This window comes from Pseudomonas sp. TH34 (genome assembly GCF_016650865.1).
Taxonomy (GTDB): domain Bacteria; phylum Pseudomonadota; class Gammaproteobacteria; order Pseudomonadales; family Pseudomonadaceae; genus Aquipseudomonas; species Aquipseudomonas yamanorum.
This window is the reverse complement of the sequence record NZ_JAEKFB010000010.1, coordinates 285,020-342,563: the sequence shown is the minus strand read 5'-3', so window position 1 is coordinate 342,563 and position 57,544 is coordinate 285,020. Positions and strand designations below refer to the sequence as shown.

The window sequence follows — 57,544 nt, the reverse complement described above, 5'->3', positions numbered from 1 at the left end:
GAGCAAGGTGGTGTCGAAGGTCCAGTTCAGCGCTTCGATATTGGTGTCGCGCCATTGGCCGTCGTCATTGCGCAGGCGTTGGCGACCGAGCTTGAGGATCTCGCCGGGGTAGGGCGTGAAGCCGCCGTAGGCGACCCAGAACTCGCGCATCGCCAGGTAGTTTTTCTTGCTCTTGCGGTCGTCATTGCTGGTCTGTTGGGTGGCGTCATCCGAGGACTGTTGCAGGGTGTCGGTCTCAATGATGTCGCTGGAGGTCACGGCCTGGCCCATGGCGTAGGCGCTCCAGTTGCCGCTTTCACCGTAGATCCATGGGCGCAGGTCAAGGCCGATGCCGTTGACGTCGCCGCCTTTCTGGGTGCCCAGGTCGCGGTCATCTTCGGACTGGCCGGTGACTTTGACTTCCAGGCCGAAGTTCTTGGCTTCAGTCAGCGCGGCCAGGGTCGGGCACGACCACAGCAGGGCGCAGGTCAGGCCGATGCCGGCCTTGACGAATGGGTTGAGCTTCATAGGGATTCCTCGCCGTCTTCTTCTTGCAGGGCGTGCAATTGCAGCGTGCTTTGGGCCAGGGTGCCGCGCACGGCCAGTTCCTGTTGCACCAGGCGTTGGCCTTCGGCGCGTTGTTCCGGGGTCAGCGGGGCTTCGAGCTGGGTCGCCAGGTCGTTGGCTTCCGGCGTGTCCTGGGCCTTGGCCAACTGGCTGAAGACATAGGCGTTAAGCGGGTCGGGCTTGGTGCCCTTGCCTTGGGAAAACAGTTGGGCGATCGCGAAGTCGGCGCTGTTCTGGCCGTTGCGCGCAGCCGTCAGCAAGTGGTCCAGGGCCTTTTGCGAATAGACCTTGCCCAGGTAGCCACGGCGGTAGATCTGGCCGAGGTAGTAATCGGCAGCCACTTCGCGGCCGACGGCTTTCTGGAAGTGTTCTTCGGCGGCCTTGGCGTCAGCCGGGACCCACTTGCCTTCGTAGTAGAGCTTGCCCAGCAACAGTTCGGCGCGGGGCTGGTCGGCGGCGCGGCCGTTGTCGAGGTACTTCATCATCTGGTCGACGTCGCCCAGCTCCGGGAAGTCGTAGAGCAGTTGCGCCAGGCTGACCCAGGAGGCCGGGTAGCCCGGGGCGATTTTTTCCAGCAGCGCCTGGGCGGTTTTTTCGTCGGTCTTGCCCAGGCTTGCATCACCCAGTACGCGAGCGACGCTGTCGACCCGCTGGGCGGTGACGGTGCCACGGCTGTAGCCGGCTTCCATTTGCTTAAGCAGCTCGGCCTGTTTTTCCGGCTCGGCTTTTTTCTGGTAGACCGTGGCCAACTCGACGTAGCAGATATCGGTGGTGTTCAGCGCGGCCTTGCAGATGCTTTCCACTTCATCCAGATGTTGGTCGTAGGTGTCCTGGGTGCGATACAGCAGCACCTGGGCCAGGCCGGCTTCCGGGTAGCCCGAGGCGCGCCATTTGCTGATTTGCTGCTGGGCGTTGATGTTCGGGAAACTGTGCGGGTATTGCAGGTACAGCATCGCCAGCGGGATCAGCGTGTTGCCTTCGCCATTGGCAAAGGCTTTTTTCAACAGGCCTTCGGCTTCATGGTGCTCGGCTTCAGTGGCGCCCGGCTTGGCCACCAGCAGGCGACCCAGGCGTGCCTGGGCACGGGGCGAGGTATCGGCGGCCGCGCGATAGGTCGCTTCGGCCTGCTTGATTTGCTCGGGGTCGCGGGTGCCGACCTGGATATCTGCCAGGCCCACCTGGGCCTCGCTGTAGCCCAGGTCTGCCAGTTGCTGGTAGTTCTGCTGCGCGGTGACCGTGTCGCCACGCTTGAGGGCTTCATTGGCCAGGCGTTGGTCGGGCAGGCCGGCGCAACCGGCGAGGCTCACGGCCAAGGCCAGGGCACAATACGCCAAGGCAGAGTGGGACCTGCTTTGGGTGGGAGCTGGCTTGCCTGCGATGCCGATGTTGGATTCACCACCGTCATCGCGGGCAAGCCCGGCTCCCACATTGGCCAGCGCTGTTTTTAGAATAGGGTTCACAGGCATGTCCTCGCTTACAGACCGTGAGCCATGGCTTTGTCGATCAGCCAGTTCAGGGATGGGCCGCGGTCGCTGGTCACTTCAACCGGGCGGCCGGCGTAGGTGCTGTCCAGCGGGGCATCGGGTTTGATCTGCACGCGGATGTCGGAAGACATTTCGGTGCTGTTGAGGCTGGTGCTGCTGACGATGGTGCCGGTACGCACCTGCTCTTCATCCGCCACCTGGAAGTTCACGCGGGTACCCGGGCGAACGTCGGCGAACTGACGATAGGAGAAGCGTGCATCAACGTTGGCCTGGCTGCCACGCGGCACCAGTTGGAAGATCACATCGCCCTTGCTGGCGTACTGACCGTCGGCGACCAGTTGCTGGGCCACGACGCAGTCGCACGGGGAGGTGAGGGTGCCGGTCATTTGTTTGCCGAACAGCTCTTCCACCTTGGCCGGTTGCAGTTGGTCTTCGTCCAGATGGCCCTTGAGCACATCGAGCATGCTGGTGCTGAAGGTTGCCAATGGCGCGCCTTTGGCGGCGACCGCATCGCCTTTGATCAGGCTCTGCACGGTGCCGTCGCGAGGCATGGTCACGTTCATGCCCGGGACGCTCACCAGGCCGGAAGTGGCGTGGCTGACGAAGTACATGCCGTATACCGATTTGACGACAAACCCGAAGGCAACCAACCCCACCACAAAGATCCCGAGGCTGAAGGTCACCGCACGCAGGCGGCCCGCCGCAGTCATGTTGCTGCCGCCGTCCTTGACCTTGCGCGCCTTGGTGAAGTTGTCCCGTTGCAGGGTCGCCAGCACGTCGCCCATGGTCACGATGTCGCCGGCCAGGTGCGAGGTGATCAGGTGGCGCAGGGTGGAGATGTCCTGTGCGTCGAGGTTCTGGAACTGGCAACCGGTGCGGCCGGTCTGGCGGTCGTAGGAGCGAATCTGCAGCTCGACGTCCATCGCCAGGCCCAGGTTATCGATCACGAACTGCAAGCGCCCCTTGTGCACATCGCCGACTTTCAGTGGCTGCTGCGGGGCGTTGAATGCCAGGCCGCCGGCGGACAGGTCGATGACCCGCACTTCCATCGGTGTTTGGTCGGCGCCGAAGAAGCGCAGCTTGGCCGGGATTTTGACCCGGGCGTGTTGGCGCTGGGCTTCGGATTCGTGGACAACGTTGGCGTTTACTTGGCTATTCATGGTGTTTAGTTCCTAGTTAATTCAGGCTTGGCAGGGTCAAACCATCATCAGCAACACGGCGACGAAAATGCTGCCGGCGGAGAAGGTCATGGTCCGAGACGACCAGGTGTTGAACCAACGTTGAAAGCTGGCCAAATCGCGGGTCAGTTTGGTGTCCTGGCGGGTCCAGGACTGTTGATCAAGGCGGAAGAACACGTAGATCTTCACCAGCGCGCCCATGATCTGGTTGTAATAGAGAATCACCGGGTAAGCCGGGCCGATCTTGTGGCCGGAGCACGACAGCAGCAGGGTCAGAATCAGGCGGGTGATGCCGATCCACAGCAGATAGGCGAGGATGAACGCGCCGCCGTATTTGAAGGTGGCGATGATTGCCACGGTCAACCCCAGCAGGGAGGTCCACATCGACACGCGCTGGTCGAACAGCACAATGCTGGTGAACAGGCCGAGGCGACGCATCCCCAGGCCCAAGGCACGTGAGTTCTGGCGCAGGTTGTTGCCGTACCAGCGGAACATCAGTTTGCGGCTGGCCTTGATAAAGCTCTTTTCCGGCGGGTGTTCCACGGTGTGGATCGCGGCATCCGGCACGTAGAAGGTGTCGTAGCCCAGGCGCATCAGGCTGAACCAGCTGGACTTGTCGTCACCGGTCAAAAACTTGAAGCGGCCCAGGCGCCAGTGTTGCAGCGAGTCGCTTTCCACGTCGGCGATAAAGCCGGGGTCGGTGACCACGTTGGCGCGGAACACCGACATGCGACCGGTCATGGTCAGCACGCGTTTGGACAGGGCCATGGAGCACATGTTGATGTGGCGCTGGGCGAAGCGCAGCTTGTGCCACTCGCTCATGATGTAGCCGCCGCGCACTTCGCAGAACTCGTTGGTGGTCAGGCCGCCGACATTGCCGAACAGCTGGAACCACGGCACGGTCTTGCGCACGACGCCCTCGGCGAGCACGGTATCGCCATCGATCACGGCCACTACGGCGCGGTCGTCCGGCAGGTGGCGGGAGATGGCGCGAAAACCGAAGGCCAGGCCGTCGCGCTTGCCGGTACCGGCGATACGCACGAAGTCCAGCTTGACGTGGTCGGGAGGGTTCATTCTGGCCCACAGGCTCTTGACCAGCAGCTCATCGGACATTTCCACCAGGGAGCAGACCACGGTGGTGGGGAAGCCACATTCGATGGCCTCGCGGATCACCGAGCTGTAGACCTGGGCAGTGGTCAGCGCGTCGATCCTGAAGCTGGTGACCATCAGGAATACGTGGGACGGGTCTGCCGCTTTGCCCAGCTTGCGCACTTTGCGCCGCAGGTGCGGGTAGACCACGTACAGGAACAGCATGCCGCGAAAGAAATGCGTAGCACCCATCGAGTAGCGCCAGATACCGACGGCGCCAATCAGGAAAATAAAATTCTTCGACTCTGAGTCGAACGTACTCGCCGGCAACAGCAGGGCGAGACCCATCAGCAGGCTCAGGAAAAACAGCCAGCCGGCGGATTGGAGGAGTACGTGTTTTAACTTGGACATAGGCGTCATCCGCAAGTGAAGGAGGCTTCAAGCGACAAGCGCCGGGGATCAGGACGCTTGTCGCTTGAAACTTGCCGTTGCTGTTACCAGCAAATGCCTTCGGTACGACCGCTCACGCTGGTGGCCTTGGACATGAAGCCCACCAGGTCGACCACTTGCTTACCGTGGGGTGCGTTATGCGCCAGGGCGCGGAACTTCTCATCGCGGTTGCCCAGGATGATCACGTCGGAGTTGTTGATCACTTCGTCGAAGTCCGAGTTGAGCAAGGACGACACGTGAGGGATCTTGCCTTCGATGTAGTCCTTGTTGGCGCCGTGCACGCGAGCGTATTCGACGTTGCTGTCGTAGATGCTCAGGTCGAAACCCTTGCCGATCAGCATCTCTGCCAGCTCCACCAGCGGGCTTTCGCGCAGGTCATCGGTGCCGGCCTTGAAGCTCAGGCCCAGCAGGGCGACTTTGCGTTTGTCGTGGCTGGAAACGATGTCGAAAGCGTTCTGCACCTGGGACTCGTTGCTGCGCATCAGCGAGTTGAGCAGCGGCGCATCCACGTCGAGGGAGCCGGCGCGGTACGTCAGGGCGCGCACGTCCTTGGGCAGGCAGGAACCGCCGAAGGCAAAGCCCGGGCGCATGTAGTACTGGGACAGGTTGAGGGTCTTGTCCTGGCAGACCACTTCCATCACTTCGCGACCGTCGACACCTACCGCCTTGGCGATGTTGCCGATCTCGTTGGCGAAGGTCACTTTGGTCGCATGCCAGACGTTGCAGGTGTACTTGATCATCTCGGCGACGGCGATGTCCTTGCGGATGATCGGGGCGTCGAGTTCTTCGTAGAGCGACTGCAGGACATCGCCGGAAGCGGTGTCGAATTCACCGATGACGGTCATCGGTGGCAGATCGTAGTCGGCGATGGCGGTGCTTTCACGCAGGAACTCAGGGTTGACCGCGACGCCGAAGTCGACGCCGGCTTTCTTGCCCGAGCAGTCTTCGAGAATCGGGATCACCACATTGGCGACGGTGCCTGGCAGCACGGTGCTGCGGACCACGATGGTGTGGCGGGTGGTTTTGTCACGCAGGACAAAACCGATCTCGCGGCACACCGATTCGATGTAGTTGAGTTCCAGGTCGCCGTTTTTCTTGCTCGGCGTGCCGACGCAAATCATCGACAGGTCGGTATCGCGGATTGCCTCGGCGAAATCGGTGGTGCCGCGCAGTCGGCCGGTTTGAATGCCTTGGCTCAACAGTTCGCCCAGACCCGGTTCAACGATGGGGGATTTACCCGCGTTGATCAGGTCGATCTTTTCCTTGGAGATGTCTACGCCAACGACCTCATGGCCCCGTGCAGACAGGCAACCGGCACATACCGCGCCGACGTAACCCAAACCAAATATGCTGATGCGCATCGCATTTACCTCATTGTTAATCGTGCCACTAGATGGCCGGAGTTCATGTTTTAAAGCGTCACTCAGGCGCTGGAAAGTGCGACGAATAAACGTCGGTATATCCAGTGCAGGCATACTAAAAGTCGAGTGACTAACTAATGCACTCAAGTTGTGCGCAACTTGGCCTTATTGTTGGGGCTTGCCCTGAAATGCAGCCAGCCTTCCTGGGGAAGGGGCTGGCGCCAGTGCCGCAAGGCGTTGACAGGGACTTTGAGCCCTTATATATCAACGGCTTGGGTTGTCTCACTGACCCATACAGGTGAGCTCAGCCTTGGCCTTGTCGGAGAAAGTAGTGAAACTTTTTCGTCCGCCTTCAACTAATCAGTTGATGATTTGACCATTGAGTCAAAGCTGTATGACAACTTTGCTACTTCCGTTGGTCGCCGCGTAAGTCATCTCTTACATCTGCAGAGATAATCGTTACCGGTGGTATGAGCGGTGCTTTAGGACATAGTTCCTGTCCACTCATCCTGTTTTCGGAAATTTCTTGAAATATTAGGAAAGATGGCACTAGTACTATTGTGATAGCACTTGCTATTTGGGCCAGTAGTTGCGGGGAGTTACGAGGGTTAAATGGTTTTGTGCCACTACTCTTTGAAAAGAGTCGTGCCACTACGAAAAAAATTGACGAATGTCGAGTGAAATAAATGTTAGTAAATCTGAAGAAATATTTTTGACGCCAAATAAATGACGAATCCGAGGTTGGAATGCAAACAAAATGTGGGAGCAGGCTTGTTCGCGAAAGCGGCGTGTCAGGCAACAAAGGCATCGACTGAACCACCGCTTTCGCGAGCAAGCCCGCTCCCACATTTGAGTCTTCGTTGTCAGGTTATTCCGGTGCGTGATCCCGCAGGAACACCAGGTTATCCGGCTTCGACTGCTCCGCATTGAAGCGATAACCCTGCACGTCAAACTCCTTGAGCCTGGCCGGGTCGTTGATGCGTTCTTCAATCACAAAGCGGCTCATCATGCCCCGGGCCTTTTTGGCGTAGAAGCTGATGATCTTGTACTGGCCGTTTTTCAGGTCCTTGAACTCGGTGTTGATGATCCGCGCGTTCAGTGCCGGGCGTTTGACTGCCGAAAAATACTCGTTGGAGGCCAGGTTGAGCAGCACGTCATCGCCTTGTTCGGCCAGGGCTTCGTTGAGCCACTCGCTGATGCGGGTGCCCCAGAAAGCGTACAGGTCCTTGCCACGGGCGTTGGGCAGCTTGGTGCCCATCTCGAGGCGATACGGCATCATCAGGTCCAGTGGGCGCAGCAAGCCGTACAGGCCGGAGAGCATGCGCAGGTGATCCTGGGCGTAGGTGAAGTCGGCGTCCTTGAAGGTTTCGGCGTTGAGGCCGGTGTAGACGTCGCCCTTGAATGCCAGCAGGGCTTGCTTGGCGTTGGCGGGGGTGAAGGCTGGGGTCCAGCTGCCGAAGCGTGCGGCGTTGAGGCCGCCGATTTTGTCGGAGACGTGCATCAACTCGCTGATTTGCGCCGGGCTCAGTTCGCGCAGTTGTTCGATCAGCTCCTGAGAGTGGTCGAGGTATTGCGGTTGGGTGAAGCGCGGGGTGACCGGCTTTGACTCGAAATCGAGGGTTTTGGCGGGGGAAATCACCGTCAGCATGAAGTCGTCTCCTTTAATCGTGGGGGGATTCTAGGGGGTAGGGCGGTTTGACTCCACCTATGATGGTGATAGGTGTCTTTGGGTTTTGTGTACATATCCGTTTCTTCGGTAACGGCCACTTATGGTTCCGCTCTTACAGCGGCTCACTTTGGAAAAGCCCCAAAGTAAGCAAAGGGCTCTGCCCCGCCTGTCGGCGCCTCGCTGTGGCTCGGCGTTCCCTCACTCCGGCATTGCTCCGCGGGCCGCCGCGACGGGCCATCCATGGCCCGGCGCGGCTAAACCGGCGTCCTGCCGGTTTACCCGCTCCGCAATACCTGCGTTCGGCCTCGGGCTTATTGGGGCAGTCAGATCAAAATCAAAAGCAGATCAAAAGCAGAGCACAGCGGCCTACCGGCCGGCTTGAGTGTTAAAAGCAAAGGCAAGATCCAGAGCGAAAGCCAAATCTGAAGCTGATGCAGCTTTGCTTTTCTGTGGGAGCTGGCTTGCCTGCGATGCAGACAACTCGGTACATCAGGTACACCCAGTTGATGCCATCGCAGGCAAGCCAGCTCCCACATTTGGACCGTGCCCGCTTTAGCTTTTGATTTTGCTGTTGCTTCACCACACTCAAGCCGGCCGGTAGGCCGCTGTGCTCTTGCTTTTGATCTTGATCTTAGGCGCCCCGTTAAACCACGCTGGCCGAACGCAGGCTTTGGAGCGTGGGTAACCCGGCAGGACGCCGGGTTAGCCGCGCTGGGCCATGGATGGCCCATCGCGGCGGCCCACGGTCCAAAGCCGGAGTGAGGGCACACCGAGCCTAGGCGAGGTGCCGAGTGGTGGGGCAAGAGCGTTTTGCTTACTTTTGCGCTTTTCAAAAGTGAGCCGCTGTAAGAGCGGAACCATAAGCGGCCGTTACCGCAGCAACGGATATGCACACCAACCAATCCAATGTGATCGGTTATAGTGCCCGACGACTCTGGAAAGGGAGACCCTTCGTGCGAATTGCGCTTTTACTGTCAGCCTGGCTCATCTGCCTGGGCGCCCAAGCCGCCCCTGTGGACGTCGCGACCCTGGACCGCGGCACCTGGCCCGAACGCCTCAGCAATCCCGCCCTGTTCGACGTCGCCTCACGCGCAGAAATCCTGATGTTCGCCCACACCCTGCTGGCCAGCGAAGCCCTCGACGAGCCCGCCCTCAAGCAGCGCCTGGGCCTGAAGATCATCAACCTGGCCTCCATCGACGACCTGCGCCGCCAACTGTGGCAACGGCTATTGGAAAACTACACCTTCGCCCAACAAAGCTGCGAACAGGACGCTTCCTTCTGCTACCTGGTGGAAAACATGGACGACCTGCGCGAACAAGCCGCCAAATTCGAAGTGAGCGACAACTCCTTCTATATAGGCTGGGCCGGCCCCAGCCGTGCATTCCACGAACGCTACCTGGATGAACAGTTGCGCAAGGCCGCCCTGTTCCCCCAGATCAGTAGCGAAATCGCCCGCTTCGGCGACCACGAACGCAATGGCGACGAGCTCAACGACCGGATGTTCCTGCTGACCTTCGACAGCGGCCCGTCCCCGGTCAGCGGCAATACCGACTGGCTCACCGACTACCTGCGCAAACAGAAAATGCACAGCCTCTTCTTCGTGCTAGGCAACAGCCTGCAAACCCGCGTCGAGAAAAGCTCGGCCGCCGACGTGCAGGCGCTGTACCAAGGCCAGTGCGTTGGTACCCAGGGCTGGCAATACCGCTCCCATAGCCACTGGGTCGACTGGCAGTCGTCCATCACCCGCAGCGCCTCTTTGGCCCAGAACCTGATGCCGGAAAACTACCTGCCGCTGTTCCGGCCACCCTACGGTCAGCGCCGGTCCGACAGCCAGGGCTTCTTCCAGTCACAGGGGCTGCAAGTGGCCTTGTGGGACATCGACTCGGAAGACGAACCCGGCAAGCTAAAGGCCGACGAATCGGCCAACCGGGTGCTCACGCTGATGCTGTTGTGGCGGCGCGGAGTGATCGTATTCCACGACACCCAGGACAAGGCGCGCATCGCATTACCGTGGCTTTTACACGCCACGGCAGAAAGTGGACTCGGCTGGCAGGATTGCCGGGAAGCGTTTCGCTGAAAAAGCACAAAGAGCCCGGCCCTGTTGGGGCTGAGGTTTTTTAGGGGGGAATTTGGGAGATATTTCGATACAGGCGGACTTCCGACTTTAACGGTGCAATGCCGGCTCGCCTAGTGCTATTCGTCATCCTGAAAAATAAACTTCAAAAAAGCGTCAAAGTGCTTTTTCCTGTCATGTGTTTTGCGGTATTACGAAGACAGACAGCCGAAACCTGCAACACAGGTGGCGTCTTCCAAGACACCTCTTGTGTGCACCGCACTTGACGCCCCTCAAGTGCGTTCGACGGTCGAATCGAGGCGCAGCACTGTCGCGGTATTGCGTCGACTGGCTCCCACAAAGGTGACCGAGTATGGATGATCATGGACGTAACCCTTCTTCCGACCAGCCAATCCTTTATGTGCTTGATACCAACGTACTGATTCACGATCCAAACGCACTGCTTAACTTCGAAGAACACCACGTCGCCATCCCGATGATCGTGCTTGAGGAGCTCGACAAACTCAAAAGCGGGCACCACAGCGTTGCCGCCGAATGCCGCCAGGCCATCCGCCTGATCGACAAGACCCTCGGCGAAGCCTCCCCCGACGATGTCGAGGTGGGCGTACCGATCCAGCGTGGCAAAAGCGGGCCCAAGGGCTTGCTGTCGATTCTGATGAGCAAGCGCAGCGAGCCCAACAGCCTGCTGCCGGAAAATCTGAACGACAACAAAATCATCAACCAATTGATCGACCTGCACGCACGCGACAAGGACCTGCGCCTGGTGCTGGTGACCAAAGACATCAATATGCGCCTCAAGGCACGAGCGTGTGGGATCGCTGCCGAGGACTACAGCACCGACCAACTGGTCGATGACGTGTCGATGCTGTCCCGTGGTTATCACACCATGACCGGCTCGTTCTGGGACCGCGTCAGCAAGGTCGAAACCCGTCAGGACCATGGCCGCACCTGGCACCAGGTACAGCTGATCGACAACCTGCCGGCTGTGCACATCAACGAATTCATCATCGACGAACAGGGCTTTGTGGGCTGGATCAAAGAGATCCAGGTCGACAAGCTGCTGATCCTCGACCTGCATCAGGAACCCCTGTTGCACCAGGAAGCCTGGGGCCTGAAACCGCGTGATATCTATCAGAGCCTGGCGCTGTATGCCTTGCTTGATCCGGACATCCACCTGGTCAACCTGACCGGCGCCGCAGGTTCGGGGAAAACCATCCTCGCCCTGGCTGCCGCCATCGAACAGACCATGGTGACCAAGCGTTATCGCCGCATCATCGCCACCCGCAGCGTGCAGGGCCTGGACCAGGAAATCGGTTTCCTGCCCGGCACCGAAGCGGAAAAAATGGAGCCGTGGCTGGGGGCGATCACCGACAACCTCGAAGCCTTGCACATGGATGATGAAAACACCCATGGCAGCGTCGACTACATCCTCAGCAAAGTGCCGTTGCAGTTCAAATCCCTCAACTACATTCGAGGTCGCAGCTTCCAGCAAAGCCTGATTTTGATCGATGAATGCCAGAACCTTACGCCGCACCAGATGAAAACCATCATCACCCGTGCCGGCGCCGGTTCCAAAGTGGTGTGCCTGGGTAACCTGGCACAGATCGACACCCCTTACCTGTCCGCGACCAGCTCCGGGCTGACCTACTTGACGGAACGCTTCAAGGACTTCCCGAACGGCGTGCATATCGCCCTGCAAGGTGTCCCTCGCTCGATTCTGGCTGAATACGCAGAGTCGCATCTGTAAACACAAATGTCTTAAATAGTGGCTAAATGCCACGAACCACCCCGGATTTCTCACGAAGTCCGGGGTTTTTGCTGTGCATGAAATTTGTTTTCCTTGACCTGCCTTTAGGTGCTTGTGGCGATTGTAATTATTTTGTTACATTTTTTGGCCGGCACAAAAAACAGAATAAAAACGACGCTCGGCTCCGTCGGACAACCGTCTCATCAATTCGACGACGCATTTGAGACCCTCTTACTGGTTTCAGCGTGACCCTGCCTATTACAAAAAGCCCGATACATCGCTCATTGACGACGCACTTATCTAAAGGGAAAGGAACATGGACGTAGCAGGTAATGGCTCTACTTTGCCTCAGCGCAAAGGCACTGCAGGTTTCAAATCGATACCCCTCACACCCATCGCACTCGGATTGGCGCTATGGCTGGGCCAGGGTTCAATGGCCCGGGCGGATGACAGCAACCCTTACACGGCTCAGGTGCTGGAGTCGGCCTTCAGGAACGCGGTTGCTTCGTTTGGCCCCAACACCGATGTCTACAAGAACCTGCGGTTTGCCTACGGGGACATCGTTGACCTCGCGGCCAAGGACTTTGCCGCGCAGTCCGACAAGTTCGATTCGGCCCTCAAGCAATACTACGAACTGCAGCCGGAAAACCTGACGATTGGTGCGATGCTCGGCGACACCAAACGGCCGCTGGACTATGCCTCGCGCCTGGACTATTACCGCAGCCGGTTGTTCAGCAACAGCGGCCGTTACACCACCGATATCCTGGATTTTTCCAAGGCCATCATCGCCCATCTGCCCGCCGCCAAGCCCTATGTCTATGTAGAACCGGGCGTCAGCAGCAACCTCAACGGGCAACTGAATGCCGTTCAATCCTGGGCGGGCGCTACACGTGACTGGAGCGCCAACGCGCAAACCTGGAAGACCCCGGAAGCCCAGGTCAACTCCGGCCTGGACCGCACCAATGCGTATTACGCCTATGCCTTGGGCATGACCGGCAAGGGCGTGAATGTCGGTGTGCTGGACTCGGGCATCCTCACCGAGCATTTCGAGTTCCAGGGCAAGAACGCCCAGGGCCAGGATCGGGTGCAGGCGGTGACGTCCACCGGTGAGTACTACGCCACCCATCCGCGCTATCTCCACGACACCCCGGATGGCGAGTTTCAAAAGGGCGAGCACTTCAGTATTTCCGGCGAGTACGACCCGACCATCAACGACGGTCACGGCACGGAAATGTCCGGAGTATTGGGCGCCAGTCGCAACGGCACGGGCATGCATGGCATTGCCTTTGACGCGAACATCTTTGTGGCCAATACCGGCGGCACCGATGACAACCGTTTCCAGGGTTCCAATGACCTCGACTACAACGCCTTCATGGCCAGCTACAACGCCCTGGCTGCAAAGAATGTGTCGATCGTCAACCAGAGCTGGGGACAAAACTCTCGCAACGACGTAGAGAACCACTTCGGCAATGTCGGCGACAGTGCGGCGGACAACTTGCGCGACATGACCGCCGCTTATCGCCCGTTTTGGGACAAGGCCCACGCCGGGCAGAAAACCTGGATGGACGCGATGGCCGACGCAGCGCGGCAAAACACCTTTATCCAGATCATCTCGGCAGGTAACGACAGCCACGGGGCCAACCCGGACACCAACGCCAACCTGCCGTTTTTCAAGCCCGACATCGAAGCCAAATTCCTTTCGATCACCGGTTACGACGAGACCAGTGCCCAGGTGTACAACCGCTGCGGCACCTCGAAGTGGTGGTGCGTGATGGGCGTTTCGGGGATTCCATCCACTGGGCCCGAAGGTGAAATTATCCCCAATGCCAACGGCACATCCGCCGCCGCGCCGAGCGTTTCCGGTGCCCTGGCTCTGGTGATCCAACGCTTCCCCTACATGACCGCCAGCCAGGCCCGCGATGTGTTGCTCACCACCTCCAGCTTGCAGGCGCCGGACGGTCCGGACACGCCAGTGGGGGACCAGACCGGTGGCCGCACCTACGACAACCTGCAACCGGTGCACGATGCTGCGCCGGGTACGCCGCAAGTGCCCGGCGTGGTCAGCGGCTGGGGTTTGCCCAACCTGCAAAAAGCCATGCAGGGGCCGGGGCAGTTCCTCGGCTCGGTGGCGGTGGCATTGCCCACCGGTACTCGGGATATCTGGGCTAACCCGATTTCCGACGAGGCAATCCGCGCCCGTCGCTTGGAAGATGCCACCGAACAGGCGACCTGGACCACCACCAAACAGCAAAAAGGTTGGCTCAACGGCTTGCCCGCTAATGCATCGGCGGACGATCAGTTTCAATACGAAATCGGCAGCGCGCGGGAGCAGGCGACATTGGCACGCGGCAAGGACCTGCTCACCGGCAGCACCTACGTCGGCAGCCTGGCCAAGTCCGGAGACGGTGAACTGGTGCTGGAAGGCCAGAACACCTATTGGGGCAGCACCTGGGTACGCGGCGGCAAGCTGTCGGTGGACGGCGCGTTGACCTCGGCTGTGACGGTGGATGGCAGCGCGGTGGGCACGGTGAACGCAGATAACGGTGTGACCACCACCCAGGGCGGCACGCTGGCCGGCAACGGCACGGTGGGCGCTTTGATCGTCAACAACGGTGGCCGCGTGGCGCCGGGGCATTCGATCGGCACGCTGCACACGGGCGACGTGACCTTCAACTCGGGCTCGGTGTACGCCGTAGAAGTGGGCCCGAACGGGCGAAGCGATCAGATTCAGAGCAGCGGCGCCGCCACCCTCAATGGCGGTGTGGTCACCGTTTCTCTGGAGAACAGCGCCAATCTGCTGTCCGCCACCGAAGCCCGCAGCCTGCTGGGCCAGCAGTACAGCATCCTCAGCGCCAGCCAAGGCATCAATGGCCAATTTGCGGCGATCTCGCCCAATTACCTGTTTATTGGCACCCAGCTGAATTATCAGCCGAACCTGCTGAGCCTTGCGGTGGAGCGCAACCAGACAACCTTTGCCAGCGTCGCGCAAACCCGCAACGAACGCGCCGTGGCCACGGCAGTAGAGACCTTGGGCAACGGCAGCCCCGTGTATGAAAGCCTGCTGGCGTCAGATTCGGCGGCCCAGGCGCGGGACGCGTTCAAGCAACTCTCGGGGCAACTGCACTCGGATGTGGCGGCGGCGCAAATGGCCGACAGTCGTTACATTCGCGAAGCCGTCAACGGCCGTCTGCAACAGGCTCAGGCACTGGATTCCAGTGCACAGATCCAGGCCAGCGACAACGGCGGCTGGGTGCAACTGCTGGGCGGTCGCGATAACGTCAGCGGTGACAACAACGCCAGTGGCTACTCCTCGTCCACCAGCGGTGTACTGCTCGGCCTGGACACCGAGGTCGGCGACGGCTGGCGTTTGGGCGCAGCGACCGGCTACACCCAGAGTCACCTCAATGGCGACGCCTCGGCATCGGCAGACAGCGATAACTATCACCTGTCGGTCTACGGCGGTAAACGCTTCGAGGCCGTCGCTCTGCGCTTGGGCGGCGCCACCACCTGGCACCGTATAGACAGCTCGCGGCGAGTGGCTTACGCCAACCAGTCGGACTACGACAAGGCCGACTACAGTGCTCGCACCGATCAGGTGTTCGGCGAAATCGGCTACACCCAATGGGCGTTTGTCGAGCCCTTTGCCAACCTGACTTACCTGAACTACCAAAGCAATTCGTTCAAAGAGAAAGGCGGCGCCGCGGCCTTGCATGCCAGCAAGCAAAGCCAGGACGCCACGCTCTCGACGTTGGGTCTGCGTGCGCATACCCAATTGCCGGTCAGCTCGACCTCGGCCGTGACGTTGCGCGGTGAACTGGGCTGGGAGCATCAGCTGGGCGATACCGACCGTGAGGCCTCGCTGAAGTTTGCCGGCAGCGACACTGCGTTTGCCGTCAACAGCGTGCCGGTGGCCCGTGATGGGGCCGTCATCAAGGCCAGTGCGGAGATGGCCTTGACCAAGGACACGCTGGTGTCCTTGAGCTACAGCGGTCTGCTGTCCAACCGGGGCAATAACAACGGGATCAATGCCGGATTTACCTTCCGCTTCTGACTCCGCGTCGTTGCCTGTGAGGGGGCGCACTGAGGGATCAGTGCGCCCCTTTATTCATGGGATAAACAGCCCTGCGCAAAATTGACTCACAGGTTTACAATTGCCGCTCCTGATCAGGAGTATCCCTGTGCTGACTCATCTCGATTCCCAAGGTCGCGCCCACATGGTCGACGTCACTGAAAAAGCCGTGACGTTCCGTGAAGCCGTGGCCGAAGCGCGGGTGCGCATGCTGCCCGAGACCCTGAAAATGATTGTCGACGGCGCCCACCCCAAGGGCGACGTGTTCGCCGTGGCCCGCATCGCCGGGATCCAGGCCGCGAAAAAAACCAGTGACCTGATTCCCTTGTGCCACCCGCTGATGCTCACCGGGGTCAAGGTTGAACTCAGCGCCGATGGCCTGGACGCGGTGCACATCATCGCCCGCTGCAAACTCTCCGGCCAGACCGGCGTGGAGATGGAAGCGTTGACCGCGGCCAGCGTCGCCGCCCTGACGATCTACGACATGTGCAAGGCCGTGGACCGTGGCATGACCATCGAAACCATTCGTCTGCTGGAAAAACTCGGCGGCAAGAGCGGGCATTTCAAGGCGGACCAGGCATGAGCATCAACGTACTGTTTTTTGCGCGCTACCGTGAAGCCGTGGACCTGGACTCGCTGGAGGTTGAAGGCGAATTCGCCACGATCGACTCCGTGCGCCAGGCCTTGGCCGGCGACCCCGGCTTTGAAGTGCTCAACGAAACCGGCTTGATGTGCGCCCGTAACGAAGAGCTGTGTTCGCTGGATGAGCCGCTCGTTGATGGCGACGAAGTGGCATTCTTCCCGCCAGTGACCGGAGGCTGACCATGGCGATTCGGGTGCAGGCCGAGGCGTTTGATCCCGGTGCCGAGGTCAATGCGATGCATGCGGCCAATGCGGGCGTGGGGGCGGTGGTGAGTTTTGTCGGCTATGTGCGTGACTTCAATGATGGCCTGGATGTGGCGGGGATGTTCCTCGAACACTACCCGGGCATGACTGAAAAAGCCCTCGGCAAAATCGCCGTGGAGGCCGAGCAACGCTGGCCGCTGCTCAAGCTGGAAGTGCTGCATCGCATCGGCGCCCTGGAGCCGGGTGAACCGATCGTGTTCGTGGCGGCGGCCAGTGCCCATCGTCAGGCGGCGTTCGATGCCTGCGCGTTCGTGATGGACTACCTGAAGACGCGGGCGCCGTTCTGGAAGAAGGAGAACACCAGTGAAGGGCCGCGCTGGGTGGAAGGGCGCGACAGCGATCACACTGCCGCTGATCGCTGGAAATAACGACACGTGTGGTGAGGGAGCTTGCTGTGGCGAGGGAGCAAGCTCCCTCGCCACAGGGGTTAGGTCGAGGCTTGCAGCCGGTGGGGCGACAGCATCGCTTCGCTCAACCCGAACGCCGCCAATGCATCCGGCAACGGCTTCCCGCGCACCAGCGCCGCACTGGCTTGGCCCATCGCCGGAGACGTCTGGATCCCGTAGCCGCCCTGAGCCGCAATCCAGAACAGGCCCTCCACTTGTGGATCGAACCCGCAGACCAGATCACCATCGCTGACGAAACTGCGCAACCCGGCCCAGGTCCGTGCAGGCCGGCGGATGCTCAGGGTGGTGGCTTCTTCGATGTGATAGATGCCCGTGGCAATGTCCAGCTCTTCCGGTTGCACATCGTGGGGCTCTACCGGGTCGGCATTGGCCGGTGAGCCGAGGAACATGCCGGCGTCGGGTTTCATATAGAACGAGCCGTCGAGGGCGGCCAGCTCCGGCCATGCATGGATGTTCAGCTCGGCAGGCGGGGCGAAGACGAACGCGCTGCGGCGTTTGGGTTGCAGGCCGATTTTCTGAGCGCCGGCTAACTCGCCGATATGATCGGCCCAGGCACCGGCAGCGTTGATGAGCACCGGGGCGCTGAAGTGCTGTTGTGCGGTGCGCACCTGCCACAGTCCTTGAGCGTCACGGGTCAGTTTCTGCACGTCGCTGTCGGTGTGGATCTCACCGCCATTGCGCCGAATTCCACGTAAGTAGCCCTGATAGAGCGCATCGGTATCGATGTCGCAGACGGTCGGGTCGTAGATCCCGCCATGGACTTTTTCCCGGCGCAGGATCGGCATCATGGCCATCGACTCCTCGACGTCGAGCAGTCGCGTTTCCGGCACCAGGGCTTTGGCGCTCAGGTAGTGGCGCTGCAGCTCATCGGGATCGCCGATCAAGTCCACCAGCAATTCACCGCGAGGGGTGAGCAGCGGGTGTTCGGCAAAGCCTGCTGGCGGGTTATCGAAGAAGGCGCGGCTGCCCAGCGTCAGTGCGCGAACCTGGGGCGTGCCATAGGCGGCGATGTACAGGGCGGCGGAGCGGCCGGTGGAGTGGTAACCCGGCATCGACTCGCGTTCCAGCACGATGACGCGGGCATGGTGTGACAGCCAGTAGCCGGCGGATGCGCCAGCGATGCCACCGCCGATGATGAGGTAGTCGGCCTGGTTCATGTGTTCCTCCTGGAATTTGAAAGCGCAGAAACCAAATGTGGGAGCGGGCTTGTGTGGGAGCCGGGCTTGCCCGCGATGCAGGCACCTCGGTATGTCAGTTACACCGAGGTGATGCTATCGCAGGCAAGCCAGCACCCACACAGGCTCGCTCCCACATTTTTTAGCGCATTCCGGCTTAAGGGCGTTTGCGCTCTACAGGGCGCAACAAATGCGTCGGCGGCGTTTCGCAGCTGATCTTGCGGCCCAGCAAGGTTTCGATCGACGGCAACTGATACGAATCGTCTTCACCGGCAAAGCTGATGGACACCCCCGCAGCACCGGCACGGCCGGTACGGCCAATCCGGTGCACGTAGTCATCCGGCACTTCCGGCAGGGTGAAGTTGATCACGTGGCTGATGCCGTCGATGTGAATCCCGCGCCCGGCCACGTCGGTGGCCACCAGCACGCGAATCTTGCCTTCGCGGAAACCTTCCAGGGTCTTGATGCGCTTGTGCTGCGGCACGTCGCCGGACAGTTGCGCGGCATTCACGCCATCGCGTACCAGGCGTTCTTCGATGCGCCGCACTTCGTCCTTGCGGTTGGCAAACACCATGACCCGCTCCCAACCGTTGTCGTTGACCAGGTTGTAGAGCAGCTTGTATTTGTCGGCACCGGCCACGGCATAGATGTGCTGTTCGACGTTCTCGCTGGCAACGTTGAGTGCCTCGATCTCGACGATGGACGGGTCGGTGGTCCACTGCTTGGCGAGGTTCATCACGTCTTCGGTGAAGGTCGCGGAGAACAGCAGGGTCTGGCGTTCGTTTTTCGGCGGGGTCTGGCGAATGATCTGACGCACTTGTGGGATGAAACCCATATCGAGCATGCGGTCGGCTTCGTCCAGCACCATCACTTCGACCATGTCCAGGTGCACGTCACCCCGCTGGTTGAAGTCCAGCAAGCGGCCCGGTGTGGCCACCAGGATGTCGCAGTGGCGCGCTTCCAGGTGCTTGAGCTGCTTGTCGAAGTCCATGCCACCGACAAACGTCATCACGTTGAGGCCGGTGTATTTGGTCAGGTCGGCGGCGTCCTTGGCGATCTGTACCACCAGCTCCCGGGTCGGGGCGATGATCAGGGCGCGGGGCTCACCCATATAGCGCTCTTTCGGCGGCGGGGTTTGCAGCAACTGGGTGATGATCGAGATCAGGAAGGCGGCGGTCTTGCCGGTACCGGTCTGGGCGCGACCGATGGCGTCTTTGCCGGCGAGGGTGAAGCCCAGCACTTGCGCCTGGATCGGCGTGCAATACGGGAAACCCAGGTCCTGGATGGCGTGCATCAGTTCCGGGGCGAGCTTGAAATCATGAAAGCGGGTTTTGCCTTCCTGGGGTTCGACAGCGAAGTCTTCCAGTTTCCAGGGAATAACCACAGGTTTGGGCGCGCGTTCACGGCGCGGCTTTTCCTGGCGTGGCTCCTGGCGTGGTTTGTCGGCGAGTGGTTCTTCAGCGACGTTAACCGTGGCGGGTGTGGTCACCGGCTCTTTTTTTGGCGAGGCTACAGGTGCGGTCCGGCCAGGCTGCTGGCCGTCATTGCGGCTGCCTTGAACATGGGCGGGGGCACTGGAACCTGGCGCGAGCTGCTCAGCCTCGCTTTTACCGAACATCTTCTTGAGTGCTTTGAGCACGGTCATCTCATCAATTGGTTAAGGAATGTACGCCGGCCAGTGTAATGCAAGAATCGGGCGCGGCGTAGTGCGTTGGTCATGCGGCTACACAATGGGTGGTTTTCAGCCCAGACGGGCGGCCAACCAATCACCGATATCCTGTATCTCCTGGGGTAACACTTCGTGGCCCATTGGGTATTCCTGCCATGTGGCGGTGACACCGCGCGACTTCAAATGCTCATAGGCGCTGCGACCCATGGCGTTCTGCACCACGTCATCGTATTGGCCGTGCAGGCACAGCACCGGAATCCGTTGCTGGCTGGCCGACAATTCAAGTTCGTCGCCAAAGGTGGGAGCGTAGGTGGAGAGGGCAATTACGCCACCCAATGCGCCCTGCCATTTCAGGAAGGCGGTGTGGAACACCACGGCGCCACCCTGGGAAAAACCGGCGAGGAAAATCCGCGAGGCGTCTATCCCGCTGCTTTTTTGTTCCTTGATCAGGTCAGTGACCATTTTTGCCGAGGCTTCCAGTTCCTCAACGCTGATCGAGCGTGCCGGGCTCATGGCCTTGATGTCGTACCAGCTCGGCATCTCGTAGCCGCCATTGATGGTCACCGGACGTGTCGGCGCCTGGGGCAGGACAAAGCGCGTCGACAGGAGTTTTTCCTGCAGGGCTTCAGCCACCGGCAGGAAGTCGTAGCGATCGGCACCCAGGCCATGCAACCAGATTACGCAGGCGTCTGCGGGCTTGGCGGGCTGAAGAATCAAGGGTTCGGTCATGTCTGCTCCATATGTGTGCGTGCGCTCCGATTGAGTGCGTCGGAACGGTGCGCGACGGGTTGATCTGTTAAGAGAATGTCGCAAGGTTGAATCTTTTGCTCTTGACCATGGGCCGAAACCACTCAGCCACCAGTCTGGTACGGGGCTTGCTATGTGAAACCCGATGTCAAGGCTCACCCCAGGCGGTAACACTATCAGTGACTGACGCCCGGGGGATAGCAACTGGACTTAAAGCAAAAACCTCATGCTGTTTGACCCCAAAAAAAGCCAACACGGGTCGATGTCGCCTCATAAGGGTGCGGTGGGGTTCTAGCTCCGACACAACAAGAGCAAAACTGGAGGTTTGAATGAAGGTATTGAAATCCACCCTGGCCATCGTGACCGCGGCTGCCGTATTGGGTGTCAGTGGTTTCGCCCAGGCTGGCGCCACGCTGGATGCCGTGCAGAAGAAAGGCTTTGTGCAGTGTGGCGTGAGCGACGGTCTGCCAGGCTTCTCGGTGCCGGACGCCAGCGGCAAGATCCTCGGGATCGACGCTGACGTATGCCGTGCTGTTGCCGCTGCCGTATTCGGCGACGCAACCAAGGTCAAATTCAGCCAGTTGAATGCCAAGGAGCGTTTCACCGCGCTTCAGTCTGGCGAAGTCGACATCCTGTCGCGCAACACCACCATGACCAGCTCCCGCGATGCCGGCATGGGCCTGAAATTCCCGGGCTTCATCACCTACTACGACGGTGTTGGTTTCCTGGTGAACAACAAGCTGGGCGTGAAAAGTGCCAAGGAACTGGACGGTGCAACCATCTGCATCCAGGCCGGTACCACCACTGAGCTGAACGTTTCCGACTACTTCCGCGCCAACAACCTGAAGTACACCCCGATCACGTTCGACACCTCCGATGAAAGCGCCAAGTCGCTGGAATCCGGTCGTTGCGACGTACTGACCTCCGACAAGTCCCAGCTCTACGCACAGCGCAGCAAGCTGGCTTCGCCGAAAGACTACGTGGTTCTGCCGGAAACCATTTCCAAAGAACCACTGGGCCCTGTCGTGCGTAACGGCGACGACGAGTGGCTGGCCATCGTGCGCTGGGTTGGCTACGCCATGCTCAACGCTGAAGAAGCCGGTATCACCTCCAAAAACGTCGAAGCTGAAGCCAAGTCCACCAAGAACCCGGACGTTGCCCGTCTGCTGGGTGCTGACGGCGAATACGGCAAAGACCTGAAAGTGAAGAAAGACTGGGTCGTACAGATCGTCAAGCAGGTCGGTAACTACGGCGAAGTGTTCGAGAAAAACCTCGGCAAGAGCACTCCTCTGGAAATCGATCGTGGCCTGAACGCACTGTGGACCAACGGTGGCATTCAATACGCACCACCTGTGCGCTGATCGCTGATGGTTCTATCACCCGGTGGGCCAACCGCCGGGTGATGTTCTGTTCCATTATTTCTGGGGCACTTAATGCAAAATCAAATCGGCGCACCAAAACAGAAGCTCAGCTTCAGTGATCCAAAAGTGCGTGCGTGGCTATTCCAGATCATCACGATTGTGGCGGTGGTCTCGTTGGGCTGGTACCTGTTCAACAACACGCAAACCAACCTTCAACACCGGGGCATTACCTCGGGTTTCGACTTTCTTGAGCGCAGTGCCGGCTTCGGCATCGCTCAGCACCTGATCGACTACACCGAATCGGACAGCTATGCCCGGGTCTTTGTGATCGGTCTGCTCAACACCCTGCTGGTGACCGTGATCGGTGTGGTCCTGGCGACCATCCTCGGGTTCATCATCGGTGTGGCGCGCTTGTCGCCCAACTGGATGATCAACAAGCTGGCGACCGTGTATGTGGAGGTATTCCGCAACATTCCGCCGCTGCTGCAAATCCTGTTCTGGTACTTCGCGGTATTCCTGACGATGCCGGGGCCGCGTAACAGCCACAACTTTGGCGACACCTTCTTTGTCAGCAGCCGTGGCCTGAACATGCCCGCCGCGTTGGTGGCGGACGGTTTCTGGCCGTTTGTGATCAGCGTGGTGGTGGCGATCATCGCCATTGTGTTGATGGCCCGTTGGGCCAACAAACGCTTTGAAGCCACCGGTGTTCCGTTCCACAAGTTCTGGGCCGGCCTGGCCCTGTTGGTGGTGATCCCTACGCTGTGCGCACTGGTTTTCGGCGCGCCGCTGCACTGGGAAATGCCCAAGCTGCAAGGCTTCAACTTCGTCGGCGGCTGGGTGCTGATTCCCGAGTTGCTGGCGCTGACCCTGGCCCTGACCGTGTATACCGCGGCGTTTATCGCCGAGATCGTGCGTTCAGGCATCAAGTCCGTCAGCCATGGCCAGACCGAAGCGGCGCGTTCCCTCGGGCTGCGCAACGGTCCGACCCTGCGCAAAGTGATCATCCCGCAAGCCCTGCGCGTGATCATTCCTCCACTGACCAGCCAATACCTGAACCTGGCGAAAAACTCGTCACTGGCCGCCGGTATCGGTTACCCGGAAATGGTTTCGCTGTTTGCCGGCACGGTGCTCAACCAGACCGGCCAGGCCATCGAGGTTATTGCCATCACCATGAGCGTGTACCTGGCGATCAGCATCAGCATTTCCCTGCTGATGAACTGGTACAACAAGCGCATTGCGCTGATCGAGCGGTGAGGAAACCTGCATGAGTACGCATACTTTCAAACCTGATATGCCGCCACCGAACAAAGTGTTCGGGCCGATGGCATGGATGCGCGCCAACCTGTTTTCCAGCTGGCTCAACACCCTGCTGACATTGCTGGCGTTCTACCTGATCTACCTGGTTGTGCCGCCGATCCTGCACTGGGCGATCCTCGATGCAAACTGGGTGGGTACCACCCGCGCCGACTGCACCAAGGAGGGCGCTTGCTGGGTGTTTATCCAACAGCGCTTCGGGCAGTTCATGTACGGCTACTATCCCGGCGACCTGCGCTGGCGCGTCGACCTGACCGTGTGGCTGGCCATCGTGGGCGTGGCGCCGTTGTTCATCTCGCGCTTCACGCGCAAGGCGGTCTACGGCCTGAGCTTTTTGGTGGTGTACCCGATCGTTGCCTACTTCCTGCTGCACGGCGGGATCTTCGGCATGACCAACGTGGCCACCAGCCAATGGGGCGGCTTGATGCTGACCCTGGTGATCGCCACCGTCGGCATTGCCGGGGCCTTGCCCCTGGGCATCGTGCTGGCGCTGGGTCGGCGTTCGAACATGCCGGCGATTCGTGTGGTCTGCGTGACCTTCATCGAGTTCTGGCGCGGCGTGCCGTTGATCACGGTGCTGTTCATGTCGTCGGTAATGTTGCCGCTGTTCCTGCCGGAAGGCATGGGCATCGACAAATTGCTGCGGGCGTTGATCGGCGTGATCCTGTTCCAGTCGGCCTACGTGGCCGAAGTGGTGCGCGGTGGCTTGCAGGCGATTCCCAAGGGCCAATACGAGGCCGCGGCCGCGATGGGCCTGGGTTACTGGCGCAGCATGGGCCTGGTGATTTTGCCCCAGGCGCTGAAGATGGTGATCCCGGGCATCGTCAACACGTTTATCGCGTTGTTCAAGGACACCAGCCTTGTGATCATCATCGGCCTGTTCGACCTGCTCAACAGCGTCAAGCAAGCCGCCGCCGATCCGAAATGGTTGGGCATGGCCACTGAAGGCTACGTATTCGCCGCCCTGGTGTTCTGGATTTTCTGTTTTGGTATGTCCCGCTATTCCATTCATTTGGAACACAAGCTGGACACAGGCCACAAGCGTTAGGAGTGTTGTGATGAGTGAAGCGATCAAACAGCCTGTGAGCCCTGAAGGCATTATTCAGATGCAGGGCGTCAACAAGTGGTACGGCCAGTTCCACGTGTTGAAAGACATCAACCTGAACGTCAAGCAGGGCGAGCGTATCGTACTGTGCGGCCCGTCGGGTTCCGGCAAGTCCACCACCATCCGCTGCCTCAACCGTCTGGAAGAGCACCAGCAGGGCCGCATCGTGGTCGATGGCGTGGAACTGACCAACGACCTCAAGCAGATCGAAGCGATCCGTCGTGAAGTCGGCATGGTGTTCCAGCACTTCAACTTGTTCCCGCACCTGACCATCCTGCAGAACTGCACGTTGGCACCGATGTGGGTGCGCAAGATGCCCAAGCGCAAGGCTGAAGAAATTGCCATGCACTACCTTGAGCGCGTGCGTATTCCGGAACAGGCCCACAAGTTTCCGGGGCAGTTGTCCGGCGGCCAGCAACAGCGCGTGGCGATTGCCCGTGCGCTGTGCATGAAGCCAAAAATCATGCTGTTCGATGAACCGACGTCGGCGCTCGATCCAGAGATGGTGAAAGAGGTGCTGGACACCATGATCGGCCTGGCGGAAGACGGCATGACCATGCTCTGCGTCACCCACGAAATGGGCTTTGCACGCACCGTGGCCAACCGCGTGATCTTCATGGACAAGGGCGAGATCGTTGAACAGGCGGCGCCGAATGACTTCTTCGACAACCCGCAGAATGATCGGACCAAGTTGTTCTTGAGCCAGATTCTGCATTGATGGGTGTTTGAATAAATAAACCCGGCCTGGTGCCGGGTTTATTTTTGCCATCAATCAAGTTGTCGTCAGGATCTCGTGCTCTTTATGTACCGTATGCACGGAATTGCGAAGATCTGCGCCTTCACTCAGGATTTTTGCTTCGACCAGCAAGTGGGGGTGACGCTCAAGCAAACGCATCAGGACTACCAGGGATTTGGGGGCAATACCTCACCGCGCTCGTAACGAGATAAGGCGTTGTGGCCGCCACCCGATAGCAGTTGTACCGTTTCTTTTTGTGAAAGGTGCAGTTTGCGGCGTATGCGCTTTATCTCGGTGCCGACCATCTGCCTGAAACTGTGAACGATTTCATCGCAGTGGTCTGAATAGCGTTCCGCGTCTTCGGGGTCCAGGATCACCTCTCCACATGCCTGGCACTCCCATCCAGACAGATCGTCTATACGGCGATGCAAACCTTTGACTTCCGATGTTTCGCTACGTCCTGAAAAGTGATGCATTCCGTCATGCCTGCCGCAGCTGAAGCATTGCTCTGTTTTCATGGATTTTTCTCCTTGAAGGAGATCACCGGAGGTTTACCATCCGTGCGGTAGGTCACCTTGATGTAGATCTCCAGATCATGTGAGTGGATGTGATACACATCTTGCCAAACTCGATGGTCGTCATGAGTGGTCATCGACTTGTACAACATCGTGTTTTTCAACTCGAAAATGACCGCCTGCATTTGTTCGATGCTTAAATCAAGATCCTCGCCGCAACGGCGTGCGCTTTGAGTAAATGCTTTCTTTCCAAGCCGCCTGACATCCGCCTTTATCACCGCCAGATCGTAATGAGGTGTGTACTTTTCCATAAGACACCTGAGTCCAATAATTACCCTCTGAGGGTAATTTTACCAATCGAAAATACTGCTCCTTTGCCTCCTCAAGAACCCTAGTGCGTTGCCTTTGTAGGCAACTCCGAATAGGCTGTGGGAAAATTCATCCTATGATTGGATGAAAGGACGAAACCCATGACAGACATCGCCCCCCTGATCAAACGCTCCCTCGTCGATCAAGCCCTGGACCAGTTGCGCCAGCGCATTACCCAAGGCGTATGGGCCATCGGCGAGCGCCTGCCCACCGAGCCCGAGTTGTCTGCCGAGCTGGGGATCAGCCGCAACACCGTGCGCGAAGCCATGCGCGTATTGGCGTTTTCCGGATTGATCGAGATCCGCCAGGGTGACGGCAGCTACCTGCGCTCCATGACCGACCCTCTGGGCGCGATGAAAGCCATGTCCCACTGCACTTTGGCCCAGGCCCAGGAGACGCGGCAGATTCTTGAAGTCGAGGCAGTCGGCTTGGCCGCGTTGCGCCGCACTGATGAAGACCTGGTCGCTTTGCGTGCGGCGCTCAAAGCCAGCGGCGACCATTACCAAGGTGATCTTGAGCACTACATCAGCTGCGACCTGGTGTTCCACAAACGCCTGGTGGACGCCGCCCACAACCCGGCCTTGAGCGAGCTGTACCAGTACTTCTCCAGCATCGTCGGCGCGCAACTGCGCCAGACCCTGAACATCCAGCCGCGCCGGCAAGCGGTGTTCGACCTGCACGGCGCCTTGCTCGATGCCGTGGAACAACAGGACCCGGAACGCGCCAAGGCCCTGTCCCGGCAGTTGATCAATGAACCTTGAACCCGAGACCACCATGCCCCGTTCAGAAAATGCCCTTGAAGAATTGCTGATCGACGCCGAAGCCGATGACGATGAGGTCCAGCACAGCCCGCCGGTGGTGAGCCGTCCGTGGCTGTTGCTGCTGGGCCTGATCCTGGTGGCGCTGAACCTGCGCCCCGCGTTGTCGAGCATGGCGCCGCTGCTCGCTGAGGTCTCCCATAGCCTGGGGCTTTCGGCCGCCAAGGCCGGGTTGCTGACGACGCTACCGGTGTTGTGCCTGGGACTGTTCGCACCGTTGGCTCCGATCCTGGCCCGGCGTTTTGGCGCCGAGCGGGTGGTGCTGGGCATTCTGCTGACCCTGGCCGGCGGCATCATCCTGCGCAGCTCATTGGGTGAGGTCGGGCTGTTCGCCGGGAGCCTGCTGGCGGGCGCGAGTATCGGCATCATCGGGGTGCTGTTGCCCGGTATCGTCAAACGCGATTTCGCCAAACAGGCCGGCACCATGACCGGCGTGTACACCATGGCCCTGTGCCTGGGTGCAGCGCTGGCGGCGGGTTCTACCGTGCCGCTGAGTCATTACTTCGGCGACAGCTGGAACATCGGCCTGGGGTTCTGGATTCTTCCGGCGTTGGTTGCGGCGTTGTTCTGGTTGCCACAAGTTGGCCAGAAACACGGCGCGCACCAGGTGGCCTATCGCGTGAAGGGCCTGTTGCGTGATCCGCTGGCCTGGCAGGTGACCTTGTACATGGGCCTGCAATCCTCTCTGGCCTACATTGTGTTTGGCTGGTTGCCGTCGATCCTGATCGGCCGTGGCCTGACCGCCACCCAGGCGGGCCTGGTGCTTTCCGGTTCGGTGATTGTGCAGTTGGCCAGTTCCCTGGCCGCGCCCTGGTTGGCCACCCGCGGCAAGGACCAGCGGCTGGCCATCGTGGTGGTGATGGTGCTGACCCTGGGCGGCCTGTTCGGTTGCCTGTATGCACCGTTGGACGGCTTGTGGGGCTGGGCGATTCTGCTGGGACTGGGCCAGGGCGGCACCTTCAGCCTGGCGCTGACCTTGATCGTGCTGCGTTCACGGGACGCCCATGTAGCCGCCAACCTGTCGAGCATGGCCCAGGGGATCGGCTACACCCTGGCGTCCATGGGGCCGTTCGCGGTCGGGCTGGTGCATGACTGGACCGGCGGCTGGAATGCCACCGGCTGGATTTTCGCGGTGATCGGCCTGGGCGCGATCATCGCGGGGTTGGGCGCCGGGCGTACGCGGTATGTCGCCGTGACCAGCGAGAAGGTCTAGAGGTACAGCACTTCCATAGTGCTGGAACCATCGATATGCACGTCGCTGCTGAGGTCGAGATTGTTCTTGGCAGCGATCACCGTATCGACCCTGACCAGGCTGCTCAGGGTCTGGAAGGCCGTCGGTCCGCTGGTGCTGCCGACGGTGTCGGTAAAGCCGAGAAAGCTGCGCGAACCGATGTCGATCGGGTTGCTGTTGGCGGTGCGCCAGGCGATCCCGCCGCTGGTGGACTCGGTGCCGTAAACCTCCGGCAGGCTGTCGATCACGGTCTGCTTGGGGTCGAAGGTTAGTGAGTACAAGCCGATCTTGTTGCCACTCGGGTCCAGCCCCAGCCCGTAATAGATTTCGCTGTTGACGTTGGCGGTGCCGTCGCGGTTGTCGCTCATGCGCAGGGCATAACGGGTCGCGGCCTCGCAGTTGATGGTGACGCTCAGGTAGCGCACCGGCAGGCGTTTGCCGCGATCAATGTTCAACTCCTGTTGGGAAATCTTGCCGTAGTCGATCAGCCCGTTGCTCGACAGCGCTGGTGTGCAGGCGCTGGGGGTGAGCAGGCCGGTGATGCCGAGTTCGACACTGGAGGCCGCCTTGGCGCCGGCGCTGAGGGTCAGCAGGGCAAGTGTTGCGAGAGAAAGCTGGCGTAGGTTCATGACCATACTCCTTGATCAGAGGTAGATGATTTCAATCGTGCCCGAACCGTCGAGCAGTACTTCCGTCCGCAGGTCCAGGCTGTTCATGGGCGACAGAACGGCGCGAACGCTGACCTGCCCGCTCAGGTTCTGGATCGCGGTGGGGCCGGCATTGCTGCCGGGTATAGCGGTAAAGCCGAGCAAACTGCTGCTGCCGATGGGAATGGGGTAGGCGCTGGAGCTGCTCCAGGCCGCGCCACCGGTGGTGGAGTCGGTGCGGTACACCTGGGGCAGGGCGTCGGCGCGCAGGTCGAAGGGGTCGAAGTAGAGAAAGTAGCGGCCGATCTTATTGCGGCTGTCATCGACGCCCAGGCCGTAGGCAGTTTCATCGGTGCCGCCGGTGGCCGAGCCTTTACGGTTGTCGTGCATGCGCAAGGCAAAGTGAGTCGGACCGTCGCAGCCGATACTCAGCAGCAGGCTGCGGGAGGCCAGGCCGGTTTCCTTGTCGGCGTTCAGGCTCTTGGCCCACATACGGCCAAAGTCGATGATGCCGCCGTTGGACAGAGTGGTTTCACAGGCCGCCGGGGCGAAACCGGCTTGCACCGACAGCTCCCGGGCGCGGCCGGTGGCGACGGCGTCGATCAACCCGGTGGCTTCCCAGGTCACCGCGTCGCGTACTTGCGTGGCGTCGGCCTGCGCCCAGGCATTGACCTGCAGTTGCGCCGAAAAGCTGCTGCCGGTGGTCGGCGCGCCGTCGCGCAACGGCACGATGGCCTGGTCGGGTCGCCAGTCGAGCGTCCTGCCCCTGGCGCTGGGCGCCTGGCCTTGCCCACCGGTCAATCCCAGTTCAACCGCCTGGCCGTCGAGTACCGCATCGCTGATGTGCACGCGGTAGCTGCCACGCTCGGTAAAGCGGTAGCGCTCGGCGGTCGCGGCCAGGGCCCGGTAGAACACGTGCATATCGGTGGGTGTCGGGCAGTTCAGGTTGAGGCTCAGGCGGCGCTCCCCCAGCACAATTTCTGCGCCGGGGTTGCGCTGCACGGCACGATTCATCACGCCGAAATCCAGGCGCGACTGGCTTAGGGTCAGTTGGCATTCATCGGCGTGCGCCCGGGCCTGGACGATGGCGCCCAGGGCCAATCCCAGCAGTAACATTCGCTTCATCACACTCTTCCTCATGGCGTCACACAACGCGCCGGGGCGGTTTCGAAATACACCTGCGGGTCGGATTTTTCCGCGAGTTCAACGTGCAGTTCACAGCGGCTCATGCCGGGTGCCTTGACCCACAGGCGACGGGGATCCAGCACGTTCGGCAAGAACACCTGGCTGCCTTCCTGCACCAGGGTCACGAACTCGCCATCGGCGGTACTCACGGTGGCGCCACGGGGCAGTGGCGTACCGTGGTCGGTGGTCACCGTGAGCAAGGCGCGACGGGTCAGGGCCACGCCGAACTCCACGCGATCCACCGCACCGCGTCCGGCGCTGATGACGGCCAGGCCGTTGCTGATATCGGCATTGCGCGGCAGCGACTGGGTTTGTACTTCCACGGGGCTGCGCCCGTAGGCGGACACTTGCGGTACCACCGCCTGGCCCTGGAAGTCGGTCCACACCGGGCCGCTGGGCGTGGTGAGCTTGACCCCGACCATCTCGCCGACAGACACCAGCGCAAAGGTGTCGCGCACCGGGTAAGGCGAGAAGGTCACGCCACCGCTGTGGGCCACCACCGCACCGCGCAGACCGCCCTGGTAGCTGGAGCGTTCGGCGTCCGAGCGGCTGTAGTTCATGTCCAGTTGTGCATAGCGCGGCAGATAGGACACGCCGAGGGTGGATTCCACTTGTTGGTCGCGGCTGTCGTGCTCGGCGCTGACTCGATAACTGAGTTGATCGTTGACCTGCTCGTTCACCCCCAGGCCGATGCGGTGCTCGCCACCGGAGTTGCGCACCCAGGAGCGACCGCGGCGGTTCTCGCCCAGTGGCACGCTCAGGTTCAGGTACACCGCGTTCTCGTTATTCTGCCGGCCGCTGACCTGCCATTCGGCACTGGCCGACAGCGACACACCGCGCACGCTGGTGCCCCAAGAGGCCAGGGCGCGGCTGCTGTTTTCGCCGTTGAACGTGGTGGTGCGCGACAGGCCGGCATTGAAGGCGCCCAGCCACGGATGGGCCCAGCCCAGGGCCAGGCTCTGCTGGTCGCGATAGCGGGTGCGTCGGCCTTCGTCGTCCCGTGAATCGTAGTAGGCGGCGTCTTCCAGCTCCCGGTAGCCCATGGTGCGGTGGGAGGCGCCGGCGGTGATCGACCATTGCAGGCCCAGGCGCTGGGACAGGTTCAGGTCGGTCTGTACGCCACGTTCGCCCAAGCGTTGGGCATCGGCTATCTGAGTCGACAGTTGTACCTGGCCGTCTGTCCATGGCAACAGGCCGAGGCTGGCACCCGTGGCACGGTAGTCTTCGGCGGCAAGCACGCCGGCCCCCAGGCTCAGGCGCGGGTTCAAGGCGCCGCTCCAGCCGCCGCTGATCACCCATGGGTCGTCGCCCCGTGTATCGCCGATATTGCGCACCCGGCCCGCCCCCAACGAGTAACCCGGCGCTGGCAGGCCGATGCCGAGCATCGCCGCCGGTACGGTGAAGCGCCGTTCTTCGCCGGTGCTTTCCTTGACCGTCACTTCAACGTCTGAGCGCGTGTTCAGGCGCCGTACATCCGTGAGGGAAAACGGCCCGGCCGGCACCACCGTGGAGTGAATCAGCGCGCCGTTCTGGCGCACCTCCACCTGGGCCGGGCTGTTGGCGATGCCGCTGATGGTCGAGCCCTGTTCCTGGTCCTGCAGGGCTTGTTCGGTAAACAGCTGCATGCCGGTGATCTGTGCGGATGACAGCACCGGGTTGTAGAGGTTGATCTGCCCGGCCTGCAACACCGCCTGCTGCTCGGCGAAGGTGCGCTGGGCATAGGCTTCCAGGTGGGTACTGCGGGACCGGGCGTCTTGCCAGGTCTGTACCTGGCGGCTGCGCACGATCCAGTCGCCCGCGTTGAACCCCACTTCGGTATTGGCCGAGCCGAAGCGACTGGCGTCGTCGCCATAGCGGTTGTACAAACCGGTGAGGTCGTAGTTGAGCAAGCCGGCGAATCCTCCGGTTTCATAACCGGACAGCTCACGTTGGCGTGGGCGCAGGGCATCGGTGGGCACCATCAGGCTCACGCTCAGGCTGGCGGGGTCTTGCTCCACCACGGTTTGCGGGTATTCGCCAAGGAAGTCATGGCAGGTGCTGTCGCCCAGCGGCGCCGGTATCACCAGGTCGGCGGCATCCAGCAACGGGCGGTCAAAGCACAGCGCGCCCTGGCTGTCGAACCGCACATCAAGGCGGCCACGGCGCTGGCCGTTCACCGTCAGGCTCACGGCGTGGCGGCCGCTGGTATAGCGCGGTGCGTCCAGCAACAGGTAGGCCAGTTCCGGGTCGATACCGCGCTGGTGCAGGGTTTGCGCGTCGAAGGCATCGGCCCAGGCATCGGCCGACAGCAACGCCATGGTCAGTGGCAGCGCGGCCCGCATCCGGGCGGTGCGTAAAGGACAGCCGGGCACGGCTTCGCCAGCCGGGTCAGTGGTTACTGTGTTCACGTAAAGGCACTCAGGTTATGGAAGCCGGCAACGATTGGCGGGCTCCCCGGTGACAGTCACAGGGCTGTCACTTCGTTATTCAGCGTTTGCGGCGGTTATCGGTGCTTCATAGGCGGCGACGGCAAAGCCGTAGACGGTGGCCGGTTGCAGGCGTACGGCCGTGGCGGTGTGGGGCGTGCTGAGCCGCAGGGTTTCGCCGGGCAACACATAAGTGCGCGGCAGCACCAGGCTCTGCTTGCCGGGCAGCAGTTGCAGCTCCTGGGCCAGGCGCACCACGTAAGGCGTGGGGTTGGCGACGTTCAGGTGGCCAGCGCTCAGCGACCAGGTCAGCCCGGTCCAGGGTGTGCGATTCGGCGCCAGGCCTTTGGGATGAATGATCACCGGCAGGTTCTGGCGCACGGTCACGCCCACCCGCGCATGGCCTGCCTGGGCGGCATCACGGTCCTTGGGCATACCTTCGAAGATCACCCGTTTCAGGCGTTGGGTTGTCAGGGGCGTGGGGTTGCGCAGGATAAAGCGCACCAGCTGGCTTTTGTCGGCCTCGACACGGGACAGGGGCGGGGTGACGAACAGCAACGATTCGGTGTCTTCCGGAATGTCTTCGAGGGTGACGTGCAGCAGGGCCAGTTTGCCGTCGGTATTGGTCACCGACACCGAGGCTTCGCCGTCGGCTTCATTGACGATCACCACCGAGGTGTCGGGCACCATGCCGTCGGCGAACACCGGGGTGCTCAGCAGCCAGCCGAGGGCCAGCAAGGTTGGATAGGTCTTCATGACGCAGTTCCTAAAATGATCACAGGGCTTAGAGGTAACGCAGATCCAGAACCAATGAGCCATCGAGGGGAACGTCTTGCCTGAGGGTCAGACGGTTCGCCGGGTGGATGGTGGTCTGTGCGCGGATCCGGGTGGTCAGGGTGACGATGGGTTCCGGAAACGGTCGGCCGGGACGGGCAAACCCCATCAGGGACTTGGGGTGGATCGCGGGTTGGGGGGACCAGAGACCGCCCTGGGGATTTGACACAAGTGACTGCATGACCTGGCCGTCCCCTTGCGCCGCTTCGAACGCCAGGTCGACATAACCCAATTGCTCCGCGGGCGCGTTGGGGTTTCTCCCCAGGCCGTAGGTAGTGTCCGGTGCGGCGGACGAATCTTCGCGGCTGTCCAGGCCAATCAGGCCAAACAACAAGGGGCCGTTGCAGTGGATCTCGACCTCCAGCCATTGGCTGTCCAAGGGGGTGGGTTCGTCCTGGTTCAGGGTATAGGCAGGGATGGTGCCGTGGTCGATGATGCCGCTGCCGGAGAGCGCGATGGTGCAGGAACTGGGAGTGACCAGGCCTGAGAGGGTCATCTCGGTGGCGGTGCTGGCAAACACGCTAGAGCCGGTGTTGAGCAATAACAGCGCCGCGCACAGGCGTAGGGTTCTGTTCATCATTCGGTCTTCAATGTGTTCGGTGCAAGTAAGGCGCCTCGCCGCGAACGGCGAGGCCGCGGGTTTACAGGTACTTCACTTCCAGCGTGGCCGAGCCGTCGATCGGGTGCTCATCGCTCAGGTCCAGGCTGTCGGCCCGGGCGATTTGCCCGTAGATCACCACATCGGAGATGACTTGCTGGATCGGCACCGGCAACCAGGCTCCCGAGGTTTTATTGCCGAAAGCCGCCAATGCGCTGGGTGGCAGGATTGCGTCCGCCGAGTCGGTCCAGGTCGTGCCGTTATCCATCGATTCCAGTACGGTGACGGCTGCGCTGTCGGCGACCGCGTTATTCAGCATCAGGTCGTAGGCGCCCAGCTTCTGCGTACCGTTGATCAACCCCAGGCCATAGTTGCCGCCGCTGGAGTTGGAGCCGGCGCGGTTATCGGTGCCCTTGACGGCGAACAGGGTGCCGCCATCGCAGGTGATGGTCAGTTGCAGGGTGGTGCGTGGCAGTTGTTTGGGGGCCGTGAGGTTCAGGTCTTTGGCGGAGATCTTGCCGTAGTCCACCACCCCTCCGCCGGACAGGCCAGGGGTGCAGGCATTGGGGGTAATCACCCCTTTGACGGTCAGGTCGACGGTGGACGCCGCCAGGGCAGAAGCGCTGGTGGTGATCAGCAGCGCGGTGGCCAGGGCATTGAGCGTAAGTTTCATGGGGCACACGTTTCCTTTCGAGTGGGGCCAGTTGAATAAAGGGTTACAGGTACTTCAGTTGTACGGTGGCGTGGCCGTCCAGCGGCACTTCATCGCGCACGGTCAAGCGGTCGGTGCCGTCGACCATGGTGTACACGCGCAGGTCGGCGCTGAATTGCCGTATCGCAATCGGGGTATTTGCACCGCCGTTGGTGGCAACAGAGGTCTGGGTGTAGTGGCCCAGGTAAATCGACGGATGCCAGGTTGCGCCGCCATCGATCGAGTTGATGGTCTTGACGGTGACGCCGTCCGCGACCGGGTTGAACAGGGCGAACGCGGTGGCGCCAAGTTTTTCGCCACTGTCCGTCAGGCCCAGGCCATGCCAGTAGTCGTTAATGGCCGAAGTACCTGCGCGGTTATCGATCGTGCTCAGCGCGAGAAACGTTGGCGCTTCACACAGGACTTCCATTTGCATGGTCTCTGGCAGCAGTGAGGTCGGGCTGTCGGTGTTGAGTTCCTTGGCCGGCATTTTTCCGTAATCCACCACGCCTCCGCCGGAGAGCATGGGTTCACAGGCATTCGGCGTGATGGTGCCCGTGACGGCGAAGTCGGTACTGCTGGCGGCGAGCACAGTGGGGGCCAGCAGCAAAGTGGCGAGAAAGACAGCGGGTGAGGAATTCATGGGCGAGCGGCACCTTTGGTTGCAGGGTCGATGGCGTAGGGGTTAGAGGTACGTCACTTCAATGGTGGCCGAGCCGTCGAGATTGACTTCATTGCTCAGGTCCAGGCCGTCGGTGCGGTTGATGTAGCCGCTGTAGCTGATATCCGTCACCAGTTCCTGGGTCGGGCGAGGCGTGCTGACGTCTGCCAGGGTGGCCACGGAGAGCATCAGGCCGTTTTCAAAGGAGCTGTATTTCTCCCAGGTGGTGCCGTTGTCGAAGGAGGCGATGCTTTGCACGACTTCGCCGTCGGCCAGGGGGGCGCTCATGGTCAAGCTGTACGAGCCCAGCTTTTGGGTCCCGTTGATCCGCCCCAGCCCGAAACCGCTGGCATTTCCCGAGCCCGCACGGTTATCGGTCGCCTTCAGGGCGAAGACCACGGGCGCATCGCAGGTCACGGTCATTTGCAAATTGACCTTCGGCAGCGGGGTGATCTGGGTGGCGTTCAAGTCCTTGGCCGACATCTTGCCGTGGTCGATGACCCCGCCACTGGACAGGCTCGGCGTGCAGGCATTCGGGGTGATGATGCCCTTGACGGTCAGGTCCACGGTGCTGGCGGCGAAGGCGGGGGCGGTGCCGGTGATCAGCAGGGCGCTGGCGACGGCGATCAGGTGCTTGTTCATGGTTGTGTTGTCTCAGTGTTGGGTCAACGGACGGGTACACGTCACCGCAGCGCAGAAAGAGGCGCGGTTGGGCGTCGGGTCAGTTCGGATAGTTGGCCGCCAGGTGAAGTGGCGGGCTGCCCTCTTGGGGTGGGGCGCAATTTAGCGCCGGGGGAGGAGGGGGAAATACAAGAATTACGACAATCCGCTATCGCTCTAGCTCGCCTGCGTCAAGTCGGAATAGGTGGGCGGAGCTGTAGGAAAAACTGTCTTTTCGTAGTTCTTGTATCGCAAGAGTGGTATTCATGTGGATAGCTTGATTCGGTAACGGGTGCCAGAAGGATGGGTTAAGGATCACCGTCGAGCGCACCCTCACCTGACGATAGGCCAGGGCCGCCCGACGGCCCTGGCAGGTCGGCACCGATATCGAGGTGGCCATGACGCCAAGCGTGTTTGCTGACGACGGTCCCAAGCAGCAAACGGTGCCATGGCGCAGTCCTCCTGCTCACTGGAAGCACCTGAGCGTACTGATCGTCGAAGACCATCAGGCCTATCGCGCCTTGATGGGCTGGTTCCTGCAAAAATTCGAAATCGATCACGAGTTGGTGTGCAACGGGCAGGCCGCGTTGACGGCCATCGCCCTGCGGCATTTCGACCTGGTGATCAGCGATTGCCGCATGCCGGTGCTGGATGGCTACAGCATGGCTCGTGAGATCAGGCGGCGAGAGGCCGTACACAGCCGCCCGCGTGTGCCGATCATTGCCTTGACCGCCAAACTTTCCCCGGATGATGCCCGCCGCTGCCTTGAGGCCGGCATGGATGCCTGGCTGCTCAAGCCGCTGACCCTGGAACAATTGCGTACGGTGCTTGAGCAGTGGTTGCCACAGCCGCCGGGCGCGAATGCGTACCCGCCTGCTACAGCTTTGCCCAGGGCGAACTGGCCAACCCGCGCCGAGCTGGTCAAGACCTTTGGTGATGAGCAGGTGGTGAACCAGATGTTGCGCACCCTGGTGCTGGAGGCTGAGGCTGATTACGCGGGACTGGTAGAGGCCTGCCGCATCGTCGACCGGCACGGGTTGGTCGACTGCCTGCATCGCCTGGCGGGAAGTCTCGCGTTTTTTGGTGAGACCGACCTGGATCGCTGCGCGGGGGAGTTGATCGAGCAGGTGCGCGAGCACGGCATTCGGTGCAACTCGCGGGCATTGCAGCAGTTTGACCAGGACTTGGTGATGTATCTGCGCTATTTGACCGATTTATGACACTTCCAGCGATTTTTGTAGGGGGTATTACCTCTGTCTGTGGGCATGGTTTGTAGGGTGTTTCCTTTTTTGTTGTAGGTAAAAAATCACCCACTTAAGAACACGGGACGCCATTGGAAACCGTGCCTGAGTGGGCGGTTGTTGCTGGGGTCGGACAGGGTTATTTTGCGCAAATCAATTTGCCATCATTCATGGATTTCTATGCTTCGCGTAATTATTGCTGACGATCATCCCATTGTTCGGATCGGGCAGAAGGTGGTGATCGAGGCCAATGGCAGGTGCAAGGTGGTCGGTGAGGCCAATGGCCCGGATGAGCTGCTGCGGGTGCTGGGCAGCACCCCGTGTGATGTGCTGGTGACGGACTTCGCCATGCCGGGCGGGCAGCAGGCTGACGGCTATGTGTTGTTGGGCTTGTTGCAACGCCAATACCCCGGGGTGCCGGTGATCCTGGTGACGATGTTCGCCAATATCGCCACCCTGCGTGCCTCGTTCGCCGAGGGCGCCCGAGGCATTGTCGCCAAGAGTGCATCGGCCAAGGAGTTGCCCACGGCGATCAAGGAGGTCTGCGAGGGCAAGACCTTCGTCAGCGAGTCCCTGCGGACCCAGTTGGTGCAGGCGGGCACGGGCGATCAATCACAACCCCCGCAACTGTCCGGCAAGGAGCGCGAAGTAGTGCGCATGCTGGCCAGCGGCATGACCGTCAGCCAGATTGCCGCGCGGGTCAATCGCAGCATCTCCACCATCAGCAAACAGAAAAGCACCGCCATGAACCGGCTGTGTATCTCCACCGATGTGGATTTGTTCGCCTATGCTCGCAGCAGCGGAATGGTGCCCTGAAGGGATGGGATGAGGTATTCCTGGCGTTGATGCCAGTAGTGTTCCCGGGCCTTGGGGATTATCGTACCGACCATCCAAACCCCTTTTGCGGAAACTGCCCATGAGCGACGCCCATAACGCCCTGATCACCGAGTTCTACAGCGCCTTCCAGCGCCTGGATGCCGAGGCCATGAGCGCCTGCTACACCGACGACGTGGTGTTCAGCGACCCGGCATTCGGTGAACTGCGTGGCCGTGATGCCGGCGACATGTGGCGCATGCTGACCACCCGGGCCAAGGATTTTTCCCTGACTTTCGACTGTGTGCGCAGCGATGAAATCACCGGCAGCGCCCATTGGGTGGCGACCTACCTGTTCAGCGCCACGGGCAACACTGTGGTCAACGACATCCGGGCGCGCTTTGTGTTTCGCGACGGCAAGATCTGCGAGCACCACGACCACTTCGACCTGTGGCGCTGGTCGCGCCAGGCATTGGGCACCAAAGGGCTGTTGCTGGGCTGGACGCCGCTGGTGAAAAACGCCGTGCGGGCCCAGGCCCTGAAAGGGTTGAAGGCGTTCCAGGCCAGTCGTTGATAAGATTGGCGCTCCTTTGGTTTACCGAATTGATCCGTGACGACTCCTTCTGAAGCCAAGCCGTGGTTTGTCTACCTGGTGCGCGCCGCCAATGGCTCGCTCTACTGCGGCATCAGCAATGACCCGGTGCGCCGTTTTGCCATGCACCAGAGCGGCAAGGGCGCGCGGTTCTTTCTCTCAAGCCCTGCCGTGGCGCTGGTGTACACCGAGGCATGCATCAGCAAGGCCGAGGCGTTGCGCCAGGAACGGCTGATCAAGAAACTCAAGAAAAGCGCCAAGGAGTGCCTGGCCGCGATTGGCCCATCAATTTGACTGATAGGTTCCCATGCGCGCCTTTGCCGGGTTTGCAGGCTAAGCTGGACGCTCACTCATAGAGCGGAGCCTGGCATGACTGAGTTGATCCTGCACCACTACCCGCAATCCCCGTTTGCCGAAAAAGCCCGCCTGTTGCTGGGCTTCAAAGGGCTGTCCTGGCGTTCGGTGCACATCTCGCCGGTGATGCCCAAGCCAGACTTGACTGCCCTCACCGGTGGCTATCGCAAGACCCCGGTGTTGCAGGTGGGTGCCGATATCTACTGCGACACCGCGCTGATCGCGCGCCGCCTGGAGCAGGAAAAGTCCGCGCCGGCACTGTTTCCCCAAGGCCTGGAACTGGTCAGCCAAAGCTTCGCCGCCTGGGCTGATTCGACGGTGTTTTCCCATGCCGTGAGCCTGGTGTTCCAGCCGGAGTCCCTGGCGGTCAAGTTCGCCAAAGTACCGCCGGAAATGCTCCAGGTGCTGGTGGCCGACCGCAGCAAATTGTTCAGCGGCGGCACGGCCACCCGTGTGCAGCTGGATCAGGCCAAGCATCAATGGCCGGTGATCATCGGTCGTATCAATCAGCAGTTGCAGCACCAGCAGGGCGACTTCCTGTTTGGCGAGCCGTCGATTGCCGACTTCGCCCTGGCGCACCCGTTGTGGTTCCTCATGGGATCGCCGGTGACCTCGCCGCTGGTGGAAACCTATCCTGCCGTGGCCGCCTGGCTGGCCCGGGTGTTGGGTTTCGGTCATGGCACGTCGAGCCAGATGAGCGCCGAGCAAGCCCTGGAAGTCGCGCGCAATGCCACGCCCGCCAACCTGCCGGAAGAAATCTTCGAAGACCCGAATGGCTTCAAGCCTGGCCAGCAGGTGACCGTCAGCGCCACCGATTACGGCACCGATCCGGTGGCTGGCGAGTTGCTGTTTGCCGGCCGCGAAGCGCTGATTCTGCGGCGCACCGATGAACGCGCCGGCACTGTGCATGTGCACGTTCCGCGCTTCGGATTTCGGATCCAACCGGCGTGACTGAAATTATTTTCAAATCAGTGTGAGGTAAACCTGTCGGCCATCCGTGTAATGCTTGAAACTGCGATTAATTCGCATTAACAGCGTTTTTACACACGGGTTCTCAAGCATGAAGTCCAGGGCAACGTCGGCGGGTTCGGTTAAACATTGGCTGGGAGCCTCGGTATTGGCGGTTTCGGGGCTGGCGCTGCTGCCCCTGGGCGTAGCGCAGGCGGCTGAGGCGCAGCAGCAGAGCACGCTGTTCAACTTTGCCCTGGCCGCCAAGCCGCTGCCCCAGGCCTTGAGCGACTTCACCCGGGTGACCGGCATCAGCGTGGTCTACACCGACGAAGCGCCCTACGCCATCAAGGCCCCGGCCATCACCGGGCAGATGAGCGCGGCCCAGGCCATGCAACGGCTGCTGGGCAACTCCGGCTTCACTTTCCGCCAGATCGACGCCCGCACCCTGGCCCTTGAGCCACTGCCGACCGACGGCGCGCTGAACCTCGGCGCTACTACCATCAGCGGTGCCGCCCTGGCCTCGGATACCACCAGCTATCAGCCGCCGCCTACCAGTTCGGTGATGCGTTCCCACGGCCTGCTGCTGGAAACCCCACAAACCGTCAACGTCGTGCCGGCCCAGGTGATTCGCGATCAACAGCCGCGCAACCTCGACGACGCCCTGGCTAACGTCAGCGGTATTACCCAGGCCAACACGTTGGGCAGCACCCAGGACGCGGTGATGTTGCGTGGTTTTGGTGACAACCGAAACGGTTCGATCATGCAGGACGGCATGCCGCTGGTGCAGGGCCGCGCGATGAACTCCACCGCCGAGCGCGTCGAAGTGCTCAAGGGCCCGTCGTCGTTGCTGTATGGCATCCAGGATCCGGGTGGAGTGGTCAACATCGTCAGCAAGAAACCCGAGCTGACTCAATCCACTTCGCTGACGGTGCGTGGCTCGACTTTTGGTGACGGCAAGAACGGTAGCGGCGGCAACCTGGATACCACGGGGCCGATCGGTGACAGCGGGTTGGCGTATCGCTTGATCGTCGATCATGAAGACGAAGATTACTGGCGCAACTACGGCACACACCGCGAGAGCCTGATCGCACCGTCGCTGGCCTGGTACGGCGAAAACACCAAGCTGTTGTTTGCCTATGAGCACCGGGAGTTTCTCTCGCCGTTTGATCGGGGGACTGCGATTGATCCCAAGACCAACCACCCACTGGATATTCCGTCCACTCGCCGCCTGGACGAGCCCTTCAACAACATGGAAGGCCGCTCCGATCTGTACCGCTTCGAGGCTGACCATGACCTGAATGACGACTGGAAAGCCCACTTCGGCTACAGCTGGAACCGCGAGACCTACGACGCCAGCCAGGTGCGTGTGGTCAAGGTCAACACCAACGGCACCCTGACCCGCAGCATGGACGGCACCCAGGGCGCATTGACCACGGATCGCTTCGCCACCGCCAGCCTTGAAGGCAAGGTCAACGTCGCCGGCATGCAGCACGACCTGACCTTCGGCCTGGATGACGAGTACCGCAAGATCTACCGGGCCGACCTGATCCGCCAGTCGCCCCGTGGCACGTTCAACTACAACGATCCGGTCTATGGCAATGAAGTAGCGGGCACCACCGTCAGTGCACCGGACAGCAACCAGATGGACCTGCTGCGCAGCGACTCGTTGTTCCTGCAGGATGCGATCCACCTCACCGACCAGTGGATTCTGGTAGGCGGCGCGCGTTATCAGATGTACGACCAATACGCCGGCAAGGGCGTCCCGTTCACCGCCAACACCGACGGCAATGGCCAGAAATGGGTGCCACGCGTCGGCCTGGTGTACCGCTACACCGACGAGCTGTCGTTCTATGGCAGCTACACCGAGTCGTTCAAACCCAACTCCACGATCGCGCCGCTGGCCAATAAAACGAGACTGGATGGCAGCCTTGAGCCGGAGCAATCGAAGTCCTGGGAATTGGGGACCAAACTGGATATATCGGGCCGCATCACCGCCAGCGCCGCCCTGTTCAACATCGAAAAACGCAACGTGCTGGTGCAGGTGGGCGATGGCCTGACTTCGGTGTACAGCGTCGCCGGCAAGGTGCGCTCCCGTGGTCTGGAACTGGATGCCAGCGGCCAACTGACCGACAAGTGGAGCGTGATCGGCAGCTATGCCTACACCGATGCCGAGGTTACTGAGGACCCCGAATACAAAGGTAATCGCCTGCAAAACGTTGCGAAGAACACTGGCTCGCTGTCGGCGGTGTATGACTTCGGCAGCCTCTTGGGCGGCGACCAACTGCGGGTCGGCGCCGGTGCACGGTATGTCGGCGAGCGTTCGGGCGATGCGGCCAACAGTTTCGACTTGCCGGGTTACACCGTGGCCGACGCCTTCGCCACCTACGACACCAAGGTCGACGGTCAGAAGGTCAAGTTCCAGCTCAACGTGAAGAACCTGTTTGACCGTACCTATTACACCTCGGCCGTGAACACCCAGTTTGTCTCCATCGGCGACGCCCGTCAGGTGTCCGTCTCCAGCACCCTGGAGTTCTGATGAAACACTGGTTACTGGCAGCACTGCTGATCAGCGGCGCGGCATCGGCTGATGACTCGACCTACCATCGCGAACACCGGGTGACATTGCCCGGCTCCGGCCACAGTTGGGGTTTTGTCGGGCTGGACCCGACCCGGCCGTATCTGTTCCTGGCTCGCCGGGAAAACGGCCTGAGCGTGTTTGATGTGAAACAGCAGCGCCTGGTCGAGACGGTGGCGCAGTCCGAAGGCGCCAACGGCGTGGTGTTCGTGCCTGAGGTAGACCGGGTATTCGTGCTCAACACCGACGGCAGTCTGAGTGTGGTGCAGTTATCCACACTCACATTCCTGAAGCGCATCCCGGTGGCGCAAAGCAACCTCAACAGTGCAGTGTACGAGCCATCGACGGGCAAGGTGATTATCGTCAGTGGGCGTCGGGCGGATCGTTCGACGCTGTTTGAATTCGACCCGAAACAGGAACGAATCACCGGCGCCCATGAACTGGCGGTGAAGAAAATCGACCCGCTGCTGATCAAGGGCGACGGCAGCTTCTTCCTGCCGATGCGCGATGAAGGCAAGGTCGCCCGTTATTCGGCGAGCACCTTTGCGTTGCTCGACACCTGGCAGTTTGCCGATTGCCCCAAGCCCAGCGCATTGGCCCAGGACGTGGCGCGCCAGCGACTGTTTGTGGCGTGTCGCGGTGAAGTGCCGGTGTTGATCGTTGCCGACCGGAAAACCGGTGAAGTAAAGGCGAAGCTGCCGATCACCCGCGACGTCAACGCCCTGGCCTACGACGAGCAGCACCGGCGCTTGCTGATCCCCAGTGGCGTCGATGCCAACCTGACGCTGGTGGATCAAACGGATGCCGACCACTACGCCGTACGCGCCAGCGTCAGCACCTTGCCGATGGCCTACAACATGGCGTTCGACCCGGCGAGCCAGCGGGTACTCCTGCCGGCCATGGACTTTACCCAGCCGGCGCCGAGCAAGGCCGAGCCCAAGCCGGACCCGCTGTTTCATGCCAATACGTTTTCCGTAACGACCTACGGGCCTTGATTGACCGGGAGGAATTCCACAAGCTGCGCACTCTCGAAATTCAAGGACTACCAGGTTTATGCGGTTGGGACGATGGACACACGCCGGCGGGCTGCTGCTGGGCTTGAGCTTGTTGCTGGGCGGTTGCGCCACGGCACCGAAAACTTCCACTAGCGCCACCCTCGACCAGTTGCTGGCCGACCCGGCGTTGCACGGTGCCAGTGTGTCGCTGATGGTGCGCGACGCCCGCAGCGGCAGCACGCTCTACCAACACAACCCACGCACACGGCTGACGCCGGCCTCCAGTCTCAAGTTGCTGACCACCGCAGCGGCGATGGATGTGCTGGGGCCGCAGTATCGGTTTTCCACGCAACTGTTGAGCGACGGCATCCGCCAGGGCGCGGTGCTTAACGGCAACCTCTACCTGCGCGGCCTGGGCGACCCGACGATCCAGTGGGCGGACTACCAGGCACTGGCCGCCAGCCTGGCGCAGCAGGGCATCCGGCAAGTGCAGGGTGACCTGGTGTTCGATGACACGTTCTTCGACGCCGAGCGTCTGGGCACCGATTGGTCCCAGGACGATGAAAGCACCTACTACGGCGCGCAGATTTCGGCGCTGACGGTATCGCCCAATGACGACTTCGATGCGGGCTCCCTGCTGGTCACAGCCAAGGCGCCGGTCGTGGCGGGGCGCCCGGTGACGGTGGATATCAGCCCGGCGACCGACTACGTGCAGATCGGCAACCGTGCCGTCAGCGGCCCGGGCAACAGCTATGGGATCAATCGCCAGCACGGCACCAACCTGCTGCGCCTCAGTGGCGCATTGGCCCCGGGCAAGCAGAGTCGGCAATTGGTCAGTGTCTGGGAGCCGACGCAACTGGTGGCCAATCTGTTTGGGCAGGCGTTGGCGCAGCAGGGGATTGTCGTGCAGGGGCGTCGGATGATCGGGGGTGTGACGCCGACCACGGCGACTGTGCTCGCGATGCATGACTCGGCGCCGTTGCAGGACTTGATCACGCCGTTGCTCAAGCTTTCCAACAACAACATGTCCGAGGCATTGCTCAAGAGCATGGGGCGCAAGACCGTGAATGCCGGCACGGCGCCTGCCGGTGTGGCGGCGGTGGCTGGGTTCCTGAAGCGTCAAGGGATTGATACGGCGACGTTGAATCAAGTGGACGGTTCGGGGTTGTCCCGACGTAACCTGGTGTCGTCGCAGAACCTGACGGACGTGCTGCTGGCCGCCAGCAAACAGCCTTGGTTCAACGCCTGGTACAACGCGTTGCCGGTTGCCGGTAACCCGGACCGCCTGGTGGGCGGGAGCTTGCGCTATCGCCTGCGGGGCACGGCGGCGGAAAACAACCTGCACGGCAAGACCGGCTCGATGACCGGCGTGTCGTCGTTGACCGGGTATGTCACCGATGCCAAGGGGCGCAAGCTGGTGTTTTCGATGGTGACCAACAATTACGTGGTCGCAGGCGCGCGGGTCAAGGCGCTGGAAAACCGTCTGGCCACGGCGCTGGCCAACAGCACGGACTATTGAGCACCGAAGATCAAATGTGGGAGCGGGCTTGCTCGCGAATGCGGTGGATCAGTCAGTACATGTGTTGACTGCCACACCGCCTTCGCGAGCAAGCCCGCTCCCACATTGGACCTGTGCAGTCAGGCGGATTGCATTTCAAGGCAGGAATGCCTGCCGGTATTCCCCGGGCGTCGCACCCATCGCCTGGCGGAACCGGTTGGTAAAGTGGCTGGCGCTGGAAAACCCGCACGCCAGCGCAATCTCGCCCAAGGGCAATGCCCCGCCACGCAACAACTCCCGGGCGCGGGCCAGGCGCCGCGCCAGCAGGTACTGGTGGGGCGGCAGGCCAAAGCTCTCGCGAAACATCCGCGCGAAGTGGTACTCCGACAAGGCGCACAAGCCTGCCAACTGCCCCAGGCTGATCGGCTCGGCCAGTTGCTGGTCGATGTGCTCCACCAGTTGCCGACGCTGGTGGGCAGCCAGCCCGCCTTTCAAGCGCAAACCTTCACGCATCCCCACTTGGCTGAGCAAGGTATGGCTGAGCATTTCATGCGCCAGGCTACTGGTCAGCAGGCGCTCGCCGGGCTCTTTCCAGTTCAGGCTGATCAACTGGTGAAAGCGCCGGGCCTGCTGCGCGTCGTCGAGGAAGGTGCTCTCACGCAACTGCAACTCGCGGGGCTCACGGTCCAGCAAGGTCACGCAGCCCAAGGCGAATTGCTCCGGGCTGAAATACACGTGGGCCAGGCGGATTTCGCCGTTGATCACCCAGGCCGACTGATGCTCCGCCGGCAGGATGCACAGCTTGTCCGGGCCGCCCTTGGTGCCGGGCTGGTCGCGGCGAAAGGTGCCGGTGCCGCCGCCGATGTAGCAGGACAGGGTGTGATGGTCGGGGGCTTCGTAATCCTGGGCGTCGTGATGGTTGCTCCACAAGGCTGCAGACAAGCCGTCACCGAGCTCGGCGCACAGCTCGAGGCGAGCGTTGGGCGAGCGGTTGAGGGATTGAAAGACTTGCAGGGTTTCCAGTGGCGGCATATTCGTACTCTCTGACAGCTTGCATCCTACTCCCAGCGGCGATTCCTGTGATCCCGGCAGCCGACAAAAGCGCAAGAATGTGCAAGAGGCTGGGTGCCGCCCGGGGTGAAACTGTGGCTCAACCCTCGGAGCCCGCCATGAACCTTTTCCTGTATTTACTCACCGTACTGATCTGGGGCACCACGTGGATTGCCCTGAAATGGCAGCTGGGCGTGGTAGCGATTCCGGTGTCCATCGTCTATCGCTTCGGCCTGGCGGCGCTGGCGCTGTTCGTGATGCTGCTGCTCAGCCGCAAGCTGCAGGTGATGAACCGCCGTGGGCATTTGATCTGCCTGGCCCAGGGGCTGTGCCTGTTTTGCGTCAATTTCATGTGCTTTCTCACCGCCAGCCAGTGGATTCCCAGCGGGCTGGTGGCGGTGGTGTTCTCCACCGCGACCTTGTGGAACGCGCTGAACGCTAGGGTGTTCTTTGGCCAGAAAGTCGCACGCAATGTGTTGATGGGCGGCGGCCTCGGGTTGCTGGGCCTGGGGCTGTTGTTCTGGCCGGAACTGGTGGGGCACACCGCCAGCCCGCAAACCTTGCTCGGCCTGGGTTTGGCGCTGCTCGGCACGATGTGTTTCTCGGCGGGCAACATGCTGTCGAGCCTGCAACAGAAGGCCGGCCTCAAGCCGCTGACCACCAATGCCTGGGGCATGGCCTATGGTGCGTCGATGCTGGCGATGTACTGCGCGGTTCAGGGCATTCCGTTCGACATGGAATGGAACAGCCGCTACATCGGTTCGTTGTTGTACCTAGTGATCCCAGGATCGGTGATCGGTTTTACTGCCTACCTGACCCTGGTCGGGCGCATGGGCCCGGAGCGGGCGGCGTATTGCACCGTGCTGTTCCCGGTGGTGGCGTTGAACGTCTCGGCGTTTGCCGAAGGCTATCAGTGGACAGCGCCCGCGTTGGCGGGGCTGGTACTGGTGATGCTGGGGAATGTGTTGGTGTTTCGTAAGCCCAAGGCTGGCGCGCCGATCAATCCAATCTACAAGGCGAAGCAGGTCTAGTGTGGGAGCTGCGAGCCCAGGCAAGGCTGCGATGCAGGCGCTGCGGTTTTGCAGGTGCACTGCGGTGATGCCATCGCAGCCTCGCTAAAGCTCGACAGCTCCCACATTTAATCTCCTTTACCTGAGAATCACCGTTCGCTACTTCAGGCCCAGGCGCTTGGCCATCCGTCCCAGGTTGGCCCGGTCCAGGCCCAGCTCGCGGGCGGCGCTGGCCCAGTTGTGCTGGTGGCGTTCCAGGCAGGCACTGATGACCTGGCGCTGGTAGTTCTCGGTGGCCAGGCGCAGGTCGCCGGTGACGTTCGGCACGGGGTCGGGCTGCTCATCGAGCGGTGGTGCGGTGGCATTCGGCAAGTCCAGGTCTGCTGCGCTGAGGCTGAGAATCTTCGGCCGTTCCCGGCAGTTGCCCAGGGCTTTCAGGGCGCTGCGGCCGATCAAGTGTTCCAGTTCGCGCACATTCCCCGGCCACGTATAAGCCAGCAGTGCCGCCTGGGCATCGCTGGTCAGGCGCAGGCTGCCCAGGCCCATGCGCGAGCGGTTCTGTTCAAGGAAAAACCCCGCCAGCAACAGCACATCGCGGCCACGCTCGCGCAGCGCCGGGACTTGCAACGGGTACACACTCAAGCGGTGATAAAAGTCGGCACGATAGCGGCCGCTGCGCACTTCTTCGGCCAGATCCCGGTTAGTGGCAGCGATCAGGCGCACATCCACCTGATGCTCCTTGTCAGACCCCAGGCGCTGCAACTGACCACTTTGCAGCACCCGCAGCAGCTTGGCCTGCACGGTGAGGGATAATTCGCCCACTTCATCCAGGAACAGCGTGCCGCCATTCGCCAGCTCGAACTTGCCCCGGCGTTCGTTCAGCGCACCGGTAAACGCCCCGCGCACATGGCCGAACAGCTCGCTTTCCACCAGGGTTTCCGGCAGGGCGGCGCAGTTGAGGCTGATCAGCGGTTTCTCGGCGCGGGATGAGGCGGCGTGGATCGCCTGGGCCACCAGCTCTTTGCCGACGCCGGTCTCGCCGGTGATCAGTACGGTTAAATCGCTGCCGCCCACCAGGTTGATTTCTTCCACCAGGCGTTTGTGGGTCTTGCTCTGGCCGATCATCTCCTTGTGCTGCTGGCCGCTGGCCTGGCGGTAGATTTCGGCCCGCTGGTGTTCGTCTTCGGCCCGCAGGGCCAGGCGTTCGATGCGTTCGGCAACATTCACCGTTGCGGCAGCAAGGCTGGCGAAGGCTTGCAGGGCGTCCAGCTCCACCCGTTCGAAGCGCTCGGTGTCCAGGGCGTCGAGGGTCAGCAGGCCCCAGGGCTGGTCGTCTACGAACAGCGGGCAGCCCATGCAGTCATGAACTTCAAGGTGTCCATGCAGGCCATCCACCAAACCGTCATAGGGGTCGGGCAGTTCGCTGTCGCTGTCAAAGCGGGTGGGGCCGGGGCTGCTGAGCAGCACACCAAAGCGCGGATGCTCGCTGACCTTGAAGCGCCGGCCGAGGGTGTCGGTGCTCAAACCATCCACCGCCAGCGGCACCAGCCATTCGCCGTCGAGGCGCAGCAGGGCGGCGGCGTCGCAGGGCAGCAGGGCGCGCATGGCCTGGAGCAGGCGCCGATAGCGCTCGCCTTCGGGCAGTTCGCGGGACAGGTCGGCGACCAGGGGCAGCAGGGTGGTGAGCAGCGGCTTCGCAGTCATAATGACTCCTTGTAGTCATAGTGACTATAAAGTGTAGGAGGTCATACTGACTACATCTAATTCAAGCTTCTGATTTATAAGGTTTTATTAGTTGGCATGAATACTGAGTAACAAAGGGTAATCAGTAAGAAGACTCAGGAGTCTGCCATGCTTAGTGCCCAAGACCGTGCCATCGTCAAATCCACCGTGCCCCTGCTGGAAAGTGGCGGCGAAGCCCTGATCACCCATTTCTACCGGATGATGCTGTCCGAGTACCCCGAAGTTCGCCCGCTGTTCAACCAGGCCCACCAGGCCAGCGGCGACCAGCCCCGGGCGTTGGCCAACGGCGTGCTGATGTACGCCCGCCACATCGACCAGTTGGACCAGTTGGGCGACCTGGTGGCGAAGATCATCAACAAGCACGTGGCCCTGCAGATCCTGCCGGAGCATTACCCGATTGTCGGTACCTGCCTGCTGCGAGCGATTTCCGAAGTGCTGGGCAGTGAAATCGCCACCCCTGAAGTGATGAGCGCCTGGGGCGCTGCCTATGGCCAACTGGCCGACATCCTGATCGGTGCCGAAGCGGCTATCTATAAAGAGAAGGAAGAAGCGCCGGGCGGCTGGCGTGGTGCGCGGCCTTTCACCTTGGTCAAGCGGGTGGAGGAGAGCGCTGAAATCATCTCGTTCTACTTCGCGCCTGTGGATAAAGGCCCGATCCTGGCGGCTGAGCCCGGGCAATACATTGGCATGAAGCTGGTGCTGGAGGGTGAGGAAGTGCGCCGCAACTATTCCCTGTCGGCGCGTGGCGACTCGGGCCAGTACCGCATCAGCGTCAAGCGCGAAGCCGGTGGCCGGGTGTCGAACTACCTGCATGACCAGTTCCAGGTGGGCGCAACCATCGATCTGTTTCCGCCATCGGGGGAGTTCACGTTGGCGGCCAGCGACAAGCCCCTGGTGCTGATCAGTGGCGGTGTCGGCATCACGCCAACCCTGCCGATGCTGGAAGCGGCCCTGGCCACCGAGCGCCCGATCCACTTTATCCACTGCGCGCGTAATGGCGGCGTGCATGCGTTCCGCGAGTGGGTGGATGGCCTCGCCGCGCAGCATCCGCAGCTCAAGCGTTTTTATTGCTACGCCGAAGACGATGGCGTGAGCCCGGCGGCGGACAAGGTTGGCATGCTGAGCCAGGAGCAATTGGCGGCGTGGTTGCCCCAGGAGCGGGACGTGGATGCGTATTTCCTGGGGCCTAAAGGCTTCATGGCGGCGGTCAAGCGTCACTTGAAGGCCTTGGGCGTGCCGGAGAAGCAGAGCCGGTATGAGTTCTTTGGGCCGGCGTCGGCCTTGGAATAACTTACTCGGTCAAAAATGTGGGAGCGGGCTTGCTCGCGAAGGCGGTGTATCAGAAGCACATTCAGTGACTGACACTCCACCTTCGCGAGCAAGCCCGCTCCCACAATTTTGATCTCCATTTTCCCTGATTAATCTCCTGTTAATGCCTCCTGTTTAAACCTCCTCACGCCAACAGCTCAACTTTCACCGTCCACGTGTAAACTTGCGGCCATTGGCACAACCAACATTGGCTAAAGGGAAACGGGGATGATCGACGAATTGCGTTTGGGCAGGGAGCGACGCTTTCTGGTACTGCTGGGCATTATTTGCCTGGCGCTGATCGGCGGGGCGCTGTACATGCAGGTGGTGCTGGGCGAGGCACCGTGCCCGCTGTGCATCCTGCAACGTTATGCCTTGCTGCTGATCGCGATCTTCGCCTTCATCGGTGCCGCCATGCGCACCCCCCGCAGCGTCACGGTGTTTGAAGCACTGGTGACACTCAGCGCCCTCGGGGGTGTCGCTGCCGCCGGCTATCACGTGTACATCCAGTTCTTTCCGAAGGTCAGCTGCGGCATCGATGTGCTGCAACCGATTGTCGATGGCTTGCCGCTGGCATCAGTGTTTCCCCTCGGCTTCCAGGTCGACGGTTTCTGCGAGACGCCTTACCCGCCCGTTCTCGGCCTGTCCCTGGCCCAATGGGCGCTGGTGGCCTTTGTGCTGACGGTGATCCTGGTGCCACTGGGCATTTACCGTAATCGCCAGAGCAAAGCCTGATCCGTAGATGATCAAACGCCCCGGCCTTCCTATAAGAAGGCCGGGGCGTTTTTGTTTGTAGGCATTTTGTGAAGGGACCGTGACGCGGGGCAAGTTTGGGTGCGCGCAGCATGCGACATGTTGTCACACGGAAGCTGTCGCAGGACGTTTCTCACGCCCGTAAACGCGGCATAAATTTGCATGGAACGGCGTTTTGTGGCTGTCAGTTCGTCGTCTGGCCGGTGCCGCGAGCGGCTTGAGCTCCGTGACATTGCCTGATGTCCGAATGCCTTGTTTTTAGGGCACTTGGATGCATTTTCGATGCCCCTACAGCTTGTGGGGGATGTGGCGAAATGCCCAATAACACGGCATTTTTTGTGGTTTTTGTCGAGAATCAAACGCGATACGATCGCGGACCTTTGCAATAATGGTGAAGGATTATTGCTGGAAACGATAAAAATTATTTCTGGATAAGACATGGTTTATACATCGCTAGCTAACTACAATCGCCCGCATTGAATGTCCGGTGCTGCTCACCCCTGAGCAAACTAGGGCGGTCGAGAAGCGGATGTAACGTTTCGTGCGATCCCAGGTGCCGGCAGCCTTTCAACTATCCGCACCAAATGGAATTGGTCTGTAACAAGGCCTTTGACCAACGAATTCGAATAAGAACTCACCGCTAGCCCGGGACGTGTCGATTCGCGCAAGGCGCGACGGGCAGGCCCTTATTCAATCGAAGAGAAATGCCAACCCTTGGCAGGGTGAAGTGTTGGCGATCAAAACCCAACTGCATTGCGCAAGCTGCTTTAGAGGTCGTGAGATGAGTAAAAACAGGTACCCCCGATTACTAGGCTTTTTGCCGCTGCTTGGCATGATGTTAATGCTGGGAGGCTGCAAGTGGACCTTGCTCGACCCTAAAGGTCAGGTCGGTCTGGATCAACGCAACCTGATCATCACCGCCACCCTGCTGATGCTGTTGGTCGTGGTGCCCGTGATCATCATGACGTTCGCGTTCGCCTGGAAATACCGCGCGTCGAACACCAGCGCCACCTACGCGCCGAAGTGGTCGCACTCCACCAAGATTGAAATCGCGGTGTGGCTGGTGCCGATCCTCATCATCATCGCCCTGGGTTACATCACCTATAAGTCGACCCATGAGCTGGACCCGTACCGTCCGCTGGACTCCGACGTCAAGCCGATCAACATCGAAGTGGTCGCGCTGGACTGGAAGTGGCTGTTCATCTACCCGGACCTGGGTATCGCCACGGTGAACCAGATCCGGTTCCCGGAGAACACCCCGCTTAATTTCCGGATCACCTCCGACGCCGTGATGAACTCGTTCTTCATCCCTGCACTGGGTGGCCAGATCTACGCGATGGCAGGCATGCAGACCCGTCTGCACCTGATCGCGAACGAGAAAGCTGAAATGGAAGGCATCTCCGCCAACTACAGCGGTGCTGGCTTCACCGGCATGAAATTCAAAGCGATCTCGACGAGCCAGGAAGATTTCAACGCCTGGGTAGCCGAAGTCAAGGCCGCACCTAAACAGCTTGATCAAGCTGAATACGACGCCCTTGCCAAACCAAGCCAGAACAACCCAGTCGCCCTGTACTCCACGTACGAGCCGGACCTGTTTCAGAAAATCGTCGACAAGTACGAAGGTATGAAGCCAGGCAAGCCGATCGAGCACGAGAAGAAAGAAGTGGCCGCGGTTGAAGGTTCTGACACGGGCTCGCATTCAACTGCTGGGGCAGAGGAGTAAACGATGTTTGGTAAATTAAGTTGGGATGCGGTCCCGTTCCACGAGCCGATCGTGATGGTGACCATCGCCATGATCGCGCTGGGTGGTCTGGCACTGTTTGCAGGTATCACTTACTTCAAGAAGTGGACCTACCTGTGGACCGAGTGGCTGACTTCGGTCGACCACAAGAAAATCGGCGTCATGTACGTCATCGTTGCCATGGTCATGCTGCTGCGTGGTTTTGCCGACGCCATCATGATGCGTACCCAGTTGGCCATGGCCACCGAGGGTTCGCCTGGCTACCTGCCTCCTGAACACTATGACCAGATCTTCACCGCCCACGGTGTGATCATGATCATCTTCATGGCGATGCCTTTCTTCACCGGCCTGATGAACCTTGCCTTGCCGCTGCAGATCGGTGCGCGTGACGTTGCGTTCCCGTTCCTGAACTCCCTGAGCTTCTGGCTGCTGGTGTCCGGCGTGGTACTGATCAACCTGTCCCTGGGCGTCGGCGAATTCGCCAAGACCGGTTGGGTTGCGTATCCGCCATTGTCGGGCCTGGCCTACAGTCCGGGCGTGGGTGTGGATTACTACATCTGGGCGCTACAGTTATCAGGACTCGGGACGACACTGACGGGGGTCAACTTCCTGGCCACCGTCTTGAAAATGCGCGCCCCTGGCATGAAGCTGATGGACATGCCGATCTTCACCTGGACCTGCACCTGGGCCAACGTTCTGATCGTTGCATCGTTCCCGATCCTGGCTGCAACCATGGCGTTGTTGTCGCTTGACCGTTACCTGGATTTCCACATTTTCACCAATGAACTTGGTGGCAATCCGATGATGTACGTGAACCTGTTCTGGGCATGGGGTCACCCTGAGGTGTACATCCTGATCCTGCCAGCGTTCGGTATCTTCTCTGAAGTGATCTCGACCTTCTCGGGCAAGCGCCTGTTCGGTCACCACTCGATGATCTACGCTTCGGGCGCGATCTCGGTACTGGGCTTCATGGTTTGGCTGCACCACTTCTTCACCATGGGTTCGGGGGCCAGCGTCAACGCGTTCTTCGGACTGGCGACGATGCTGATTTCTATCCCGACGGGGGTGAAGCTATTTAACTGGCTGTTCACCATCTATCACGGTCGTCTGCGTATCACCAGCCAGGTTCTTTGGACCCTGGGCTTCATGGTGACCTTCGCGATCGGCGGCATGACCGGCGTACTGCTGGCCATCCCGGGTGCTGATTTCGTACTGCACAACAGCCTGTTCGTAATTGCTCACTTCCACAACGTGATCATCGGCGGCGCAGTATTCGGCTACATCGCAGGTTTCAGCTTCTACTTCCCGAAAGCGTTCGGCTTCAAGCTGCACGAAGGCTGGGGCAAGGCTGCATTCTGGTTCTGGATCTCGGGCTTCTTCGTCGCGTTCATGCCGCTCTATGCACTGGGCTTCATGGGCATGACCCGTCGTCTGAACGCCACCACCAACCCTGAGTGGGTACCGTACCTGTACGTTGCCATGGTCGGTGCACTGATGATCGCTGTCGGTATCGCCTGCCAGTTGATTCAGCTGTATGTCAGCGTGCGTGATCGCAAGCAGAACATGTGCGAATCCGGCGACCCATGGAATGCACACACCCTGGAATGGTCGACTTCGTCGCCACCGCCGTTCTACAACTTTGCCGTACTGCCGAAGGCCGACAGCATCGATCCGTTCACCGAAGCCAAGGAAGACGGTACTGCGTACCAGAAGCCAGCACGTTATGAACCGATCCACATGCCTAACAACACCGCTACCGGCGTTGTGATGGGCGCGCTGTTGACCGTGTTCGGTTTCGCGATGATCTGGCACATCTGGTGGCTGGCCATCGTCAGCCTGGTGGGTACCATCGGCTACTTCATCGTTCACGCTGCCCGTGATGACCAAGGCTACATGGTGCCGGTCGACGTGATCGAACGCATCGAAGCCGAGCAACACGCTCGCCTGGTTGCCGAGAAGAAGATCCCGGCCAACCGTGTTGAAACCTCGTTGGAACAGGCTTAAACCATGTCGAACTTAGTGACCAATGCTGGACACGCCCATGTCGATGACCATGGGCACGATGACCATCACCACGACTCGGGGCCAATGACCGTATTCGGTTTCTGGCTCTACCTGATGACCGACTGCATCTTGTTTGCGTCGATCTTCGCGGTGTACGCGGTACTGGTAAACAACGTAGCGGGTGGCCCGTCGGGCCACGACATCTTCGAACTGCCTTACGTGCTCGGCGAAACCGCCTTGCTGTTATTCAGCTCGATCACCTACGGCTTCGCCATGCTGGCCTTCTACAAGGGCAGCAAGAAAGGCGTCCTGAGCTGGTTGGCACTGACCTTCCTGTTCGGCCTGGGCTTCATCGGCATGGAGGTCAACGAGTTCCACCTGCTGATCTCCGAAGGTTACGGCCCGCACCGTAGCGGCTTCCTGTCGGCGTTCTTCACGCTGGTAGGGACCCACGGTCTGCACGTGACTGCCGGTCTGATCTGGATGGCGACCATGATGTATCAGGTCAACAAGCATGGCCTGACCAACACCAACAAGACGCGCCTGAGCTGCCTGAGCCTGTTCTGGCACTTCCTGGACGTGGTCTGGATCTGCGTCTTCACCGTTGTCTACCTGATGGGGACTCTGTAATGGCTAATGCACATTCCCATGACAGCCACGATGACAGCCACGGCAGCGTCAAGTCGTACGCCATCGGCTTCATCCTGTCGGTCATCCTGACGCTGATCCCGTTCGGCCTGGTGATGTACCCGACCTTGCCGAAGTCGATCACCTTGATGATCGTCCTGGCGTTCGCGGTGATTCAGGTTCTGGTTCACCTGGTGTACTTCCTGCACCTGGACCGCTCGAAGGCTCAGCGCGATAACGTGATTGCGTTCGTGTTCGCAGGTTTGGTGATCCTCCTGCTGGTTGGCCTGTCGGTATGGATCATGTTCAGCATCCATACGTTCATGATGGCGAAGTGAGGTAAGACCCGATGTCGCTTAAGCACTTTATCCAAATCACCAAACCGGGGATCATTTTCGGTAACGTGCTTTCTGTGGCAGGCGGTTTCTTCCTGGCCTCCAAGGGGCATGTCGATCTGGCCATTTTCCTGGCAGCGATGATCGGCACGTCCCTGGTGGTAGCTTCCGGTTGTGTATTCAACAACTGCATCGACCGCGATATCGACATCAAGATGGAACGCACCAAGAATCGTGTGCTGGTCCAGGGCCTTATCTCCCTGAAACTGGCACTGATCTTCGCGACCGTTTTGGGTATCGCCGGCGTGGTGTTGTTGTACAAGGTGGCCAACCCGCTGGCGGCGCTGTTTGCCGTGATCGGCTTTGTCATCTACGTCGGCTTCTACAGCCTGTACCTCAAGCGCAAGTCGGTTCACGGCACGCTGGTGGGCAGTCTGTCGGGGGCGATGCCGCCGGTGATTGGTTATGTGGCTGTGACCAATAGCTTCGACATGGCCGCGCTGGTGCTACTGGTGATGTTCAGCCTGTGGCAGATGCCGCACTCCTATGCCATCGCGATCTTCCGCTTCAACGACTACCTGGCTGCCTCGATTCCGGTTCTGCCGGTCAAGCGTGGCATCAAGGTCGCCAAGAAACACATCCTGCTCTACATCCTGGCCTTCCTCGTGGCGACCTTGATGTTGACCTTCAGTGGCTACGCCGGCATGAGCTACCTCGCCGTTGCCGCCGCCATGGGCATGTACTGGTTGTACATGGCCTGGACCGGCTACAAGGCGGTGGATGACACCGTCTGGGCACGCAAGCTGTTCGTCTTCTCGATCTTCACCATCACCGCCTTGAGCGTGATGATGTCCCTGGATTTCCAGGTGCCGAAAGAGTTGCTGCTGACGTACGCTCACTGAGTGATCAAGCAGTAAAAAACCCCGCCTTCGAAAGAAGCGCGGGGTTTTTTATTGAGGGGCCTTTAAACTATGCCAAATCTTACAAATGCAGGAAGCAGCGTGATGAGTAAAAAAGCCGTTATCGTATTCAGTGGTGGGCAGGACTCGACAACCTGTCTGATCCAGGCACTGCCGCTGTATGACGAAGTGCACTGCATAACGTTTGATTATGGCCAGCGTCATGTGGCGGAAATCGAAGTCGCGCAAAAACTCTCCAAGCAACTGGGTGCCACCGTTCACAAGGTGATGGACGTGTCCCTGTTGAACGAACTGGCCATCAGCAGCCTGACCCGCGACAACATTCCGGTACCCACGGTGAACAGCTCAGGCGAGAGTTTGCCGAGCACCTTTGTGCCGGGCAGGAACATTTTGTTTTTGACCCTGGCGGCGATCTACGCCTATCAGGTCAAGGCGCAAACCGTGATCACCGGCGTGTGTGAAACCGACTTCTCCGGCTATCCCGATTGCCGGGACGAGTTCGTCAAGGCGCTGAATAAAGCGCTTCAGTTGGGCATGGAATACGACGTGCGCCTGGAAACGCCGTTGATGTGGCTGAACAAGGCCGAGACCTGGGCCCTGGCGGACTATCACCACCAGCTGGACTTGATCCGCAACCAGACCCTGACCTGCTACAACGGCATTATCGGCACGGGCTGCGGCAACTGTGATGCGTGCAACCTTCGCGCGCGGGGCCTGAACGACTACCTGGAAAACAAGGCCGCCGTCATGCAGAGCCTGAAAAGCAAGCTGGCGTGATGTCGATCGTTCCCACGCTCCGCGTGGGAATGCATCCCGTGACGCTCCGCGTCACAAAGGCGGACGCGGAGCGTCCAAAGCGGCATTCCCACGCAGAGCGTGGGAACGAGCATCAGTTGGCGTATCGCCCGTGATGTAGCGCTTGAACAGCGAGCGGGCGCCATAGGCCGGCAGGATATTGAAGAAGGCAAAGCAGACTTTGATCGCGATCTGCACGTAGATCATGTTCAGGATGTCGCTGGTTTGCATGGCGCCGTAGAACGCGATGAAACAGAACAGGAAACTGTCGATAATCACCGCGAAGAAAGTACTCAGGAAAATGCGCAGGAACAGGTACCTGGAGTTGGTCAGCTCTTTGATCTTGCACAGCAGGTACGAGTTGATGTTCTCCGACACCAGGAATCCCTGCATTTGCAGGCCCAAACCTGGTGCGCGAGGTATCCCCTCGCGGATTACCTGCACAACTGAGCAAATATCCAAATGGATGTTTCATATTAGTGCGGGATGAATTGCTGTACGGTGTTTAAGCGGCTGTTATAGACGGTCGCGTTATTG

49 protein-coding genes and 2 pseudogenes (1 of these 51 only partly in view) are annotated in these 57,544 nt (G+C 60.6%); 29 read left to right on the top strand and 22 right to left on the bottom strand.

Going from position 1 to position 57,544, the window contains the following annotated elements; translation table 11 throughout:
• The 6 genes from JFU58_RS06405 to yaaA all read right to left on the bottom strand — a co-directional run.
• On the bottom strand, positions 1 to 507 hold the beginning of the coding sequence (locus JFU58_RS06405) for an alginate export family protein (RefSeq protein ID WP_201140091.1). 981 nt of this gene lie to the left of the window's left edge; 507 of the gene's 1,488 nt are visible here — the first part of the coding sequence; the start codon lies at positions 505 to 507; its stop codon lies beyond the left edge, outside the window.
• Positions 504 to 2,012, bottom strand: a complete 1,509-nt coding sequence (gene algK, locus JFU58_RS06400) for an alginate biosynthesis TPR repeat lipoprotein AlgK (RefSeq protein ID WP_242488223.1) — start codon at positions 2,010 to 2,012, stop codon at positions 504 to 506. Before algK ends, JFU58_RS06405 begins: the two co-directional genes overlap by 4 nt.
• 8 nt (positions 2,013 to 2,020) lie before the next feature.
• Positions 2,021 to 3,190, bottom strand: coding sequence for an alginate biosynthesis protein Alg44 (locus tag JFU58_RS06395; protein ID WP_063027263.1), 1,170 nt, complete (start codon positions 3,188 to 3,190; stop codon positions 2,021 to 2,023).
• A 36-nt stretch (positions 3,191 to 3,226) separates the two neighbouring features.
• Positions 3,227 to 4,708, bottom strand: a complete 1,482-nt coding sequence (gene alg8 / locus JFU58_RS06390; RefSeq protein WP_017477650.1) for a mannuronan synthase — start codon at positions 4,706 to 4,708, stop codon at positions 3,227 to 3,229.
• A gap of 83 nt (positions 4,709 to 4,791) precedes the next feature.
• Positions 4,792 to 6,108, bottom strand: coding sequence for a nucleotide sugar dehydrogenase (locus JFU58_RS06385; RefSeq protein WP_063027265.1), 1,317 nt, complete (start codon positions 6,106 to 6,108; stop codon positions 4,792 to 4,794).
• Between the two features lie 868 nt (positions 6,109 to 6,976).
• Complete coding sequence (gene yaaA, locus JFU58_RS06380) at positions 6,977 to 7,756, bottom strand: peroxide stress protein YaaA (RefSeq protein ID WP_017477648.1); 780 nt, start codon at positions 7,754 to 7,756, stop codon at positions 6,977 to 6,979.
• 974 nt (positions 7,757 to 8,730) lie between these two features.
• Here yaaA and JFU58_RS06375 point away from each other — a divergent pair.
• The 6 genes from JFU58_RS06375 (at position 8,731) to moaE (ending at position 16,942) form a co-directional block, all read left to right on the top strand.
• Entirely contained in the window at positions 8,731 to 9,855 is a 1,125-nt protein-coding gene (locus tag JFU58_RS06375) for a polysaccharide deacetylase family protein (protein WP_063027267.1), read from the top strand.
• A 349-nt stretch (positions 9,856 to 10,204) separates the two neighbouring features.
• A complete protein-coding gene (locus JFU58_RS06370) occupies positions 10,205 to 11,599 on the top strand; it encodes a PhoH family protein (RefSeq protein ID WP_010170407.1) in 1,395 nt (464 codons plus the stop codon).
• A 316-nt stretch (positions 11,600 to 11,915) separates the two neighbouring features.
• Positions 11,916 to 15,650 (top strand): autotransporter domain-containing protein, encoded by a 3,735-nt coding sequence (locus JFU58_RS06365; RefSeq protein ID WP_201140090.1) that lies wholly within the window; start codon positions 11,916 to 11,918, stop codon positions 15,648 to 15,650.
• A gap of 127 nt (positions 15,651 to 15,777) precedes the next feature.
• On the top strand, positions 15,778 to 16,251 hold the full coding sequence (moaC, locus tag JFU58_RS06360; RefSeq protein ID WP_017480021.1) for a cyclic pyranopterin monophosphate synthase MoaC: 474 nt from the start codon (positions 15,778 to 15,780) through the stop codon (positions 16,249 to 16,251).
• Positions 16,248 to 16,490 (top strand): molybdopterin converting factor subunit 1, encoded by a 243-nt coding sequence (gene moaD, locus JFU58_RS06355; RefSeq protein WP_093205346.1) that lies wholly within the window; start codon positions 16,248 to 16,250, stop codon positions 16,488 to 16,490. Before moaC ends, moaD begins: the two co-directional genes overlap by 4 nt.
• A 2-nt stretch (positions 16,491 to 16,492) precedes the next feature.
• The gene (gene moaE / locus JFU58_RS06350) at positions 16,493 to 16,942 is read left to right on the top strand and encodes a molybdopterin synthase catalytic subunit MoaE (protein ID WP_201140089.1); all 450 of its coding nucleotides are present in this window, start codon (positions 16,493 to 16,495) and stop codon (positions 16,940 to 16,942) included.
• Positions 16,943 to 17,001: 59 nt separating this feature from the next.
• On the opposite strand, the gene JFU58_RS06345 is transcribed toward moaE, so the two are convergent.
• The 3 genes from JFU58_RS06345 to JFU58_RS06335 form a co-directional block, all read right to left on the bottom strand.
• Positions 17,002 to 18,138: an NAD(P)/FAD-dependent oxidoreductase gene (locus JFU58_RS06345; RefSeq protein ID WP_093205355.1), complete on the bottom strand. Its 1,137-nt coding sequence runs from the start codon at positions 18,136 to 18,138 to the stop codon at positions 17,002 to 17,004.
• A gap of 175 nt (positions 18,139 to 18,313) precedes the next feature.
• Positions 18,314 to 19,801, bottom strand: coding sequence for an ATP-dependent RNA helicase RhlB (rhlB, locus tag JFU58_RS06340; RefSeq protein ID WP_063027275.1), 1,488 nt, complete (start codon positions 19,799 to 19,801; stop codon positions 18,314 to 18,316).
• Between the two features lie 96 nt (positions 19,802 to 19,897).
• Positions 19,898 to 20,554, bottom strand: a complete 657-nt coding sequence (locus JFU58_RS06335) for an alpha/beta hydrolase (RefSeq protein WP_063027277.1) — start codon at positions 20,552 to 20,554, stop codon at positions 19,898 to 19,900.
• A 347-nt stretch (positions 20,555 to 20,901) separates the two neighbouring features.
• Here JFU58_RS06335 and JFU58_RS06330 point away from each other — a divergent pair, with 347 nt between their 5' ends.
• From JFU58_RS06330 to JFU58_RS06315, 4 genes are all read left to right on the top strand, one after another.
• Entirely contained in the window at positions 20,902 to 21,933 is a 1,032-nt protein-coding gene (locus JFU58_RS06330; protein WP_010170392.1) for an amino acid ABC transporter substrate-binding protein, read from the top strand.
• Positions 21,934 to 22,005: 72 nt separating this feature from the next.
• On the top strand, positions 22,006 to 23,187 hold the full coding sequence (locus JFU58_RS06325; protein ID WP_063027279.1) for an amino acid ABC transporter permease: 1,182 nt from the start codon (positions 22,006 to 22,008) through the stop codon (positions 23,185 to 23,187).
• A gap of 10 nt (positions 23,188 to 23,197) precedes the next feature.
• Positions 23,198 to 24,295, top strand: a complete 1,098-nt coding sequence (locus JFU58_RS06320) for an amino acid ABC transporter permease (protein ID WP_003216325.1) — start codon at positions 23,198 to 23,200, stop codon at positions 24,293 to 24,295.
• Positions 24,296 to 24,305: 10 nt separating this feature from the next.
• Positions 24,306 to 25,070, top strand: a complete 765-nt coding sequence (locus tag JFU58_RS06315) for an amino acid ABC transporter ATP-binding protein (RefSeq protein WP_003171943.1) — start codon at positions 24,306 to 24,308, stop codon at positions 25,068 to 25,070.
• Positions 25,071 to 25,124: 54 nt separating this feature from the next.
• Here JFU58_RS06315 and JFU58_RS06310 read toward each other — a convergent pair.
• Both JFU58_RS06310 and JFU58_RS06305 read right to left on the bottom strand, forming a co-directional pair.
• Positions 25,125 to 25,606 (bottom strand): annotated as a pseudogene (locus tag JFU58_RS06310) (type II toxin-antitoxin system MqsA family antitoxin).
• On the bottom strand, positions 25,603 to 25,914 hold the full coding sequence (locus JFU58_RS06305) for a type II toxin-antitoxin system MqsR family toxin (protein ID WP_201140088.1): 312 nt from the start codon (positions 25,912 to 25,914) through the stop codon (positions 25,603 to 25,605). The pseudogene JFU58_RS06310 and the gene JFU58_RS06305 overlap by 4 nt, the downstream one beginning before the upstream one ends.
• Before the next feature lie 159 nt (positions 25,915 to 26,073).
• On the opposite strand from JFU58_RS06305, the gene JFU58_RS06300 reads away from it, so the two are divergent.
• Together JFU58_RS06300 and JFU58_RS06295 are read left to right on the top strand one after the other, a co-directional pair.
• The gene (locus JFU58_RS06300) at positions 26,074 to 26,733 is read left to right on the top strand and encodes a FadR/GntR family transcriptional regulator (RefSeq protein WP_063027283.1); all 660 of its coding nucleotides are present in this window, start codon (positions 26,074 to 26,076) and stop codon (positions 26,731 to 26,733) included.
• Entirely contained in the window at positions 26,723 to 28,003 is a 1,281-nt protein-coding gene (locus JFU58_RS06295) for a CynX/NimT family MFS transporter (RefSeq protein WP_177027059.1), read from the top strand. Before JFU58_RS06300 ends, JFU58_RS06295 begins: the two co-directional genes overlap by 11 nt.
• Here JFU58_RS06295 and JFU58_RS06290 read toward each other — a convergent pair.
• The 8 genes from JFU58_RS06290 to JFU58_RS06255 all read right to left on the bottom strand — a co-directional run bounded on the left by JFU58_RS06290 (position 28,000) and on the right by JFU58_RS06255 (position 35,684).
• Positions 28,000 to 28,650 (bottom strand): DUF1120 domain-containing protein, encoded by a 651-nt coding sequence (locus JFU58_RS06290; protein WP_177027058.1) that lies wholly within the window; start codon positions 28,648 to 28,650, stop codon positions 28,000 to 28,002. The genes JFU58_RS06295 and JFU58_RS06290 overlap by 4 nt on opposite strands.
• Before the next feature lie 15 nt (positions 28,651 to 28,665).
• Positions 28,666 to 29,793: a DUF1120 domain-containing protein gene (locus JFU58_RS06285; RefSeq protein WP_063027288.1), complete on the bottom strand. Its 1,128-nt coding sequence runs from the start codon at positions 29,791 to 29,793 to the stop codon at positions 28,666 to 28,668.
• A gap of 11 nt (positions 29,794 to 29,804) precedes the next feature.
• Positions 29,805 to 32,174: a fimbria/pilus outer membrane usher protein gene (locus JFU58_RS06280; RefSeq protein WP_201140167.1), complete on the bottom strand. Its 2,370-nt coding sequence runs from the start codon at positions 32,172 to 32,174 to the stop codon at positions 29,805 to 29,807.
• Positions 32,175 to 32,315: 141 nt separating this feature from the next.
• Positions 32,316 to 33,014: a fimbria/pilus chaperone family protein gene (locus JFU58_RS06275; RefSeq protein ID WP_201140087.1), complete on the bottom strand. Its 699-nt coding sequence runs from the start codon at positions 33,012 to 33,014 to the stop codon at positions 32,316 to 32,318.
• Between the two features lie 28 nt (positions 33,015 to 33,042).
• Positions 33,043 to 33,669, bottom strand: a complete 627-nt coding sequence (locus JFU58_RS06270; RefSeq protein WP_242488222.1) for a DUF1120 domain-containing protein — start codon at positions 33,667 to 33,669, stop codon at positions 33,043 to 33,045.
• A gap of 64 nt (positions 33,670 to 33,733) precedes the next feature.
• Positions 33,734 to 34,363: a DUF1120 domain-containing protein gene (locus tag JFU58_RS06265; protein ID WP_093205375.1), complete on the bottom strand. Its 630-nt coding sequence runs from the start codon at positions 34,361 to 34,363 to the stop codon at positions 33,734 to 33,736.
• Positions 34,364 to 34,406: 43 nt separating this feature from the next.
• The gene (locus JFU58_RS06260) at positions 34,407 to 35,024 is read right to left on the bottom strand and encodes a DUF1120 domain-containing protein (RefSeq protein WP_063027297.1); all 618 of its coding nucleotides are present in this window, start codon (positions 35,022 to 35,024) and stop codon (positions 34,407 to 34,409) included.
• Positions 35,025 to 35,066: 42 nt separating this feature from the next.
• Positions 35,067 to 35,684, bottom strand: a complete 618-nt coding sequence (locus tag JFU58_RS06255; protein ID WP_093205379.1) for a DUF1120 domain-containing protein — start codon at positions 35,682 to 35,684, stop codon at positions 35,067 to 35,069.
• A gap of 416 nt (positions 35,685 to 36,100) precedes the next feature.
• Between JFU58_RS06255 and JFU58_RS06250 the strand changes: the two genes are divergently transcribed.
• The 8 genes from JFU58_RS06250 to dacB all read left to right on the top strand — a co-directional run bounded on the left by JFU58_RS06250 (position 36,101) and on the right by dacB (position 44,742).
• On the top strand, positions 36,101 to 36,922 hold the full coding sequence (locus JFU58_RS06250) for a response regulator (protein WP_063027299.1): 822 nt from the start codon (positions 36,101 to 36,103) through the stop codon (positions 36,920 to 36,922).
• Between the two features lie 201 nt (positions 36,923 to 37,123).
• A complete protein-coding gene (locus JFU58_RS06245) occupies positions 37,124 to 37,759 on the top strand; it encodes a response regulator transcription factor (RefSeq protein WP_063027300.1) in 636 nt (211 codons plus the stop codon).
• Between the two features lie 100 nt (positions 37,760 to 37,859).
• Positions 37,860 to 38,330 (top strand): nuclear transport factor 2 family protein, encoded by a 471-nt coding sequence (locus JFU58_RS06240; RefSeq protein ID WP_201140086.1) that lies wholly within the window; start codon positions 37,860 to 37,862, stop codon positions 38,328 to 38,330.
• 36 nt (positions 38,331 to 38,366) lie between these two features.
• Entirely contained in the window at positions 38,367 to 38,642 is a 276-nt protein-coding gene (locus JFU58_RS06235) for a GIY-YIG nuclease family protein (protein ID WP_063027301.1), read from the top strand.
• 75 nt (positions 38,643 to 38,717) lie between these two features.
• Positions 38,718 to 39,653, top strand: coding sequence for a glutathione S-transferase N-terminal domain-containing protein (locus JFU58_RS06230; RefSeq protein WP_063027302.1), 936 nt, complete (start codon positions 38,718 to 38,720; stop codon positions 39,651 to 39,653).
• A gap of 109 nt (positions 39,654 to 39,762) precedes the next feature.
• Positions 39,763 to 42,189: a TonB-dependent siderophore receptor gene (locus JFU58_RS06225; RefSeq protein ID WP_201140084.1), complete on the top strand. Its 2,427-nt coding sequence runs from the start codon at positions 39,763 to 39,765 to the stop codon at positions 42,187 to 42,189.
• Positions 42,189 to 43,223, top strand: coding sequence for a YncE family protein (locus JFU58_RS06220; RefSeq protein ID WP_201140083.1), 1,035 nt, complete (start codon positions 42,189 to 42,191; stop codon positions 43,221 to 43,223). Before JFU58_RS06225 ends, JFU58_RS06220 begins: the two co-directional genes overlap by 1 nt.
• A gap of 58 nt (positions 43,224 to 43,281) precedes the next feature.
• Positions 43,282 to 44,742, top strand: a complete 1,461-nt coding sequence (dacB, locus tag JFU58_RS06215) for a D-alanyl-D-alanine carboxypeptidase/D-alanyl-D-alanine endopeptidase (RefSeq protein ID WP_201140082.1) — start codon at positions 43,282 to 43,284, stop codon at positions 44,740 to 44,742.
• Between the two features lie 135 nt (positions 44,743 to 44,877).
• On the opposite strand, the gene JFU58_RS06210 is transcribed toward dacB, so the two are convergent.
• Positions 44,878 to 45,753 carry a helix-turn-helix domain-containing protein gene (locus tag JFU58_RS06210; RefSeq protein WP_201140081.1) on the bottom strand — a complete coding sequence of 292 codons (876 nt, stop codon included), beginning with the start codon at positions 45,751 to 45,753 and terminating at the stop codon, positions 44,878 to 44,880.
• 137 nt (positions 45,754 to 45,890) lie between these two features.
• On the opposite strand from JFU58_RS06210, the gene JFU58_RS06205 reads away from it, so the two are divergent.
• On the top strand, positions 45,891 to 46,802 hold the full coding sequence (locus tag JFU58_RS06205; protein ID WP_201140080.1) for a DMT family transporter: 912 nt from the start codon (positions 45,891 to 45,893) through the stop codon (positions 46,800 to 46,802).
• Positions 46,803 to 46,940: 138 nt separating this feature from the next.
• Here JFU58_RS06205 and norR read toward each other — a convergent pair whose 3' ends face one another.
• A complete protein-coding gene (gene norR / locus JFU58_RS06200) occupies positions 46,941 to 48,485 on the bottom strand; it encodes a nitric oxide reductase transcriptional regulator NorR (protein ID WP_201140079.1) in 1,545 nt (514 codons plus the stop codon).
• A gap of 147 nt (positions 48,486 to 48,632) precedes the next feature.
• On the opposite strand from norR, the gene hmpA reads away from it, so the two are divergent.
• The 8 genes from hmpA to queC all read left to right on the top strand — a co-directional run bounded on the left by hmpA (position 48,633) and on the right by queC (position 56,989).
• Positions 48,633 to 49,814 (top strand): NO-inducible flavohemoprotein, encoded by a 1,182-nt coding sequence (gene hmpA / locus JFU58_RS06195; RefSeq protein WP_063027315.1) that lies wholly within the window; start codon positions 48,633 to 48,635, stop codon positions 49,812 to 49,814.
• A 246-nt stretch (positions 49,815 to 50,060) separates the two neighbouring features.
• On the top strand, positions 50,061 to 50,567 hold the full coding sequence (locus JFU58_RS06190) for a disulfide bond formation protein B (RefSeq protein WP_093205410.1): 507 nt from the start codon (positions 50,061 to 50,063) through the stop codon (positions 50,565 to 50,567).
• 799 nt (positions 50,568 to 51,366) lie between these two features.
• Positions 51,367 to 52,308 carry a ubiquinol oxidase subunit II gene (gene cyoA, locus JFU58_RS06185; protein ID WP_008435619.1) on the top strand — a complete coding sequence of 314 codons (942 nt, stop codon included), beginning with the start codon at positions 51,367 to 51,369 and terminating at the stop codon, positions 52,306 to 52,308.
• Positions 52,309 to 52,311: 3 nt separating this feature from the next.
• On the top strand, positions 52,312 to 54,330 hold the full coding sequence (gene cyoB, locus JFU58_RS06180; RefSeq protein WP_003216371.1) for a cytochrome o ubiquinol oxidase subunit I: 2,019 nt from the start codon (positions 52,312 to 52,314) through the stop codon (positions 54,328 to 54,330).
• Between the two features lie 3 nt (positions 54,331 to 54,333).
• Positions 54,334 to 54,960 carry a cytochrome o ubiquinol oxidase subunit III gene (locus JFU58_RS06175; protein WP_008435616.1) on the top strand — a complete coding sequence of 209 codons (627 nt, stop codon included), beginning with the start codon at positions 54,334 to 54,336 and terminating at the stop codon, positions 54,958 to 54,960.
• Positions 54,960 to 55,295, top strand: coding sequence for a cytochrome o ubiquinol oxidase subunit IV (gene cyoD / locus JFU58_RS06170; protein ID WP_003216374.1), 336 nt, complete (start codon positions 54,960 to 54,962; stop codon positions 55,293 to 55,295). Before JFU58_RS06175 ends, cyoD begins: the two co-directional genes overlap by 1 nt.
• Before the next feature lie 11 nt (positions 55,296 to 55,306).
• The gene (gene cyoE, locus JFU58_RS06165) at positions 55,307 to 56,194 is read left to right on the top strand and encodes a heme o synthase (protein ID WP_017480052.1); all 888 of its coding nucleotides are present in this window, start codon (positions 55,307 to 55,309) and stop codon (positions 56,192 to 56,194) included.
• A 102-nt stretch (positions 56,195 to 56,296) separates the two neighbouring features.
• Positions 56,297 to 56,989 carry a 7-cyano-7-deazaguanine synthase QueC gene (gene queC / locus JFU58_RS06160; protein ID WP_063027319.1) on the top strand — a complete coding sequence of 231 codons (693 nt, stop codon included), beginning with the start codon at positions 56,297 to 56,299 and terminating at the stop codon, positions 56,987 to 56,989.
• Between the two features lie 51 nt (positions 56,990 to 57,040).
• Here queC and JFU58_RS06155 read toward each other — a convergent pair.
• Positions 57,041 to 57,391 (bottom strand): annotated as a pseudogene (locus tag JFU58_RS06155) (VUT family protein); the annotation flags it as partial.
• Positions 57,392 to 57,544: the final 153 nt, after the last annotated feature.

Coding starts and splice junctions, on each gene's coding strand:
- JFU58_RS06300 (WP_063027283.1), top strand. CDS start 26,074: ATGACAGACATCGCCCCCCTGATCAAACGCTCCCTCGTCGATCAAGCC.
- JFU58_RS06305 (WP_201140088.1), bottom strand. CDS start 25,914: ATGGAAAAGTACACACCTCATTACGATCTGGCGGTGATAAAGGCGGAT.
- JFU58_RS06370 (WP_010170407.1), top strand. CDS start 10,205: ATGGATGATCATGGACGTAACCCTTCTTCCGACCAGCCAATCCTTTAT.
- JFU58_RS06280 (WP_201140167.1), bottom strand. CDS start 32,174: ATGCGGGCCGCGCTGCCACTGACCATGGCGTTGCTGTCGGCCGATGCC.
- JFU58_RS06345 (WP_093205355.1), bottom strand. CDS start 18,138: ATGAACCAGGCCGACTACCTCATCATCGGCGGTGGCATCGCTGGCGCA.
- cyoA (WP_008435619.1), top strand. CDS start 51,367: ATGAGTAAAAACAGGTACCCCCGATTACTAGGCTTTTTGCCGCTGCTT.
- JFU58_RS06205 (WP_201140080.1), top strand. CDS start 45,891: ATGAACCTTTTCCTGTATTTACTCACCGTACTGATCTGGGGCACCACG.
- JFU58_RS06270 (WP_242488222.1), bottom strand. CDS start 33,669: ATGAACAGAACCCTACGCCTGTGCGCGGCGCTGTTATTGCTCAACACC.
- hmpA (WP_063027315.1), top strand. CDS start 48,633: ATGCTTAGTGCCCAAGACCGTGCCATCGTCAAATCCACCGTGCCCCTG.
- JFU58_RS06265 (WP_093205375.1), bottom strand. CDS start 34,363: ATGAAACTTACGCTCAATGCCCTGGCCACCGCGCTGCTGATCACCACC.
- JFU58_RS06230 (WP_063027302.1), top strand. CDS start 38,718: ATGACTGAGTTGATCCTGCACCACTACCCGCAATCCCCGTTTGCCGAA.
- JFU58_RS06275 (WP_201140087.1), bottom strand. CDS start 33,014: ATGAAGACCTATCCAACCTTGCTGGCCCTCGGCTGGCTGCTGAGCACC.
- JFU58_RS06320 (WP_003216325.1), top strand. CDS start 23,198: ATGAGTACGCATACTTTCAAACCTGATATGCCGCCACCGAACAAAGTG.
- queC (WP_063027319.1), top strand. CDS start 56,297: ATGAGTAAAAAAGCCGTTATCGTATTCAGTGGTGGGCAGGACTCGACA.
- JFU58_RS06295 (WP_177027059.1), top strand. CDS start 26,723: ATGAACCTTGAACCCGAGACCACCATGCCCCGTTCAGAAAATGCCCTT.
- JFU58_RS06210 (WP_201140081.1), bottom strand. CDS start 45,753: ATGCCGCCACTGGAAACCCTGCAAGTCTTTCAATCCCTCAACCGCTCG.
- JFU58_RS06385 (WP_063027265.1), bottom strand. CDS start 6,108: ATGCGCATCAGCATATTTGGTTTGGGTTACGTCGGCGCGGTATGTGCC.
- moaD (WP_093205346.1), top strand. CDS start 16,248: ATGAGCATCAACGTACTGTTTTTTGCGCGCTACCGTGAAGCCGTGGAC.
- JFU58_RS06220 (WP_201140083.1), top strand. CDS start 42,189: ATGAAACACTGGTTACTGGCAGCACTGCTGATCAGCGGCGCGGCATCG.
- norR (WP_201140079.1), bottom strand. CDS start 48,485: ATGACTGCGAAGCCGCTGCTCACCACCCTGCTGCCCCTGGTCGCCGAC.
- JFU58_RS06365 (WP_201140090.1), top strand. CDS start 11,916: ATGGACGTAGCAGGTAATGGCTCTACTTTGCCTCAGCGCAAAGGCACT.
- cyoD (WP_003216374.1), top strand. CDS start 54,960: ATGGCTAATGCACATTCCCATGACAGCCACGATGACAGCCACGGCAGC.
- algK (WP_242488223.1), bottom strand. CDS start 2,012: ATGCCTGTGAACCCTATTCTAAAAACAGCGCTGGCCAATGTGGGAGCC.
- JFU58_RS06330 (WP_010170392.1), top strand. CDS start 20,902: ATGAAGGTATTGAAATCCACCCTGGCCATCGTGACCGCGGCTGCCGTA.
- dacB (WP_201140082.1), top strand. CDS start 43,282: ATGCGGTTGGGACGATGGACACACGCCGGCGGGCTGCTGCTGGGCTTG.
- JFU58_RS06255 (WP_093205379.1), bottom strand. CDS start 35,684: ATGAACAAGCACCTGATCGCCGTCGCCAGCGCCCTGCTGATCACCGGC.
- JFU58_RS06290 (WP_177027058.1), bottom strand. CDS start 28,650: ATGAACCTACGCCAGCTTTCTCTCGCAACACTTGCCCTGCTGACCCTC.
- cyoE (WP_017480052.1), top strand. CDS start 55,307: ATGTCGCTTAAGCACTTTATCCAAATCACCAAACCGGGGATCATTTTC.
- alg8 (WP_017477650.1), bottom strand. CDS start 4,708: ATGTCCAAGTTAAAACACGTACTCCTCCAATCCGCCGGCTGGCTGTTT.
- JFU58_RS06175 (WP_008435616.1), top strand. CDS start 54,334: ATGTCGAACTTAGTGACCAATGCTGGACACGCCCATGTCGATGACCAT.
- JFU58_RS06315 (WP_003171943.1), top strand. CDS start 24,306: ATGAGTGAAGCGATCAAACAGCCTGTGAGCCCTGAAGGCATTATTCAG.
- JFU58_RS06190 (WP_093205410.1), top strand. CDS start 50,061: ATGATCGACGAATTGCGTTTGGGCAGGGAGCGACGCTTTCTGGTACTG.
- moaE (WP_201140089.1), top strand. CDS start 16,493: ATGGCGATTCGGGTGCAGGCCGAGGCGTTTGATCCCGGTGCCGAGGTC.
- JFU58_RS06250 (WP_063027299.1), top strand. CDS start 36,101: ATGACGCCAAGCGTGTTTGCTGACGACGGTCCCAAGCAGCAAACGGTG.
- JFU58_RS06325 (WP_063027279.1), top strand. CDS start 22,006: ATGCAAAATCAAATCGGCGCACCAAAACAGAAGCTCAGCTTCAGTGAT.
- JFU58_RS06335 (WP_063027277.1), bottom strand. CDS start 20,554: ATGACCGAACCCTTGATTCTTCAGCCCGCCAAGCCCGCAGACGCCTGC.
- JFU58_RS06285 (WP_063027288.1), bottom strand. CDS start 29,793: ATGAAGCGAATGTTACTGCTGGGATTGGCCCTGGGCGCCATCGTCCAG.
- cyoB (WP_003216371.1), top strand. CDS start 52,312: ATGTTTGGTAAATTAAGTTGGGATGCGGTCCCGTTCCACGAGCCGATC.
- JFU58_RS06240 (WP_201140086.1), top strand. CDS start 37,860: ATGAGCGACGCCCATAACGCCCTGATCACCGAGTTCTACAGCGCCTTC.
- JFU58_RS06245 (WP_063027300.1), top strand. CDS start 37,124: ATGCTTCGCGTAATTATTGCTGACGATCATCCCATTGTTCGGATCGGG.
- JFU58_RS06260 (WP_063027297.1), bottom strand. CDS start 35,024: ATGAATTCCTCACCCGCTGTCTTTCTCGCCACTTTGCTGCTGGCCCCC.
- rhlB (WP_063027275.1), bottom strand. CDS start 19,801: ATGACCGTGCTCAAAGCACTCAAGAAGATGTTCGGTAAAAGCGAGGCT.
- JFU58_RS06225 (WP_201140084.1), top strand. CDS start 39,763: ATGAAGTCCAGGGCAACGTCGGCGGGTTCGGTTAAACATTGGCTGGGA.
- yaaA (WP_017477648.1), bottom strand. CDS start 7,756: ATGCTGACGGTGATTTCCCCCGCCAAAACCCTCGATTTCGAGTCAAAG.
- JFU58_RS06395 (WP_063027263.1), bottom strand. CDS start 3,190: ATGAATAGCCAAGTAAACGCCAACGTTGTCCACGAATCCGAAGCCCAG.